Raw genomic sequence first — 57671 nt, forward strand, 5'->3', positions numbered from 1 at the left:
TTCCTCGCCGGTGTCGGCGGTCGAGACCGCCAGCACCGCCGTCCACCTGTCGACGCCTCCGCTCAAGGCCCGGTCGATGGTTTCGACGGCAAAGGGCACGTGTGCGGGCAGGAACTCGTACGGGGCTACCGGGTCGGCCAGCCCGGCGTCAACGTCTGCGGCTGGCTGGGGCTCGTCTTGTTCCGCCACAATGCTCCTGTCTCCCCGTGGTCACCGGTGCCAGAGGACAGTCGCAGGGCCCTGGGGGTCGTGTCACCTCGTTACTCGGTGTTCTGAGCTGCCGGGATGCGGTCCATGCCCGATGACCAGCGGCAGTGCTGATGACGACACAGCGGCCGCAGTGCCGGCTTCTTCATGATTCACCCGATCGGGGCGATGACCCGGCATGGCAGCCGGCCGGCATACGGCGGAAGAGAAGTAGCGCCCGACTCTTTCGGATCATCTGCGCTGAGGTCCTCAGCCACGACCAGCACACGCATGCCCTTCCTTGCTCACCAGGCGTTCGCGATCGGATGACATTCGACGTGACTTTCAAAATGGTCCCGCACGGCGCACTCCTGACGGTTGCATAAGAGCAACCAAACTCAGCGAGCCCTTAAGACTTCGACAGCCGTTGCACATGCAGATCCGGAAATCTGGGGCCTTCAGCGCCGAAAGTGCCGCGCCGGGCTTCCGCCACAACCCGAGGAGAAGCAGTCCGACCATGCGCAAATATTTAGCCGTCGCCTCCGGTGCACTGCTGTCGACGACCCTCGCGGTCGCGGGCTGCAGCTCGAACGACACCACCACCTCGTCACCGGCCACCAGCGCCTCGGCCCAGCAAGGCGGCCGCCCCGGCGGCCCGGGCGGTGGCGGACCGGGCGGGGGCATGGGGCAGGTCACCGCGGTCAATCTCAACACCAACGGGGTCAGCCCGGGCGGCGCCAACACCGCCGCGGTCGTCGCGGCGACGAACGCCTTCCTGGCCACGTTGGACGCCACCACAAAAGACAAAGTCCAGTACGACTTCACCGAGAACAAGGCCCGGCAGACGTGGTCGAACTTCCCGACCACCACGGTGCCCCGCGAGGGCATCGTCATGTCCGCCCTCACTGCCGGACAGCAGAAAGCCGCGGACGCCATGCTCGCGGCCGCCCTGAGCACCACCGGCGCTCAGCAGGACAGCAACATCCGGGCTTCGGACGATGAGCTGAACCGGCTCGGCGGCCAAGGCGCCGACGGTTTCGGCAGCCTCACGGACTACTACGTCGCCGTCTACGGCACCCCGTCGGCTACCAGCCCGTTCATGATCCAGTTCGGTGGGCACCACCTGGCCCGCAACCTCACCTACAACGGCGACAAGGTCAGCCAGACCCCGCAGTTCGTCGGCACCGAACCCACCTCGTTCACCGCCGGGGGCACCACCGTCGAGCCGCTCAAGGCCGAGTCCACGGCCATGTTCGGCATGCTCTCCGGGATCACCGCGGCGCACAAGACCGCTGCGAAGATCACCTCAGGTACGTTCGACGACCTGGTCATGGGACCCGGCAAGGACACCGGCGTCTACCCGGCCTCCGAAGGAGTGGCTGTCTCCGAGCTGAGCGCCGACGAGAAGAAGCTGGTCACCACCGCGATCCAGACCTACGTCGGCGACCTGGCCGACGCGGCCGCGGCCAAGCTGATGGCCAAGTACACCGCTGAGCTGGACCAGACCCGGATCGGCTGGTCGAACAACAGCGGCCCGACCGACGAGAACAGCTACGTGCGCATCGACGGGCCCAGCGTGTGGATCGAGTTCATCAACACCCGCAGCCAGAGCACACCGAACATCCACTTCCACTCGGTCTACCGGGACAAGACCAACGACTACGGCAGCACCAAACCGAGTTGACCGTGACGCTTTCCTCCGACCGCGCAGGCGGCCCGCCGAGCAGGTGGGCCGCCTGGGCCGGGATCATGCTGGCGCTCCTGTGCCTGGCGATGGTGCTGACACCCGCCCCCGCGAACGCCCATCCGCTGAGCACCACGGCGATCTTGCTCGACGCCGGCGCTACCGAGGTGACCGGCAAGGTGCAGTTGCCCATCGACCGGCTCGCTCTGGCCCTCGACCAGCCACTCACCGCGGCGGTCGTCACGCAACCGGCGAAGCTCGAGGAGCTGCGCCGCTATCTGCTCGCCCACTCCTCGGCGGCCGGCCAGGGTGGGAACCCGTGGACGGTAACCGCCAGTACCGGCCGGGTCGAGAGGATCGACGGCGTTGACCATCTCGTCTTCGACATCAGCCTTCGGCCCGCCGACGGCCGGGTGGGTGACTTCCAGCTGACGTACGACGGGATCGTGCACCACCTGCTGTCCCATCAGATCCTCGTCTCGCTGCGCGCGGACGGCGCCTCCGACTACACGACGCTGGGAGTGCTGGACTGGCAAGAGCACACCATCGCCGTACCGATGGCCGGCGCAACCACCGAGAGTGGCTTCCTCGCCGCTGTCCGGCTCGGTATCCGGCACATCGCCGAAGGCGCCGACCACCTGCTGTTCCTGATCATGCTGTTGCTGCCGGCCCCGCTGCTGGCCCGCCACCGACGGTGGACCCGCTCGGACAACCTGCGCCGCGACTGCCTGCGCGTCGTGCACGTGGTCACCGCCTTCGCGGTCGGACACTCGATCACCCTGGCACTCGCCTCACTCGGCTACATCAGCGTGCCCACCCGGGTCGTGGAGAGCCTCATCGCGCTGTCCATCCTGGTATCCGGCATCCACGCGATCCGGCCCCTGGTCCCCGGCGGCGAGACCTGGATCGCGGCCGGGTTCGGGCTGATGCACGGCCTGGCCTTCGCCGCCCTGCTCGGCGGGCTCGACCTCGGCCGTGGCTCGCTGGTGGTCAGCCTGCTCGGCTTCAATCTCGGCATCGAACTCACTCAGCTGATCGTCGTCGCCCTGCTCATGCCGTCCTTACTGCTGCTCAGCCACACCCGCGTCTACACCGCCGTGCGCATGACGGTCGCCGGCATCGGCATCGTTCTGGCCGCCGCCTGGCTCGCCGAGCGCACCACACTCATCACGGCCAACCCCCTCAACGCGGTATCGGATCAGCTCACGCGTCACCCGTTCCTGATCGCAGGCGGCCTCGCGATCGTCGCCGTCACCGTGTGGTCGGCGCCCGCCCTGCGGCCGGCTCCCATCACCGGCGTGCGCAGGACACCGGCCGGGTCGGGAACAGCTCGATAATCGAACCGGCGAGGCCCGTGGCAATACTTCACCCCCTCGAGCCCGCAAGTGCCCCGGTCAACCCTGGGCCAGTCCGGAGTCCGCCACCCCGGCAACGAGGCTTTCGAGGCCGAAGGCGGCCACGGGGCCCAGCGCGCCGGATCAGGCCGCCGCTCGCAGCGGCCATCGCACCCCAGGCCATGATGTCGCCGGTGAAGGCGTAGCTGCTCCGGCCGACCAGACGGGTGCGGTGCAGGACCGCCCCTGAGGCCGAGCGGGCTTCGGCCACGACCACGGAGGATCCGGTCTCCAGAAGCTTCGCGCTGGGTCCGCCGGTGGACCCCTGGGTCCGCCCCTCGAGTATTGCCCGCAGTCCGGCTCTGGCTCCCGGGATCCAGGCAACGGTTTCGACCAGGCCGGTGATGACGGGGATCGCGCTGGAAGCGCTCGGCCGCCCCAGGATGACATCCACGTCGCGAAGTGTCGGGTGCAGGGCGGGCAGCTCGAAGTGCTCGGTTCCGCCGACACTGACACCTCGGCGACGGCGGCCGTCGCCCAGATCGAAGCTGCGAACCCTGGCACCGGTTCGTTCCGCCTGGAGCCGGCCACCACGAAACGCGAACGATCTGTCGAGAATGGCGCCGGCGGCACTCAACGCGGTGCCGCCGCTCGCGCCGACCCCTTCGTTGAAGTAGCCGACCGCGATCGAGACAGCATCCGGCCCCGCTGCCGCGAGCGCGTGCGCACCTGCCACGTTTCCGGGCACCCAATCAAATCCGAAGGCGGTCACCATGGTCGAGCCCGAACGCTCGGCCAGCGGCCCGTAGTGGTCGAAGATGCGGCGGATGAACGACGGTTCTCCGGTGGTGTCCAGGTAGTGCGCTCCGGCGGTGACGGCGGCGTTCGCGGCCGGCTCCCCCATTTGCTGAAGGGTCCGACCGTCGAGACCAGGACATCCCCTGCCTCGACCAACGCGTTGACCGCCGCCGGCTTCGCGACATCGGCGACCCGGGTCTGCAGTCCTCCGAGTTCGGCTGCCAGGTTGTCGAGGCGAGCCTGGGACCGAGCCGCAAGAATCGGACGCACACCGCGCTTGACCAGGGCCCGTGCCACCAACCCGCCCGTGTAACCCGTCGCACCGAAGACGACGATCTCGTACCTCAGCGCGGCGCCCACGCTCGGTCCAACAAGGCGAGAACCCGGTCGGCGGTCTGCGGACGGTCGGCTCGGAGAACCCGGGCCATGGCGCCGGACAGCATGGTCAGGGCCAGCATCACGTCGTCGACCGTCACATCGGGCGCGATCAGGCCGGAGCGGCGAGCCGCATCGAGCTTGCCGTCGATCAGGGCGCGCATCCGCTGCTCGACTGCAAGCAGGCGGTCGTCGGGCACCGGCGCGAGCATGTCGATGAAGGCGGTGGAGTCGACGGTGTAGTCGGCCACGCGGCGCAGGAGGTCGTCGAGGGTCACCGATGCGTCGGTGACCATCTCCTCCAGTGCCTGCATGTTGTCCTCGAAGACGGCCAGTGCCAGGGCCAGCCGGTCGGGGAAGTGCCGGTACAGAACCGCCTGGCCGACGCCGGCGGCCCGCGCGACCGCGTACAGGGGTGCGTCGAACCCGGAGGCGGCGAACACCTCGCGGGCGGCGGCGAGCAACGCGGCCCGGTTCTCCGCCGCTGCTCCCGGTCCTCGGTTGGTCCGGCGTTGCTGGGTCACGAGGGAACGCTAATCATGTTCGCCCGACCGGCTCTTGCCGGGCCCTCGTTCTCGGCGCATGCTGTGACAATACGCTACCGGACAACATTGTCCGGTAGCCGGATGCTGTGGGGAGGGCCCATGTCCGTCACCGATACGGAACACACCTATGACGTGGTGGTCGTCGGCACCGGCGCCGCCGCGTTCGGCGCTGCGATCACCGCGGCCGACGCCGGGCTGTCAGTGGTGATGCTGGAAAGCAGCGAGCTCTGGGGCGGCAGCTCATCGATGTCGGGTGGCGGCGTCTGGCTGCCCAACAACCCGCTCATGCAACGCGCCGGCGCCGGCGACTCCCGCGAGGAGGGCCTGCAGTACCTCGAGCACACCATCGGCGACGCCGGCCCGGCCACTTCCCGCGCCCGCAAGGAGGCCTTCGTCGAAGGCGTACCGGGCATCGTGCAGTTGCTGGAGCGCAAGGGGCTGCGTTTCGTCCGGGCCGCGGACTACCCGGATTACTACCCGGAGGCTCCCGGCGGCAAGGTCGGCCGGGCCATCGAGATCGACCCGTTCAACGTGCGCCGGATCGGTGACTGGTGGAAGACCTCCCGGGGGCGTAAGGAGGGCATTCCGGCGCCGGTCAAGACCGATGACTTCTGGCTCCTGCAGCGGGCCTGGTCCACGCCGGGAGGATTCGCCCGCGGGGTGCAGGTCGCCGGTCGGGTGGCCGGCATGGCGGTCCGCGGCCAGTGGCGGGTGGGTATGGGCGCGGGGCTCACGGCGGGCTTGATGCATGTCGCGCTGGGGCTGCGTATCCCGGTGTGGCTGTCGTCGCCGATGGAGGAGATTCTCGTTGAGGGTGATCGCGTGGTCGGCGTCCGCGTGGCCCGGGGCGGCCAGACCCACGTGGTCCGGGCGACCCGAGGTGTCGTGCTGGCCGGCGGCGGCTTCGACCACAACGAGGACCTGCGGCAGAAGTACCAGGGCGTGGACGGCACGTGGTCCAACGGTGCGGCTTCCAACGTCGGCACCCCGATCATGGCCGCGGAGAAGATCGGCGCGGCCCTCGACCTCATGGACGAGGCGTGGTGGGGTGGTTCAGTGCCGCCCGCCGGACCCGGGCTCAAGGCCGGATTCATGGTGAGTGAGCGGTCCGCGCCCTACTCGCTGATCGTGGATGCGGCCGGTGACCGGTTCGCCAACGAGTCGGAGTCCTACGTCGACCTCGGTCATCACATGTTCGAGCATGGCAAGGATGTGCCCGGCCGGTTCTGGATGATCGCCGACCGCCGGCACGCGCGCCGATACCTGCGCTCCTACGCCCTCGACCCCCGGGTCTCCAAGAAGTTCCGCGAGACCGGGATCCTGCACCACGCCGACACCGTCGCGGAGCTGGCCGGCAAGATCGGTATCGAGCCGCAGCGCCTGACCGGCACGGTGAACCGGTTCAACGGGTTCGCCCGCACCGGCATCGACCATGACTTCACCCGCGGCAGCTCCGCCTACGACCGCTACTACGGCGACCCGCACGTACGCCCGAACCCCAACCTCGGCCCCGTACAGAAGGGCCCGTTCACGGCTGTCGAGGTCGTCCCCGGTGACCTCGGCACCAAGGGCGGTGTCGTCACCGACGAGCACGCGCGGGCCCTGCGCGCCGACGGATCGGTGATCGCCGGCCTCTACTCGGCGGGCAACAACAGCGCCTCGGTCATGGGCCGCACCTACCCCGGACCGGGCTCGACCCTCGGCCCCGCGCTGGTCTTCGGCCACCTGGCCGCGAAACACCTGGCCGCCGGCGAAGGCTGAGGACCACGGTTGCACATCGCGTTCGGCAGGCCCTCGTTCCGACGACGACCTGCCGAACGCTCATTTCACAAAGCGGTTGGGAACAGGTGCTTGACTGCGAGCTTGTCCAGGTCGTCCAGGGACCACTTAGCGGCGGCACCGCCCTGGGTGTTGACCAGGGTGCTGACGTCTTCCATCCTCGACCAGCGCGCGATCGTTCCACCGTTGAGGCTGAAAACTTCTCCAGTCACGTCCGCGGCGGCGTCGGTGCACAGCCAGGTGATCATCGGGGCGATGAACTCGGGGCCGGGCAGGTGGTGCGCGGCCAGTTCCTCCTCGGGGATCCCGCTGGCTGTCAGGCCAGCCTCGATCTGGTCCTTGAACAGCTCGTAGGTGCGGGTCGCGGCGGCCGGCGCGTAGGCGTTGAACGTGACGCCGCTGCCGCGGTGCTGGGCGCCGAGGTCGCGGATCATCCCGATGCCCCCGCTCATGGCGACGGCTCCGAGGGGGTTCTTCTGCGTTCCCCGGCCGATCTCGGAGGTCGCGAACAGGACCCGTCCCCAGCCGCGTTCGAGCATGCCCGGGACGGCTTCGCGGCTGAGCCAGAACTTCTGGCCGAGGTAGAGGTTCAGCAGGCGCTGCCAGCTGTCGTCGCCGGCCCGCAGGCCCAGGCTCGACGCGTCGAGCAGGGCGCCCGCGTTGGCGATCACGATGTCGCACGATCCGAAGTTCTCGATCGCGGTCTGCACGGCCCGTTTGCACCCCGCGGACTCGGCGATCGAGTCGTAGTTCGCCACCGCCGTGCCGCCGGCCGCCTCGATCTCGGCGACGGTGCCGTCGGCTGCGGCCGAGTTCGTGCCGTCGCCCTGGACGTCGGTGCCGAGGTCGTTGACCACGACCGACGCGCCCTCGGCCGCGAGCGCGAGGGCCACGTTCTTGCCGATCCCGTTGCCGGCGCCGGTTACCAGCGCGGCTCGTCCCTGCAGTCGCTTGCTCATTCGCACATCCTTTTCTGATGGTTCAACGATGACGGTTACGCCGCTTGGCCGGTGAGGGCGCCGAGGCGGCCGGACTTCAGTGCGGCGACGACACCGCCGTCGACCAGCAGGTCGGTGCCGGTGATGAAGGAGGAGTCCGGTCCGAGCAGGAAGCCCGCCGCGGCGGCGATGTCGCCCGGGGCGCCGAGGCGCCCGGTGCCGGAGGCATCGACCATGGCGCGCATGATCGCGCCGGTCGGGCCAGCCAGTTCCTGCTGGCCCATGGCGGTGGAGATGACGCCGGGGCTGATGCTGTTGATCCGGGCTCCCCGCTCGCCCCAGGCCGTGCTCGCTGCCATGACCCGCAGGTGATTGGCGCGCTTCGCGACGCTGTAGGCCGTCGCCGGGTCGCCGACGATCGGCGGGGCCAGGAACGGCAGGTCCAACAGCTGGTCAGCCGGGGTGGTGGCCAGGGCATACTCCTGCTCCGGGCTGAGCGGGGCGGCGGTGTGACCGGCCATGCTGGCGATCACCATACCGGCGCCACCGGGCGCGATCACCGGGGCGAACGCGTCGAGAACGAGCGCGACGCCGAGCAGGTCGACGGCGAGGATCGCCGGGACCGACGCCTGCACCGGCGACAGGCCGGCGGTGTGCACGACCTGGGTGACCGACCCGGCCGCCTGCGCGGCGTCGGCGAAGGCCCGTACCGAAGTGGCGGAAGTGACGTCGACGACGTGCGTCTGCACGGTGAGCCCCTCGTCGGTCAGGACCTGCTCGGCCCGGGCGAGAACTCCCTCACCGATGTCGCCGAGCAGCACCGTGCGGCCTGCCCCGAAACGGCGGGCGATCGCCTCCCCCATGCCTCCGGCCCCGATGATTGCCAGCACCTGACGACTCATGTCCCTCACCCGTTTCAATTAACGAGACTTTTTGTCTCGCTTAACAAGGACGATACGCGCGTCGGTAGGCTTGTCAACATGCAACCGAGACGCGGCCGGGTGCGCAGCGAGTCCACGCGGCGCGCCATCCTCGAGGCGACACGCGATGAACTGGCGGCCAGCGGGTACGACAAACTCTCCATCGACCGGATCGCCGCCGCCGCCGGCGCGGGGAAACAGACCGTCTACCGCTGGTACCCGACCAAGAGCGCCCTGGTCGCCGACTGCCTTCTTGAGGGCTACGTCCTGCCGACCACCTCTATCGATGTCCCCGACACCGGCGACATCCGCCGCGACCTCGGCGACTGGCTGCGCGCCTTCGCGGAAGGGCTCGACCATCCCCAGAACGCGGCACTGATCCGCGCCTGCACGGCCGCGGCAGCCGACAACGACGAGGTCGCGGCCAAGTTCTACGAGAACGCCACCGCCGCCACCGAGACGGCCCTCACCGAACGCCTGCACGCCGCCGAACTCGCCGGCCAGCTCAAGAAGGACGCGCCCGCCGTGGCCGTGGCCGAAGCACTCATCGGCGCCATGCTGTTCCGGCTGCTGACCCGGCAGCGCGCAACCGTCGCGTTCACCGAAGGACTTACCGAGGCGGTCATGGCGGGCATCGCCCTCACCCCGTCACCGGCTCAGCGATAGCGCTCAACAGGCCACGATGGCGTCGCAGGCGGTGAACGCCGTGTGCCTGAAACGTGTTGACGGGCCCGGCTTCCGGAGTATGGTTGCTCATATCGAGACTTTTTGTCTCGCATATTGAGGGAAGGTGACGACCATGACACACCCCGACCGGACTGCTGCGCCTCTCCCGACAAGCATCAGCGAAGCCGCCCGCCAGTACCTGGCCTTGCCGCCAACCGAGCCGACCACCTATCCCGCACTGGACGAAACCGACGGCTGGCTCAAGCTCATCGAGGCCACCGACGCAGGCGTCGCACAGTTCCTAGCCGGATACACCTTTCCCGTGGCGTCGGACCTGCGCGAGATCAGCGGCGTCAACACCTACGTGCTGCGCGCCGACGGCGTGCCGGACAGCGACAACACTCCGATCTATCTCAATCTGCACGGCGGCGGGCTGATCCTCGGTGGGGGCGAGTTGTGCCGGGCGATGGGCAGCGTGGCCGCCATGTACAGCGGGATGATCACGTGGAGCGTCGACTACCGGATGCCTCCGCTGCACCCCTACCCCGCGGCGCTGGACGACTGCATCGCCGTCTACCGGGCGTTGCTCGAGGTGCGCGATCCGGCCGACATCTTCGTCGGCGGCGGGTCGGCCGGCGGGAACCTCGCCGCCGCGCTGATCGCGCGGGCCAAGGACGAAGGCCTGCCGATGCCCGCCGCACTGGTGCTGTCCACGCCCGAAGCCGATCTCACCGAATCCGGCGACACGTTCCAAACGCTCGACGGTGTACACACCGGGCTACGCAGCCTCATGCCGGTGAACCTGCTGTACGCCAACGGCCACCCGCTCACCGACCCGTACCTGTCACCGCTGTTCGCCGACCTGACCGGTTTCCCGCCCACCTTCCTGCAGTCGGGCACCCGGGACCTGTTCCTGTCCAACACCATCCGGATGCACCGCAAGCTGCTGGCCGCCGGAGTCGAGGCCGAGCTGCACGTCTTCGAAGCCATGCCGCACGGCGGATTCGGTGGCACGACCCCGGAGGACGCCGAGCTCAACGCCGCTATCCGCGGATTCCTCGACAAGCACCGCCGTACCGCCTGAACCAGCCGGGTGCAGGCGGTGGGCGGGAACGGCCGTGGCCTGCCGCCGGGTCGCCAGCAGGTCAACGAACTTCTCCGTGGCCTGGACAATTCGAGCATACGGTGGGGTTATGTCGATCTCGTCGACCACGTCGCGGGTGTGGAACAGTCGTCGCCTGGCGAAGGCGGCCCGGCTAGACGCGGCCCGCGACTTCACCGACGGCAAGGTGGTCGACAGCACGCGACTGCGCGAGGTACTGCAGGCGCTGATCCGGCCCGGCGACCGCGTCGCCTTGGAAGGCGACAACCAGAAACAGGCCGACTTCCTGTCGCGTACGCTCGCCGACTGCGACCCGGCCATGCTGCACGACCTGCACATGGTGATCTCGTCGGTGTCGCGACCGGAACACCTGGACCTGTTCGAACGCGGCATCGCCACCCGGCTCGACCTGGCCTACGCCGGCCCGCAGAGCGTACGGATCGCGCAGCTCGTCGCGGACGGCACGGTGACCCTCGGCGCCATCCACACCTACGTCGAGCTGTACGCCCGGATGTTCACCGACCTCACCCCGCAGGTGGCGCTGCTGTGCGCGGCGGCCGCCGACCGCGACGGCAACCTCTACACCGGCCCCAACACCGAGGACACCCCCACGATCGCCGAAGCTACGGCGTTTCGTGACGGTGTGGTCGTCGTCCAGGTCGACCGGCTCGTCGACGCCGGTGAGCTGCCCCGGGTCGACATCCCCGGCGACTGGGTCGACCTGATCGTCGTCGCGGACCGCCCGTTCGCGCTGGAGCCGCTGTTCACCCGCGATCCCCGGCGCATCGGCGACGTCGAGATCCTCAAGGCGATGATCGCCCTGTGCGGGGTGTACGAACGCCACGAGGTCGTCTCGCTCAACCACGGCGTCGGCTTCGACACCGCCGCCATCGAGCTGATCCTGCCGACGTACGGGGAAGAACTGGGGTTGAAAGGCCGTATCGCGCGCAACTGGGCGCTCAACCCGCATCCGACCCTGATCCCTGCGATCGAGTCGGGCTGGGTCGAGTCGATCCACTCCTTCGGCGGCGAAGCGGGCATGGAACGCTACTGCGCCGCCCGGCCCGACATCTTCTTCACCGGTGCCGACGGCTCGCTGCGCTCCAACCGGGTGCTGTGCCAGCTCGCCGGGCAGTACGCGATCGACATGTTCATCGGCTCCTCCCTGCAGATCGACGCCGACGCCAACTCCTCGACGGTGACCGACGGGCGCCTGTCCGGCTTCGGCGGGGCCCCGAACATGGGCCACGATCCCGGCGGACGACGCCACGCATCGGCGGCGTGGCTCGATCTCGCCCACGGTGACGGCGCATCGCGGCGCGGACGCAAACTCGTGGTACAGATGGCCCAGACCTTCCGGGCCGGCGGTGTGCCCACCTTCGTCGAGAGCCTCGACGCGATCGACGTCGGCAAGGCCGCCGGCATGCCCCTGCCCCCGGTGATGATCTACGGCAACGACGTCACCCATGTCGTCACCGAGGAAGGCGTGGCCTACCTCTACCGCTCGGACAGCCTCGAGGAACGCCGTGAGTGCCTGGCCACCGTCGCCGGGGCCACCCCGGTCGGACTGCGCTCCGACAGCCACACCGTCGAGCGGCTACGCCGCGACGGCCTGGTCGCCTTTCCCGAAGACCTCGGCGTCGACGTGCGCCGGGCCAACCGGTCGCTGCTGGCCGCGCACAGCATCGGTGATCTGGTCGACTGGTCCGGGGGCCTCTACGACCCGCCCGCCCGGTTCCGGGAATGGTGACCGTAACAGCGCCGATCGCGGCGCAGCCGACCCTCCTAGCTGATCTCGCCGTTGAGGCTCTGCACGCCGAAGCGCGGCTGACCCCCAAGCCGGGCCTGGTCGATCGCCGGGGTTCGGGCGCGCACGCCGACATGACCCTGGCGATGCTGGCCGCATCGGCCGAAGCCCTACGCCCCGCCTTCGCAGCCTGCGCGCAGGCGGCCGCATCGATCCCGCTGGGTGCCGCGTTGCGAGCCCGGATCGGTGCAGTCGGCCGCGCCGGGGAGACGCGGATGGTGCAGGCGACCGGCGGGGTGAACACCCACCGCGGAGCCCTGTGGGCACTCGGCCTGCTGACCGCCGGCGCCGCCGCGCGCGGGGGCATCGAGGCAATCGTGGGTTTCGCCGCCGAACTGGCCCGTCTGCCGGACGCCGATGCCCCAGCACCCGATCCGCGAGCGCACGGCCGCCTGGCCCGCTTGCGTTACGGCGCTGCCGGCGCCGCCGGTGAAGCACGCGCGGGCTTCCCGCACGTGACCGACGTGGCACTACCCGCCCTTCATAATGCCCGTGCCCAGGGTGCCACCGAAGACCAAGCGCGCCTCGATGCCCTGCTCGCCCTCATGACCCGGGTCGACGACACCTGCCTGCTGCACCGCGGCGGACCGGCCGGCCTGACCGCCGTGCAGGCCGGAGCCGCCGCCGTACTCGCCGCGGGCGGCACCGCCACCGGCGCCGGCCAGGCCGCGCTGGCCGCCCTCGACGAGCACACCGCCCGCGCGGGCCTGTCCCCCGGCGGCAGCGCCGACCTGCTCGCCGCCGCCCTGTTCCTCGACGCACTGGAAAGCATGTGGTCACCATGCAGACCTTGACGTTCCGCTTTCCCGCAGGCACGGCACCGAAGCGACGGGTACACCTCGGCGTCGTCGCCTCCGGCGACTTGGAAATCCTGCTCACACCCCACCCGCCGGGCAGCGATGCCGATGCCGCCGAGGTCCGGGTCCGCACGTCCGTGGACGGTTTCGACGCCGTATGGCGGCAGGTGCTCGAGCGGTTCTTCGAACGATCGCCGATGACCGGCGTGTGGGAGCTCAACGACTTCGGCGCCACCCCGGGAGTGGTGAATCTGCGACTGCGGCAGGCCGTCGACCTCGCCCTGGCAGAACAGGACCCGCAATGACCGTCACCGATGACATCGGCCGCCTGCTGGCCCGCCACAGCGTCCGCGAACTCACCGCCCGCGGCCGGGCCCTCGCCCTGCTCGATGACGGCAGCGCACACGAACTGCTGGGGCCGTTCGACCACCTCGAATCACCCTGGCTCGAACCGCAGGGCGTCGTGCCGCAGGCCGACGACGGCGTCGTCGTCATGCGGGGCTCCATCGGCGGCCACCGCGCTGTCGTCGCCGCCGTCGAACAGGGATTTCAGGGCGGCGCGATCGGCGAGGTCTCCGGCGCGAAGATCAGCGAGACGCTGCGCCTGGCCGCCGCCGACGGCTCCGCCGGGACGCCCGTCACCGCCGTGCTGCTGCTGGAGACCGGCGGCGTACGCCTGCAGGAAGCCAACCTGGGCCTCGCCGCCGTCGCCGAGATCTGCGACGCGGTCCTGGTCGCCCGCACCCACGCTCCGGTCATCGCGGTCATCGCCGGCGAGGTCGGCAGCTTCGGTGGCGTCAGCATCGCCGCCGGCCTGTGCACCGAGGTGATCATGACCAGGGAAGGGCGGCTCGGGCTCAACGGGCCGGCCGTCATCGAGCAGGAAGCCGGGAGAACCGAGTTCGACGCGTCCGACCGGGCGCTGGTGTGGGCCGTGCACGGCGGCACCCAACGCCACGCCCAGGCCCTGGCCGACCGGCTGATCGTCGACGACATCGACGAGCTGCGCGACGCGGTCGCAGCGGCGGTCACCGCTGGGGTGAAGGCGGTAGGCAGTCATCGCAGCGAACGTGTTGACGTCCTCGCTGCCCGCCTGGCCCTGCTCGATCCGGCCACGACGCCGACCCCGGCTCAGACCCGCGAGCTCTGGGGCGCGCACTACGAGGTCCCGGAGGCCGTGCCCACCCCCGCCCCGGTGCCATCGGCATCGCCGGGCCCGGCGAGTCGAGGCTTCACCTGGCTGAAGCTGTTGTCCGGCGTCGACACACCCGACGCCGTCATCGCGTCGGTGCGGATGGCCGTCACCGACCAGGCCGTCTACCTCGCCGTCGTGCCCGACCCGGCCAGCCCCTATCACCGGGCCCGTCACGGTGAGGTGGGGCTGGCCGAGTGTCTCGCCCTGGCCCAGACGCTGCGGCGCATCGTCGCCGAGGACGCCGCCCGGCCGCAGCGCCGGGCGATCGTGGCCGTGGTCGACCTGCCCAGCCAGGCCTACGGCCGCATCGAGGAGACCGCGGGCCTGCACCAGGCCATCGCCACCACCGTCGACGCGTACGCCGCTGCCCGCACCGCCGGCCACCCGGTCGTCACGATCGTCGTCGGCACCGCCCTGTCCGGTGGCTTCCTCACCCACGGATTGCAAGCGACCCGGATCCTCGCGCTCGACGCGCCCGGCGTGGAGATCCACGCCATGCACAAACCGGCCGCCGCCCGCATCACCCGCCGCACCGTGGACCAGCTCGAACAGCTCGGCTCCCGGATCGCACCCCTGAGCTACGACGTACGCACCTGGGCAACACTCGGTCTGTGCGACGCGCTGCTGCCGGTCGCTGACGCCGATCATCCCACCGACGCCGAGACCGCCACCGTCACCGCGGCCCTGCAGCAGCAGATCGAAGCCGCCCGCACCCCCGTCGCCGACCTGTCCTACCGGCTCGACACGCCGGGGGCACTGCATCTGCGGGGCGCGTCCCGCCACGTACGGGATGAATTGGCTCGGCAGTGGGCAGCGGAGCGATGACACCGCAGGTCCACGACCTCCTCCACCTCGGCGACCTGGACGCCGTACGCCGGGCCAACCCGGACGCACCGCCCTGGGTCTGGCAGCACCTGGCCCCGTCCGCCTGGGTCGTAGTTCGCCGGCCCGAGGCGAGCAACGGCCTCATCCCAGCGGGTGCCCGCGGCGACGGACGCACCCAGCGGCAGGCCCTCGACGTACCCGAGGCCTCCATCACCGAGGTCGTCACCCCGCACCAGCTCACCACCAGGTTGCTGGATCAGCCGCCCGCCGGCGCCATCGCCGAGGCCATGGCGATGCTGCGCGGGTGGTTCACCGCCCTCGACGCCGCCGGACTCGACTGGGGCCCGGTCGGCGCGGTCGGATTCGAGCTGGCCACCGGCCGGCGGGTCACCAGGGCGTCCAGCGATCTCGACATCGTCATCCGGATCACCGACTGGCCCGGCCCGGCCGTGCTCTGGCAACCGCCGGCGACGCCGGTGCGCCTCGACTGCCTCCTCGAAAGCCCGGCCGGCGCCGTCGCCTGGGCCGAAGCAGCATCCGACGCGACCGACGTGCTGTGGCGCACCAGCTCCAGCCCGCGCCTGGCCGGCAACCCGCGGCTCGCCGCGGCACGGAGCGCGGCGTGAACCTGGCCGTGGTTTTCCCCGGACAGGGTTCGCAGCGACCCGGCGCGCTGGCCGCGTTGCCCGACCATGACGCGGTACGAGCCGTCCTTGCCGAGGCCGAGCAGATCCTCGGTGCCGCGACCGTTGCCGCACTCGACGAACCGGACACGCTGCACGAGACCGCCGGCGCCCAGCTGCAACTGCTCATCGCCGGCGTCGCCACCGCCCGGGCGCTGACCGCCGAAGGCTTCACGGTCGACGTGACCGCCGGGCACTCGGTGGGCGCCTTCGCCGCGGCCGTCACCGCGGCCGTGCTCACCTTCGCCGAAGCACTCGCCGCCGTCGCCCGTCGCGGGCAGCTCATGGCGGCCACCGCCGACAACGGCCGATGGGGCATGGCCGCCGTCCAGGGACTCGACGCCCCCACCGTGCGGCGGCTCGCCGCCGACGTCGGCACCCCGCAGGAACCGGTATGGCCGGCCGTCTACAACGCCGCCGACCAGATCGTGCTCTCCGGAACCCGGACCGCGCTCGCCGACGCGGAACACGCCGCGCTGGCCGCCGGCGCCCGCCGCGTCGTGCACCTCGATGTCGCCGTCGCCGCGCACTGCCCGCGCCAGGACGACGTCGCCCAGGCGATGACCCGGGCCCTGGCACCCCTGCCGCGCCGGCCACCGACGGCCGCCGTCATCACCACCGCCGGCGGCCGCCGGGTCACCCGGGCCGAAGCCGTCTACGACGATCTCGCCCGGTCCGTCGCCCTGCCCGTGCAGTGGTACGACGCCGCCCGGCTGCTCCCCGAGATCGGCGTGACCCACCTCGTGCAGACCCCGCCGGGCCGCGTCCTGGTCGACCTGCTGCCATCCGGCAACGCCGTGCACGCCACCGCACTCGGTGACGGTGACTTCGCCCGCCACCTCGACGATCTTCGCTACGAGCTGAGGAGAACACGATGACCGACCCCGTGGTGCCCACCCGCGACGGCGCCGTACGCGGCACCGAGATCGCCGACGGTGTCCTCGCCTGGCGCGGTATCCCCTACGCCGCCGCACCGGTCGGCGACCTGCGCTGGCGACTGCCGCAGGCACCGGAACCCTGGGCCGATGTCCGGGACGCCCTCGCCTACGGGGCGCCCGCCATCCAGCCCAGCCTCGGCGCCATGGGCCCGGCGCCCGCGATCCCCGGCATGGTGGCACCGGACGCCCTGCCCGAGCCGGCCGAAGACTGCCTCTACCTCAACGTCACCGCCCCAGCCGACGCCGACCGCCTCCCCGTCGTCGTCTGGCTCCACGGCGGCGGCTACCACCTCGGCAATGCCACCCAAGGCCCCGGCGACGGCTCCCCGTTCGCCGCCGCCCACCGGGCTGTGGTCGTCTCGTTCAACTACCGGCTCGGCTCGCTGGGCTTCCTCACCATCCCCCGCGAGGAGCACACCGGCGCCTACGGCCTGCACGACCAGATCGCCGCACTGCGCTGGATCCACGACAACATCGCCGGATTCGGCGGCGACCCCACCCGGGTGACCGTGTTCGGTGTCTCCGCCGGGGCAAAGTCGGTGGCCAACCTGCTCGCCTCCCCGCTGACACGGGGCCTGTTCAGCGGCGCCGTGTCCTACAGCGGTGGCGCCGACCACGTCAGCACCGCCGAGCAGGACATCCGGCTGCAGGCCCGGTATCTGCGCGAACTCGGGCGCAACGAAGCCGACCTTCGCTCAGTGCCCGCCGCCGACCTGCTCGAAGCTCAGAACGGCCTCGCCGCGGGGATGCGCGCCACCTGGGTCTGGCGGCCCTCCGTCGACGGCCTCGCCCTCGACCGTCCCCCACTGGACGCGATCACCGACGGCTCCGCCACCGGCGTACACCTGCTCGTGCAGCACACCCTGCTCGAAGGGCTGCTCTACGACGTGATGGTCCCCGGCTCGGCCGACGAGACCGACCAGGTCCTGACCGGGCTCTTCGGCGCCGACACCGCGACCGCCATCCTCGCCGGGTACGCGACCGCCCGGCCCGACCTCGCCGCCGACCCGCACCGGCTACGCCTGGAGGTCTTCTCCGACGAGCGCTACGCCATCGCCTCCACCCGCGTCGCCGACGCGCAGAGCCACCACGCACCGGTATGGCGATCACGCTTCGACGGGCCACTGCCCGGCTTCCCCGTACCCGGTGCACCGCAGGGCCCGCTCCCGGCGACCCACAGCACCGACGTCACCGGCGCCTGGTTCGGTCTCGGCCCCGCCGGCGCAGAACTGTTCGGCACCATCGGCGCGTTCGTCACCACCGGCAGCCCCCAGGCCGCGACGCTGCCCGCGTGGGACGCCTATGACGACAAACAACGACCCACCATGGTGCTCAGCGCCGACGGCGGCCGCCTTGAAGCAGACCCGTTCCCGGCCCAGCGCGAGCTGTGGGATGGCCGCACCTGGCCCTCGGGCACGTGGTGGCCCGTCGACGGCCTCTGACACCCGTTCCTCACCGACACCAACCACGAGAAGGTCGGACAACCATGAGTTTCACCGAGTACAACGGCAAGCGGGTCATTGTCACGGGCTGCACGTCCGGCATCGGACGGGGTCTCGATCATCCACGCCTGGAACGATTCGATGTGCGCCTTGGTCACCAGAGTCGAGTCGGGTCCTGCCCAGCGTCATCGACGTCCGGGTCCAGTGACTCCGCAGCCAGATACTTCGCCAACTGGGCGCCGCCAGAAGCTAGTTGTAACGCGTCGTCTCCGGGTGATTTCCGGCCCGCAGGGCGCGGTCCCAGTCGCGTAGGAAGCCGGCCCAGTCGCCCTTCTCCAGACCTTCGCACAGTCGGTCGAGCTTCAGTAGGGGCATCTCTCGTCACCTGCCGAGTTTAAGGGTCTACAAGCGGCGTGCTCGATCCCGGTGACGTCGTCAGACACGAAAAAGGGGCTTCCACAAGTCTGTGACCTGCGAAAACCCCTTCGCTGTCGGGCTGACAGTGTGCTGGCTCAGGACATCGGCATGGGGTGTCTCGGGTCATCGGAATAGGTATGTCTCAGGACATCGGCATGGCAGTCTGATCGGCTGGTGATCTGGCGGCAGGCTGCGGCGTGTCTACACGTCGCCTCGTCATCACGGCTGTCCTGACCGGCATGTCACAGTCCGAAGCCGCCCGCACCTACGGCGTCTCCCAGGGCTGGATCAGCCGCCTCATGACCCGCTACACCCTCGAAGGCGAAGCGGCGTTCGAGGCCCGCTCACGCGCCCCGAACACCCGGCCCACCGCCACCCCCGCCAGCACGGTCGAACTCGTCCTACGGCTACGCAAACACCTCGACGACACCGGCTTGGACGCCGGCGCCGACACCATCGCCTGGCACCTGCACCATCACCACCAGACCGTGCTGTCCCGCGCCACCATCAACCGGATCCTGACCCGCCACGGCCGCGTGACCCCCGAGCCGGCCAAGCGGCCGAAAAGCTCCTACATCCGGTTCGAAGCCGACCAGCCCAACGAAACCTGGCAATCCGACTTCACCCACTACCGCCTCACCACACCCGACGGCGCACCCGGTCCTGACACCGAGATCATCACCTGGCTCGACGACCACTCCCGCTACGCCCTGCACATCAGCGCCCACCACAGGATCACCGGCCCGATCGTGGTCCACACATTCCGGCAAACCGTTGCCACCTATGGGATCCCCGCATCAACACTGACCGACAACGGCATGGTCTACACCGTCAGATTCGCCGGCGGACGCGGCGGCAGAAGCGGACTCGAAGCCGACCTGAACCGCCTGAACATCGTGCAGAAAAACTCCCGCCCGAACCACCCCACCACCTGCGGGAAAGTCGAACGATTCCAGCAAACCCTCAAAAAGTGGCTCCGCGCCCAAACACCACAACCCACCACGCTCACTCAGCTGCAGGCGCTGATCGACGTTTTCTGCGGCGAGTACAACCACCGCCGGCCCCACCGATCCCTGCCCCACCGGGCCACCCCCGCCACGGCCTACCACCACCGCCCGAAAGCCGCCCCCGGCAACGCACAGCACCACGACACCCACGACCGGGTCCGGCACGACAAAATCAGCAAAGCCGGCACCGTCACCCTGCGACTCGCCGGACGACTACGCCACATCGGGATCGGCAAAACTTACGCCGGAACCTACGTCCTGCTGCTCGTCCAAGACCTCAACGTGCGGATCATCCACCCCGCCACCGGCGAACTCCTCCGCGCCCTGACCATCAACCCCGACCGCGACTACCAGCCCACCGGCCGACCACCCGGCCCCACCCCCACAAACAAAAACCCGGACCTACGAAAACGTAGGTCCGGGCTATTCCGATGTCCCGAGACATCACACTGTCGGGCTGACAGGATTTGAACCTGCGACCCCTTGACCCCCAGTCAAGTGCGCTACCAAGCTGCGCTACAGCCCGATGCCACGCTCCGGAACCCCAGTGCGCGGCAACAACAAAAGCTTACCGCAGGCCCTCAACCGGCTTTACACCGGCACACCGGATCGGGCCCGCGGCATCCGACACGTCAGCCGTGGGCCTTACCGCGCCCACCGGGACCGAGCTTCTTACGCGGCCGCACGGCGATTTCCACCGGACTGCCCTCGAACCCGAACTCCTCGCGAAGCTTGCGCTCCACGAACCGCTGATACCCGGCGTCGAACGGCCCGGTGGTGAACAGCACGAACCGCGGCGGCGCCACCCCGGCCTGCGTAGCGAACAGCACCCGAGGAGCCCGCCCACCACGTACAGGGTGAGGCGTCGCCTGTGTGAGTGCCGTCAGCCACTGGTTCAGCGCCCCGGTCTGGATGCGCTTCTCCCAGCTGGCGAGGGCCTTACGAATCGCAGGGGCGAGCTTGTCCACCGCACGGCCGGTCTTGGCGGAGATGTTGACGCGGACCGCCCACGGGATCCGCTTGAGCTCCCGGTCGATCTCCTTGTCCAGGTAGAAGCGCCGGTCCTCGTCGACCAGGTCCCACTTGTTGAACGCGATGACCAGTGCACGCCCGGCTTCCACCACGGAGGTCAGGACGCGCTGGTCCTGTTCGCTGATGACTTCGCCGGCGTCGAGGAGCACCACGCCTACCTCGGCACCCTCAACAGCTCCTGCGGTACGCAGTGACGCGTAGTACTCCGTACCCGAAGCCTGGTTGACGCGCTTGCGCAGACCGGCGGTGTCGATGAACTGGAAGATTTCCCCGTCCATCTCCACGAGGCTGTCGACCGGGTCGACTGTGGTTCCCGCCACGGAGTCGACGACGGCGCGCTCTTCGTGGGCGAGTCGGTTGAGCAGCGACGACTTGCCCACGTTCGGGCGTCCGACCAGCGCGACGCGTCGCGGCCCACGGCGTACACCCTCGATGATTGCTGGTGCCGGAGGCATAGCCGCCAGGATCGCGTCGAGCAGATCGCCGGACCCTCGCCCGTGCAGGGCGGAGATCGGGAACGGCTCCCCCAACCCGAGGGACCAGAGCGAGTTCACCTCGAGCTCAAGGTTCTGGTTGTCGGCCTTGTTGCCGACGAGGATGACCGGCTTGGCGCTGCGCCGCAGCATGCGGACGGCCTTCTCATCCATGTCCGTGGCACCGACGATGGCGTCGACGACGAACACGACCACGTCAGCGGTCTGCACGGCGATCTCGGCCTGTGCAGCGATCGCAGCGGCACGGTCCTTGGCGTCGGGCTCCCAGCCGCCGGTGTCGACGACGGTGAAGCGGCGGCCGTTCCAGTGGGCGTCGTACGGGACCCGGTCACGGGTCACGCCGGGGACGTCTTCGACGACGGCCTGGCGGCGGCCGATGATGCGGTTGACCAGCGTCGACTTGCCGACGTTGGGGCGGCCTACGACGGCGACGATCGGCTGCCACCCGTTCGGGGCGCTAGCCGTTTCGGGGTCGGTGGAGAAGCTGGGGAAAGGGACGTCGTCGAACTCTGAGAGATCGACGGGGAAGTCAGTCACGAACTCACCTTGCTGTTCAACATTTCCAAAAGGCGGGTCACGACGTCGTCGATGCCCATTCCCGTGGTGTCCAGCTCGGTGGCGTCGGAGGCCTGTTTGAGCGGGTCGGTCTTGCGGGAGGAGTCGAGCTTGTCGCGGCGGGCCAGGTCGGCCTCGGTGGCCTTGACGTCGGTGGCGTCCTCGGCGCTGCGGCGGGCGGCGCGGGCGGCGGCGGAGGCGGTCAGGTAGACCTTGAGGTCGGCGTCGGGGGCGACGACGGAGGCGATGTCGCGGCCTTCGACGACGATGCGGGGGGCGCCGGCGATGATGTCCTGCTGGATCTGGACGAGCATCGCTCGTACCTGTGGGACTGCGGCGACGGCCGAGACCGCTCCGGTGACCTCGGGTCCCCGGATGGCCGCGTCGACATCGGTGCCGTTGGCCTCGAAGTGGGGGGCCTTGGGGTCGGTGCCGATGGACAGGTCGACTTCCTGGGCGACCTTGAGGATCGCCTCAGGGTCGGCCAGGTCGGCGCCGGACTGCAGGACCGCCCAGGTGATCGCCCTGTACATCGCGCCGGTGTCGAGGTAGATGCCGTCGATCAGGGTCGCCAGGCGGCGGGAGACGGTGGATTTGCCCGACCCGGAGGGACCGTCGACGGCCACCACACACCGCTCGGGTCGTACTACTTGCGCCACCGTTAACCTCCATCGTCGCCAGACAAATCTTTCCTATTGTGCCCCGTGCAGTCGGCGGCCCAGGAACCGCCGTCAGCGTACGTAAAGCTGTTACGCCTCGTCGTCGGCGATGATCTCGCCGTCCTCGTCGCCGTCGCCGACCGCCTTGAACAAGGCGCCCAGCTCACCGCGGGACAGGTGACGGAAACCACCGGGGCGCATGTCGCCGAGGCGGATCGGGCCGACGGCCGTACGGATCAGGCGGGTCACGGGGTGACCTACCTCATCCATCATGCGGCGCACGATGTGCTTGCGGCCCTCGTGCAGGGTCAGTTCGACCTGAGCGGTACGCCCGAGCGCGTCGACCAGCTTGAACGCGTCGACCTTCGCCGGGCCGTCCTCGAGGTCGATGCCCGACAACAGCCGCCGGCCGACGTTGCGGGGCAGCGGGCCCTCGACCTCGGCGAGGTAGGTCTTGGCGATCCCGTAAGACGGGTGCATCAGCTTGTGGGCGAGCGCACCGTCGTTGGTCAGCAGCAGCAGGCCCTCGCTGTCGGCGTCGAGCCGGCCGACGTGGAAGATCCGCTGTTCGAAGTTGCCGAGGAAGTCGGCGAGCTCGTTGCGGCCCTTCTCGTCGTCCATGCTGGAGACGACCCCGCGGGGCTTGTTCATGGCCAGGTACACCATCTTGGTGTTGGTCACCACACGCGACCCGTCGACTTCGATCTCGACCTTGGACGGGTCGACCTTGTCGCCGAGCTTGGCCACGCGGCCGTTGACGGTCACACGCCTGCGGAAGATCAGATCTTCGCAGGCACGCCGGGATCCGACTCCAGCAGTCGCGAGGACTTTCTGCAACCGCACGGAGTTGTCCGGATCAGCCTGAGGCATCGAGCACTTCTTCCACGTCGTCGGGTAGGAACGGAGCCAGCGGCGGCAACTGGTCAACCGAGTTGAGGCCGAGCTTCTCAAGGAACAGCGCCGTGGTCCGATACAGGAATGCCCCGGTTTCGACCTCGGTGCCGCATTCCTCAATGAGGCCGCGCGTCACCAGGGTACGCATCACGCCATCACAGTTCACACCGCGGATGGCAGAGATCCTCGACCTGGTTACAGGCTGCTTATAAGCAACCACTGCCAGTGTCTCCAGAGCCGCCTGCGTCAACCGCGTAGACTGCCCATCAAGCACGAACCGCTCCACATACGGCGCATATTCCGGCCGCGTATAGAGACGCCACCCACCCGCGGCCCGCCGAAGATCAAACCCGTGCCCCGCCGCGGTGTACCGCGCGGAAATATCCTCCAGCGCCGCCGCCACCCGCTCCGTCGGCTGCTCAATGATCTGCGCCAGCTGCATCTCCGCCACCGGCTCATCCACCACCAGCAAAATCGCCTCAAGAGCAGCGCGCAACTCACCCTCATCAAGGGGCTTGAGCTCTAATTCTTCGACGGTACGCGCTGACTCCTCAACAACCGCAACAGCAGCTCCCGTCTTCTCCCCGCGCTTCCGGCGCCGCCCCTGAGCCGGAACGCCGGACGCAGGAACACCGGAAACCGGAGCAGCCGCTCCCCCGCCGAGCTCAGCTGCCACATCCGCCGCACCCGCAGCCCCGGCCGCCACAATCTCGGCACGATCCACCGCCCCGGCATCGACGGCGACAGCACGCCACCCAGGCTCATCGCCGCCCCCCGCAGCAGCCACACCCGCCTCAGACCCATCGCCGTCAGCGCTCGACTCAGACTGGTCGGAGACACTCAACTCAGACTCGGCGCCGACGCTCGACGCAGGCTCAGCGGTGACGGCACTGGACCCGGGCTCGGCGGCAGCGGCGCTCGGCTCGGGCTCGGCGGCAGCGGCGCTCGACTCGGGCTCGGCGGCGACGGCACCGGACCCGGGCTCGGCGGCGACGGCGCTCGACTCGGGCTGATCGTCGGACTCGGCGTTGTCAGGCTCGTCGTCGGCAGCGGGAACGTCCTCCTCGAAGGGGAGATCCACGTCGGCGTCGTCGGCTACGTCATCATCGGCGGCGCGATCGAACACATCACCCGCGTCATCGCCCTCCAACGGCAGAGGCGCGTCGACCAGGGGTGACTGGCCGATCTCATTGTCCTCGGCCTGCTCGATCGCCTCAGGCATGGGCAGCAGCGGCCCGCCGCCGACGTCAGTCGGATCCGGCTCCTCCTCACCCGGCAACTCCCGAGGTGAGTCAACAGTCGCCGGACCGCCCCCCTCCTCCGGGAACGGCGGCAACTCAGGCGGAACCCCCGTGCCCCCCTCAGCCGGATTGGGCCCCTCGAACGCGGGATCAAAATCGTCATCGTCATCCGAGAGATCCGCCTCGGACAACTGCTCGTCATCGTCCCCGCCGTACGCGCCATCAGCCCGATCCGAGTGAATCCGACCGGCATCGCCCACCTCGTGGCCGGAAGTCTCGTCGCCGGCCGATTCGTCGCCGGCCGATTCGTCGTCGACCGGCTCGGCATCGGCCGGCTCATCGGCATCGGCGTCGCGGTGAGCGGCGGCGTACTCAGGATCCGGCGGCCGCTGCTGACGCTCCCACGGCGGAACCCACGACGCTGCCGCCGCGGCCAGGGAATCGGGGCGCTCGTCGCTCATAACCTGTCCTCTTCGTGTTCCGTATCCGTCCCAGCCGCATTACCCACCACACCCCCGCCATCCGCGCGAACACGCGAATCCCCCACCTCAGCCTCCCCCAAATCCGCCAACGTGGGATCAACCTCAAGAAGCCCAGCAGCCACACGAGGTACGCCCCCAGCCCCAACCGGATCAACGTGATCGACCGGTTCAACAGGATCAACGGGGTCAACCGGGGTAATCGAGTCGACAGGCTCAACCGGGTCAATGGGCTCAACCGGAGCGACCGGGGCAACCGGGGCAACGGGCTCGACGGGCTCGACGGGCTCGACGGGCTCGACGGGCTCGACGGGCTCGACGGGCTCGACGTCAGTTTCGGGGAGTGGGACGTCCTCGAACTGCGCGTCCACGTCCTCGTCAACTGCGGCATCAAGGGGATCCTCGGCCTGCTGCGCGTCGTAGCCGTTGCCCGCGAACCCGCCGGCGACGCTCAGGTCGCGCTCGTCCTCAACATTCAGCTCCGCGACATGGTCGTGGCCCGCGGTCAAGTCGACGTCATCCCGAACCTCGACGCCAGCACGAGAATCCCGATCGACCGAAAGGCCCAGGTCGGCCGAAAGGTCCCGGTCCGCCGAAAGGTCCCGGTCGGCCAAGAGGTCCCGGTCCGCCGAAAGGTCCCGGTCGTCATCGTCCGTGTCCTCGTCGTCGGAGGCCGGGCTGCGGTTGATCGAGAGACCGAGATCAACCTCAGGAACAAGATCGTCCTCGTCGTCGAGATCGTCGTCGTCCTCGTCGTCCTCGGCGGGCTCCTCGAGCACGGGCAGGCGGCGTGCCTCATCCGCGACGTCATCCGGATCCACGGGAAGGTCGTCGGGGTCGAGGGCGGCGGTGTCGAGCTCGGGTGCGGTGCCCTCGTAGTCGTCGATGTCGAGCTCGGCTTCGGCCTTGTCGCCGCCGATCCACCGGACCGTCAACTCGTCCAGTGACACGGGTTGCTCGAAGTCGACGAGGCCCTCGCGGTACAGCTCCAGCAACGCCAGGAACCGCGCGACCACCTCGAGCGTGTTCTCGCAGTCCGCGATGAGCAGGCTGAACGTCGCCACACCGGCACGGCGCAGACGGTCCCGGATCAGCGTGGCGTGTTCGCGGACGCTGACCCGTACCTGGTGGATGTGAGCGATGGAGACCTGCGGCGGCCCGGGTTTCGGGGTGAACTGTTTGATCGCGAGCTTGAGAAGCCGTTCCGGGCCGATGCCGAGCACCAGCTCCGGCAACGCCTCCGCATACCGCGCCTCGAGGGTGACCATGCGCGGCCACCGTCGGGCGCCGGTGCCTTCGAGTTCGGAGATGTAGCCGGCGGCCTCTTTGTAGGCCTTGTACTGCAGGAGCCGGGCGAACAGCAGGTCGCGGGCTTCGAGCAGCGCGAGGTCTTCCTCGTCCTCGACGTCGGCGGCGGGCAGCAACCGGGCGGCCTTGAGGTCGAGGAGGGTGGCGGCGACGACGAGGAATTCGCTGGTCTCGTCGAGGTCCCAGTCGTCGCCCATCGCGCGGATGTAGGTGATGAAGTCGTCGGTGACCTGGTGGAGGGCGACTTCGGTGACGTCGAGTTTGTGTTTGCCGATGAGCTGGAGGAGCAGGTCGAACGGGCCGGTGAAGTTCGTCAGCCGGACGGTGAACTTGCCGTTGTCGACCTCGCCCGAGAGCTCGGCGTCGGCGTCCACCGCGACGACGACCTCAGCGCCGGTCGCGGGGTCGATGACGACCAGCTCTGCGGAGGCGGGGGTGGGCGCAAGCTCTTCGGGCACGTGCTGACCGTAGACCACGAGGTCGGCCAGCTGTTCCAGGCTCATGCACTCGACCCCCGCCACCTCGGAAAACATCCGTCGTCAAGGTCAACGCCGGTTGTGGCAGCGGGTAACTGAGCAAGTACGAAACGTGCCTAGCCGACGCCCTGAACCGCGCCCTTGTGGACGTGCACGCCCGCGCCGAACTCGACCATCTGGTCGGCGGTCAGGCCGATCTTCTGCCAGAACTGCACCTGCGCGTAGATCTTGTTGGGCTGCTCGATCCACAGCGTGGTGCCGTCGCTGCCGGCCGGGTCACCGACCAGCACGCCGTCTGCGTCGCCGACCTTGACCTTCTTACCGCCCTCGGGTGCGCCCTGATCCTTGGACTGCAGGAACACGACGATCTTCCCGACAAAGCTCTCCGGGTCCTCCAGCGGTGCCACGGACGGCTTGACCGGCTGCTGCGCGCTCGGCCCTCTCCACGGGTCGTCGACAGGTGTCGACGGGTCCTCGGGGGCGATCACCAGCGCACCCTCGTCGCTGGCCTGGATGAACCAGCCGTCCGGGACCTTGTCGACGGTGAAACCGGCAGGCTGCTTGCCCTTGTACGCGACAAGCGCGAGCTCGGCGGTCGCCGAAGCCGTCGCCGCAGGGGCACCTTCCGCCGTGTACGCCGGAGCCGTGCTGCCCGAGTGGGTGGCCGTGAACGCGACCGCGGCGACAACCGCAACCGCCGCGAACGCGGAACCGGCAGCGCCCTGCATCGTGCGGCGGCGGCGCAGAGCGCTACGACCACGGGCGATGTCGGCGTCGACCTGGCCGTCGGTCGGCTCCCGAGCCGGCCCCGCGACCTGGTCGAGACCGCTACGCAGGTCCATCATGATGTGACTCCTTGCTTGACAAGAATCGGGTGAGCGCCGAGGACATCGCGCAGGCGGTCCAGCGCCCGGGCGGTCTGGCTCTTGACGGTCCCCTGGGAACAGCCGAGCGCGTCCGCGGTCTCGGCGATGTCCAGGTCGTACAGGTAACGGAAGACGATCGCGGCACGCATCCGCGGCGCGAGCTCCTTGAGCGCGGCCCGCATGTCGTCACCGAGATACTCACTGCCCGCTTCGGCGGCACCCCGGTCCGGCAGCTGCGCCACCGGCCGTTCGCGGCGCCACCACAGCCGGCGCCGCTCGTCGATCAGCGCGTTGACCAGCATGCGGCGCACGTACGCGTCCGGGTTGTCCGCGCGGCGCACCGACGACCAGGCCAGGTACAGCTTGGTCAGCGTCGACTGGACCAGGTCCTCGGCCAGGTGCGCGTCCCCCGCGGTGAGCAGGGTCGCGGTCCGCACCAGTTCGGCGCGGCGGGAGAGCACGAACTGACGGAACTGCTCATCTCGCTCGGATCGGCCCGAGCCATCGTCTCGTCTCACGCCCCCACGACGGACGCCGTCCCGAGAAAGTTGCATCCGGCTCAAAGTAGTTCTGTGATCACAGAGGAGAGTTCCGGTGTGCCCTGGATCAGGGTGCTTTGCGAGCCTGGTTGGCGCCCGGTCACGCGATGGGCCAGATCCAGACGTCGAGGTTCTGCTCGGGGGCGCGGCCCATCAGGTCCTCGACCAGGATGCGGACGTTGTCGTAGCGGGGTTCGTTGCGTACGACGAGTACGCCGGCTTCGTACCGTGCGATGTCGGATTGGACCTGGGTTTTGTCCTTGTCGCTGACCTTGGGGACCTTGTTGTCCTTGACGGTCTTGTTGACCAGCCAGGTGAGGCGGCTCCAGTCGGCGCCGGGCTGGCCGTGGCCGTCCTTGCCGGGGCCGAGGAAGTAGCCCTCGGGGATGGGGAAGTCCTGGGTCCAGGCTGCCCAGCCGAGGTTTTCGCGGCCGATGGGGAACCGGTTGGGCACCGGCAGCGGGATCAGCGACCGCCCTGCCGGGACGTACGGCTTCCACGCTCCGGAGGTGATGAACTCCGGCGGCATCGGGTCTTCCTTCGCCGGCAGCGGCTTCGGGATGAGCGGGACCAGTGCCGCGATCACCAGCAGGCCGGCGATCACCGACGCGCCTCGCCCCAGGATCGTCTTTCTTTCGCGTACGCGCGCGGCAGCGTCGAACGCGAGCGCCACCATGATCGCGAAGACCCCGACCACCGTGAACGTCAGCCGGCTGGGCGTGAGCAGCCCGAGCACCGGGAGATCATCAGGGATGTAGTGCCACGGGCCGGGGATGGTCGTGTAGGTGCCGTTCCAGCGGATCTTCGGGCCCATCGACATGATCGCGAGGATCACGCCGGCGACGAACGCGACCCGCACGATGAGGTTGCGCCAGATCAGCACGAGGAACGCGACGGCGACCACGATCGTGAGGGGCCAGCCGAACCAGCTGTTCTGCTCGGGGTAGCCCATGGTCTTCTCGACGATCGGGTCACCCCAGATCGTGTCGCGGGAGAAGTAGAAGTAGGTGGCGATGTCCTCGCCCCACGAGTGGTAGAGCGGCAGCGCCTCGAAGGTCTGAGGACCCTTGAACTGGAACCACAGTGGGTACGCGAGGAGCGCGCCCGCCACTACTGCGGTGACCGTGGCACCGAGCAGGAACGCCTTGGCACGCCGCCACGCCATGCGGGGGCTCAGCACCGCCCAGGCGAGAACGGCGACGACGCAGCCCGTGGCGATCGCGACGAGCATCTCCTCGTTGATGAAGACCTGGTAGACCACGAGCAGGCCGAGGATGACGCCGTCGCGCAGCCAGCGGCCGTTGATCCCGAGCCGGAACACCATGAGGATCAGGAACGGCAGGGCGAAGTTGCTGGCGAAGTTGGGCTGACCGTTGGCGTGGTGCACGATGCCCGGGGCGAACCCGGCGAACGCGCCGCCGAGGAACGCGGCGATCGGCGAGCGGACGACCCAGCGCTGCAGGACGTAGTACGCGGCGAACGCCGTCCCGGCCAGCGCCCCGATCATCCAGATCAGGTAGGTCACCCGCGCGCCGAGCCAGATCGTCAGCGGCGCCAGGGGCAGCGTCACGCCCAGCACGGAGGTGTTCGCCATCATGTTCACGCCGGTCGGGTAGTTCTGCCGGGTGGAGAACAGCGGGTTCTCGAAGTGCTGGATCGAGTAGGCGCCGTGGGTCAGCAGCCACTGGAACCAGGTGTTGTCGTTGGCGAGGTGGCTGGAGACGGTCTCGTTGGGATGCTCGAGCCAGTTACCCATGGCCACCATGCCGACCACGATGTAGATCAGCGCGGCGCCGACGTGCCAGGGCCAGCGGCGGCGCCGCTCGGCAGGACCGTCCGGCTCGGGCCCGGAGGCGTCCGTATCGGCCGCTTCCGGCGCATCGGTGATCAGCGTCGGCTGAGCAGTCACTGTGTCGAGCCCTACCTCTCGGTCCCCCGCGGCGGGCGTGGAGCCCCTCACCTTACGAACGCGCGTCAATGATTTTGGGCGGCCGGGGCGCTGTCAACCCCGCCTGTGGATGACCCCGTTGAACATTCAGCGCGTGGGGAGGGCGGTCCGGACGTGGCGGCGTCCGGACCTGCCATCTTTGAAGACGCGCGACCCTCCCCCATCGGTTGCATGCTTTATGGTCCGGGTTGTGGACGACCTCAGTCAGCCGTGCGGCGAATGCGGTGCCACCGTGACCGGAGAGCCCAGCGAGACGGTGCTGGGCGGCCGGTTCACGTGCGGCTCCCGTGGCGCGGTCGTGCACGTCGACGGGGTCCGGAGGCTGCTGCTTGCGGTGTTCCGCCGGCGCAGTGCCACAGCCATCGCTCGTGTATCGCCGCTCTCATCTACTAGACGACCGGTCTACTGATTCTCTAGGGTTCCGATCATGACAACGCACACCGCCTGGCGCCGCCCGGCCGCCGGAGCTCTCGTCGTGGGCTGGGGCGCGAACATGTTCGCCTCGCTGCTGCAGACCTACCGCGGCGATCTGAGCAGGGTCCAGGTCACCGGGCTGTTCGGCGCGTACGCCATCGGCCTCATCCCTGCCCTCCTGGTCATGGCCCGCATCTCCGACCGCTTCGGCCGCCGCCGGGTGCTGTTGTCGGCGCTGCTGCTGGGCGCGACCGGTTCGGCGGTGATCCTCGCCGCGGGCAGTGCGTTCCCCGGGATCCTGGCCGGGCGGATCATCGTCGGCGTCAGCGCGGGCGCGGCGTTCGGTCCGGCCACCGCGTGGATCAAGGAGCTCTCCGGGCCCGGGGAGGGCGCCCGGCGCGCGACGATCGCGCTGACCTCGGGGTTCGCGGCGGGACCGCTGGTGTCCGGCATCGTCGTGCAGTGGCTTCCCGCGCCGCACACCACGTCGTACCTGATCCACATCGCCCTGGTCCTTCTCACCCTGCCCCTGGTGTGGCACGCTCCCGAACCGGGTCATCAGGGCGCGGGGGCCGGTGGCGGGCTCGACCTGCGGGAGTTGCTGACCAGCCGGGTCTTCCTGACCGCGGTCGTCCCGACGGCGCCGTGGGTCTTCGGGGCCGCGACGGTGGCCCTGGCCGCGCTGCCGGTGCTCGTGCCGCTGGGTGATTACGGCCCGGTAGGCAGTGGCGCTGCTGCGGCGGTCACGCTGGGGACGGGGATCGCGGTGCAGCCCTGGGCGCGACGGCTCGCTCTGCGTTCGCCGGCGGCACCGTTCCGTACGGGTGTCGCGGCGGTGATCATCGGCATGCTCGTCGCGGCTCTGACCGCGGCCACCGCGTCGCTGGTTCTGCTGATCGTCAGCGCGGTCCTGCTGGGTTCCGCGTACGGTCTGCTCCTGGTCAGCGGCCTGCAGCTCGTGCAGTCCCTGGCCCGCCCGGCCGATGCGGCGACCGCGGTGGCGGTGTTCTACGCGCTGACCTATGTGGGGTTCGCATTCCCGGTCCTGGTCCAGGCGCTGGGCGACCTCTGGACCCCGGCCGGCGTGCTCGCCGGTGGTGCCGGATTGGGCGTCCTCGCCATGGCGTCCACCATCGCCGCCTGGCCCCGGGAGCGCTCCGCACGCATACCGGCCTCACCACAGGCCCCGGCGCGGCAAAGCCCCCTCTGAACCCCACGGCCGGCCTACCGCGGTGAGGGCAGGTGGAGCGGCCGAGCTCGAGGACGGATGGCGCCGGTGCCGGCCCGCGACATCGTCAAATGCGGCCCGTGCAGCACCGGCGTCGCCCAACGCGGCCTCCAGCGACTGCCGCTGGAACTCGTCTCGGCTCATGGCGGCAAACCAGTGAGGGGGTACGACAATATTGCGTTGCCCCGGTCGGGTGACTGCGGCACCCTTCGCGACATGATCGAGTTGCGGTGGCGAGCGGATCGTCTACTGATCACGACGGCGGCCGCCGGGAGCGCGTCATGACGAAGGCACCTCAGCGGTGAAGTCGACGTCGGCGGCCGGGACCACCGCGGCGACCCGGCCCGGGGCTCCGCTGTACTCCCAGTAGAGGTTCGTGTGGGCGATGACCTTGTCGGGGGTCGGCGCACCGTACTCGGTGAGGTCCCCGGTGGTGTGCGCGTCGGCGACCAGCGTGGTGTCATAGCCGCGCCCGATCGCCCCGTGCAGCGTCGACCGGATGCACGCGTCGGTCTGTGCGCCGGAGATGACGACGTGGCCGACACCCCGCGCGGCGAGGATGTCCTCCAGGTCGGTGGCTTCGAACGAGTCGCCGTAGCGTTTGTGGACCAGGGCCTCGGAGTCGGCGCGTTCGAGCTCCGGCACGTACTGCCAGGCTTCGCTGCCGGAGGGGAGGTCGTCGCCGCTGTGCTGGATCCAGACGACCTCGGTGCCGGAGTTACGCGCCTTGTCGACCAGGGCGGCGATGGTTCCGACGATCGTGTCGCGTTCGTGGGCGCCGCTCACGACGCCGTTCTGCACGTCGATGACGAGCAGGGCCGTGTTCGGCCGGTTGTCGAGCGTAGTCATGATGCCGACCCTAGACGGACCCTCTGACATCCAGGAAGAAGACACAATGAGGATTCGACGGCGTACGGCTGCTGATCTGGACGCGTGCGTGGCGATGCTGCGGGCGGTGCACGAGCGGGACGCGTACCCGATGAATTGGCCTGTTGATCCGCGGTCCTGGCTTTTGGAAACGGCCTGGGTCGCCGAATGGGACGGGGTTGTGGCCGGGCATGTCGCCGTGCAGAGCGGGGAGATCCAGCGGTTGTTCGTGTCGGTGGACGCGCGACGACGATCGGTGGGGGAACAGCTCGTGCGGCACGTTCTGGACCAATACCGCGGCGCGCTGAAACTGGTCGTCATCGAGGGCGACGCGGCGGTGAAGTTCTACGAGGCGACCGGCTGGCGACACGCCGGCACGCAGCGGTCCGAGTGGGATCCGGGTGTGAACGTGCGGCGTTACGAATTAGCCCCAGAGGCGCAGGAAGAGTACGCCCAGGACGTCCAGAATGATCAGCAGGATCGGTGAGGAGAACGGGAAGAAACAGAAGACCAGCAGGATGAGTACGCCGATGTTCTTCTCCTCGAACCACAGGCGCATCCATTGCATGCCCGCACCGGGCCGGCGCATCGCCGACCACAGTGCCCCGAAACCGTCGAGCGGCGGGACGGGGATCAGCGCGAGCAGTCCGAAGGTGAGCAGGCCCACGCCGAAGCAGGCGAGGAGCTGGTCGGTGAACGGCATCGTGACGCCGCGGAGCACATCGGACGGGTTCAGCACGGAGAAATAGTTCACCGGCGCCGTGAGGGCGTACGCCAGAAAGAAGAACTGGGCCACGACGATGCAGGTCAGTGGGCCGGAGAGAAAGACCGCAGCGGCCCGGCCCCGGCCTCGCCAGCGGGGGATCTCGTCGACCGAGATGACCTTGCCCCAGCCCATGCCACCCACGGCGGCGGCGACCGCGCCGAACGGGTCGATGTCCTCGCGCGGGCGGGGGCTGATCGATTCGTTGCGGTTGACCAGGCCGAGGCTGCGGGCGGAGACCCGGATCGCGACCGCGCGCAGGACCAGGGCCAGCAGGAACGCGAGGACCAGGGCGACGAACGCCACCGGCTCGACGAGCGCGAACAGCAAGGGTCAGCTGCGTTCGGCGTGTGCGGCGATCACTTCGCGGGCGAGCTGGCGGTAGTTGCGGGCGCCGGACGATGCCGGGTCGAGGCTGGTGATCGGGGCGCCGGCCACGGTGGACTCGGGGAACTTGACGGTCTTGGTGATGACCGTCTGGTAGACCTTGTCGCCGAACGCCTCGACCACGCGCTGCAGGACCTGCCGGCAGTGGGTGGTGCGGGAGTCGTACATGGTGGCGAGGATGCCTTCGAGCTCGAGGTCGAAGTTGAGGCGCTCGCGGACCTTGTCGATGGTGTCGAGCAGCAGGGCGACACCGCGCAGGCTGAAGAACTCGCACTCCAGCGGGATGAGCACGCCGTGGGCGATGGTGAGCGCGTTGATCGCCAGCAGGCCCAGGGAGGGCTGGCAGTCGATCAGGATGAAGTCGTACTCCTTGCGGACCGTGCGCAGCACCCGGGCCAGCGCCATCTCACGGGCGACCTCGTTGACGAGCTGGATCTCGGCCGCGGAGAGGTCGATGTTGGCGGGCAGCAGGTGCAGGCCGGCCACATCGGTCTTGATGATGACGTCCTCGGCGGTGACGTCGTCCTGCATGAGCAGGTTGTAGATGCTCAGGTCGAGGTTGTGCGGGTTGACGCCGAGCCCGACGGAACAGGCGCCCTGCGGGTCGAAGTCGACGAGCAGCACCTTGCGGCCGTATTCGGCGAGGGCGGCACCGAGGTTGATGGTCGTGGTGGTCTTGCCCACGCCACCCTTCTGGTTGGCCAGCGCGATGATCCGCGCAGGGCCATGCCGGTCGGTAGGCATCGGCTCGGGGATCGGACGGCGCATCGTGTACGCAGTGGGATCCGCCGGGCCCAGGTCGGCACCCAGATCGAGGGAATTCTGCTGCTCCCTCAGGGCCGAGGTCCAGGCCTCCGCACGCTCACCGTTACCTGCCATGACCTCTAGCCCCCTCTCGACCCGCAGCCGGAGCCGATGCCCGACTGTACGCCACCGGGACCGCCCATCCGGGGTCACCCGTTCGGCGTGTCGCCCACTGGTACCTAACGGTTAACGAGCGCGGGGATGGGAGGTGGCGTACACCTCACGGAGCCGGTCCACTGTCACCAGCGTGTAGACCTGCGTCGTGGTCACCGATGCGTGACCCAGCAACTCCTGCACGACGCGGACGTCGGCGCCGCCGTCGAGCAGGTGTGTCGCGTACGAGTGTCGCAGTGTATGCGGTGAGACGGCGTGCGCACCGTCCACAGGAAGATCCGCAGCGTGCGCGGCGCGGTGCAGGATCGTCCAGGCACTCTGGCGCGACAGTCCACCCCCGCGGGCATTGAGGAAAACCGCCGGGGTGCCTTTGCCCGCGGCCACGAGCGGGGGACGGCCACGCACCAGGTACGCATCGAGCGCGTCACGCGCGTACGTTCCGAGCGGCACCACCCTGGTCCGGCCGCCCTTGCCGTGCAGTGTCACCACGCTGCGGTCCAGGTCGTCGATCGCCAGCCCGACCGCCTCGGAGATCCGCGCGCCGGTGCCGTAGAGGAATTCCAGCAGCGCCCGGTCACGCAGGGCCAGGGGTTCGTCGCCGGTGACCGTGCCGAGCAGCCGCGTCACCTGGTCGACGTCGAGGGCCTTGGGCAGGCGTTTCGGCGGGGTGGGCGGTTTGACGTCGCGGCTCACGTCGTGCGCGGCGATGCCTTCGCGGGCGGCGAAACGGTGCAATCCGCGTACCGCTGAAATCGCCCTTGCGGCCGACGAGGCCGACAGCGCGGGATGATCGGGTGACCCCTCCCGCAGCTGGAGCAGGTGTTCGGTCAGGTCGGCGGGGGTGACCGCGGCCAGGTCGGTGACTCCGGCCGCGGTCAGGGATTCCAGATAACGATCCAGATCCCGCCGGTACGACGTGAGCGTGTTGCGGGACAGGCCCCGCTCGACGGTCAGGTGGTCGAGATAGGTCTGCACCGTCCGCTGCAGGACGGGAACGCTCAGCTCAGCACCTCGGCGAGCGGGACGGCCGTCATGCCGTGCGCCTCGGCGACCGGGCCGTAGACGACGTGGCCGTCGTGGGTGTTGAGGCCCAGGGCCAGCGCCGGGTCTGCCTTGACGGCGTCGCGCCAGCCCAGGTTGGCGAGCTCCAGGGCGTACGGCAAAGTGACGTTGGTCAGTGCATAGGTGCTGGTGTGCGGCACCGCGCCGGGCATGTTGGCCACGCAGTAGAACATCGACTGGTGCACCGGGTAGACCGGGTCTGCGTGCGTGGTCGGCTTCGAGTCCTCGAAGCAGCCGCCCTGGTCGATCGCGATGTCGACGAGCACGCTGCCCGGCTTCATCCGCGACACCAGGTCGTTGGAGATCAGGTTGGGTGCCTTCGCACCCGGGACCAGAACCGCGCCGATGACCAGGTCGGCGTCGATGACGGCCTTCTCGATCTCGTACGCGTTGGACGCGATCGTCTGCAGATGCCCCCGGTAATCGGCGTCGGCCGCCCGCAACCGGGCGATGTTCTTGTCGAGCACGAGCACCTCGGCCTGCATGCCCAGCGCGATCGCCGCGGCGTTCATCCCGGACACCCCGGCACCGATGACGACGACCTTCGCCGCGTAGACCCCGGGCACCCCGCCCATCAGCACGCCACGACCACCGCCGGAGCGCATCAGATGGTACGAGCCGACCTGCGGCGCGAGCCGGCCCGCGACCTCGGACATCGGGGCGAGCAGCGGCAACGACCGGTCGGGCAGCTCCACGGTCTCGTAGGCGATCCCGGTCACCTTGCGGTCGAGCAGCGCGTCGGTGCACTCCTTCGACGCGGCCAGGTGCAGGTAGGTGAACAGGACCTGCCCCTCGCGCATCCGCGGATACTCCTCCGCGACGGGCTCCTTGACCTTGAGGATCAGGTCACCGGTCTGCCACACCTCGTCGGCGCCCGGCAGGATCTTCGCCCCGGCCGCCAGGTAGTCAGCGTCGGTGATCGAGGAGCCTTCCCCGGCCCCGGCCTGCACGAAGACCTCATGGCCCGCACGGCTCAGCTCGTAGACCCCGGCCGGCGTGATCGCCACCCGGAACTCGTTGTTCTTGACTTCGCTCGGAATGCCGACCTTCACAGCCGACACCGTCCTTTCCGGGGTGGAGACATCGATGGCTCATACCCGAGACGGGCTGCTTCGCAGACTACCGTCCCACTCAGTGGAAGATACTGCCGATCGGTTACCCGCCGATCAAGATCCTGTGTCGGGCGCTTCTTCCGATCACACCTCTTGATATGTACGTTCATCTATATGTGGAAGCGCTCCCAAATCCTGGGTGTCACCCTCGCTGCCGCGGCGACCGTCCTCGCCGCCGGCTATGCGACCGCACCCGCCTTCGCCGTCACCGCCTGCGATGTCGCCTGGACCGCGAACTCGTGGGCCACCGGCTTCACCGCCGACATCACACTTACCAACAACGCCGCCCCGCTCACCGCCTGGTCGCTGACCTGGACGTTCCCCGGCAGCCAGCAGATCACCTCCGGCTGGAACGCGGGCGTCACCCAGTCCGGCCGCACAGTCACGGCCACCAACGTCGCCTGGAACGGCTCACTGGGCACGGGCGCCTCAGCCTCCTTCGGCGTCCAGGGCACCGCCACCGGCGCGTTCGCCACGCCCACGGACTTCGCGGTCAACGGCGTCTCCTGCTCCGGCGCCGCGCCGTCGCCCTCCCCCTCCTCCCCTTCCTCGCCCTCTACTCCTCCCACCTCGACGCCGCCCTCTTCCGGCTCGGGTGACAGCTTTGAAAACCAGGCCGCGGGTACGCCCGCAGGCGACTGGTCGATCTCCACCCCCGACTGCTCCGGGGCAGGCACCGCGACCATCGACAAGACGGTCGCGCACACCGGCACCACGTCACTGCGCATCAACGGCGCCGCCGGCTACTGCAACCACGTCTTCGCCGCCAACACCAGCATCCTCAACCCGGCCGCCACCGCCTGGTACGTCCGCTACTGGGTCCGCCACACCACCGCCCTCCCGGTAGCGCACACCACCGCCGTAGCCCTGCGCGACGCCGCCGACGCCAACAAGGACCTCCGCTTCGGAGGCCAGAACGCCGCCCTGCAATGGAACCGCGCCTCCGACGACGCGACCCTGCCCGAACAGAGCCCCACCGGCGTCGCCCTGTCCCGCCCGCTGCCCGTGAACACCTGGACCTGCGTCGAGTTCTCCGTGAACGGCGCGGACGGCACGATGGACACCTGGCTCGACGGCGTCTCAGTGCCGGGGCTGCACCAGGACGGCGTACCCACCCACGACATCGACAGCCAGTGGCTCAACCGCACCTACCGCCCCCGCCTCACCGACCTGCGCCTCGGCTGGGAAAGCTACGGCGAAGGCGCCGACACCCTCTGGTACGACGACGTCGCGGTAGCAGCCACCCGGATCGGCTGCTGACGTTCGCTACCTTGTTGCCCGTGAACCCCTCTCTCAACGTGCACGTAACCGGCCGCCGCATCGTCGCCACCCTGATCGACGGCCTCGTGTTCAGCATCCTCAGCGCCATCATCAGCAAGGTCTTCGGCCTGAACCTGCCCACCTCGGACGTCGACCTCACCCAGCTGGACGTCGGCGGCAGCGGCATCCTGCTCGTCCTCGCCCTGGCCTACTACCTGCTGATGGAGGGCCTCCTGGGCCGCACGGTCGGCAAAATGGTCACCGGCATCCGCGTCATCAGCGAGGACGGCGGCCGCCCCGGCTTCGTCTCGGTCCTGGTCCGCACCCTGCTCCGCCTGATCGACGGCCTGCTCGGCTACCTCGTCGGCCTCATCATCGTGGTCAACTCCTCGCGCCGCCGCCGCCTCGGCGACATGGCCGCGAAGACCCTGGTCGTGCGCAACTGACCCATGGCGCGTGATCACTACCGCTGACCACAGCAAAGGCGCCCGGCCCCAGGGCCAGGCGCCTTTCAGCTGAGCACTCAGTTGACGAAGTCCTGCGTGACCCACACGCGCCCGTCAGCACCCCGGGTGACCGCCAGCCCGATCTTCTTGAACCCGGAACTGAGCAGGTTCCTGCGGTGCCCGTCGTTCGGCGCGACCTCGGCCAGCATCAGATCGGTCAGCCCGTTAGCCGCGGCGACGATCTCCGCCTGGTTGTTCCCGGCGTTGCCCTGCCCGATGTTCTCCCCGGCCGACGTCCACGACACCCCCGCCGCAGTGAACCGGTCCCCCAGCCCGGCCTCGCCCGCGCACTGGTGCGAAAGCCCGCAACCCCCGACCATCAACGCATTGTGGGCGGCCGAGGCCTTCGAAAGATCCCCATTCAGCGTGTACGCGGAAAGCCCGCTCGACGTCCGCGCACTGTTGATGTGCGCGAGGACCTGGTCGAGCACCGCATCCCCACTAGGCGGCACAGTCGTCGGCGCCGTGGTCGGCGCAACGGTCACCGGCGGCTTCGTCGTCGGCGCGGTCGTCGGCGCCACGGTCGTCGGCGCGGTCGTGGGCGCCGCCGTCGGGGGAGCGGCGGTCGTAGGCGCGATCGTCGTCGGCGCGGCACTGGTCGGCGTCGCCGAGGGGCTGCTGGTCGGCGTACTCGTGGCGGTCTTGGTCGGCCGTGGGTGGTAGCGGCCTCGTGAGGCGTTGACCGTGTTGGTCGCCGCGCCGAGCGACGGGTTCACGTGCCGCACTGCCTGCGGGCGGTGGTGGGTCGTCTGAGCGGACGCGACGCCGGCGGCTCCGGCCCCGAGCAGCCCGAGGGTGCAGGTGGCGAGCACGATGTAACGGGTCCGCTTGATCGGCATACGGTGACGCGAAGACACGAGGTACCTCATCGATCGGGCGGGCGGTGACTCCCGCAGGCTGGTGATGCTGGCGCGCTCGACTATGCGCGAGCGCGCCCCACACCAGCCCGAGCTTTGAAGAAGATTTAAAGATAGAGTGCCCTAACGCACCCAAGGGCGGCCGAGCTGCGACGACGCGCCCACACCGACGACCGCCAGCGCCGCCCAGGGAATTACAGTTGCCGCATTCCCGGAATTCGCCCCATTTCGGCGGCGACGACGGTTTCACCGAATTGACTTACGTGAATAAGTCTGGGCATTCGCCCACCATGCGTATCATGGGATGGCCCGGCGCATTGAGAGTCGTCGACGTCAGGGCATGACGCTGTCGCTGGGGGGACCGATGCCGTTGTCGAACCATCGCATCCAAAAGTCCCACCTGGACCTGCTCTATCGCGGTCAAGGCAGCGCCGAACTCACCCATCAGCTCCGCATTACCGAATTCAGCCGCCGGTTGCTGATCTTCAAATCCGTCACCGACCTCCTGACCGGCCGCCCGGAGTTACTCGACGGCTTGCCACCCGCGGCGCACGCTCTCGACCTGCTGCAGAAGGTCGACGACGCCGATCGGGAAATCATCCGGGAAGTGCTGCTCCACCCCCAGGTCGGAGCGTGGGCCGCGTACCTGATGCGCCGTTGCCTGGGGTTCGTCGAGTCCGACGCACCACTGTGGGTGGACGCGGGAATGCTGCACGCGGTGGCATTCGTCGCCGCCGTACGCCACGGCCTGGACTGGACCACGCTCATCCCCGCCCGTGACGGCCAGGCGATGCTCCCGGGCCTAGGGGCCGCGGTCTTCCCCAGCGACACCCGGTGGACCCTCGTGGAGGCGGAGACACACGCCGGCGAGGTGACACTGAGCGGGGAGGGCACGGTCGTACGTCGCTCAGCCGGCGACACCGGATGGCGGGAGCTGCGCCGACTGAGTCTCGGCGCCGTTCCCGCGCTGAACGTGACGCTGGACGACCTGGACCCGTACCGCGACCTGGGTGATCCCGCCGAGCCGCGCCGCCTGCCCCAGCCCGAGGCCGACCGGTGGACGACCCTGGCGACCGACGCGTGGGAGATCCTCTGCACCACCCACCCCGGCAGCGCGCAGGCCATGGCGCCGGGCATCCTCTCGATCGTCCCGCTCGCCGACGACGGCCACAACGAAACCCGCAGCGCCTCCACCGGCGAAGCATTCGGCAGCGTGCTGGTCTCCGAGCCCTACAACGCCCGCTCCCTCGCCGTCGCCCTGGTCCACGAGCACGCCCACATCCAGCTGGGCGCGCTCCTCCACCTGCTCCCCGTGACGACCGGCGGCGACGACGAGGTCTTCTACGCCCCCTGGCGCGATGACCCACGCGCATTCCCGGGCCTGGTCCAGGGAATCTACGCATTCGTCAACATCGCCGCTTTCTGGCGCGACGAGGCCCGCGTACACCACGACGTCATGGCCGAGTTCGAATACCTGCACGGCCGCCGCCAAGCCCAGCTGGCCATCGGCGTCGCGACCGCGTCCGGCCGGCTCACCGAGGTCGGCACGCACCTCATCGCCGGCCTCGCCGAGCGGGTCGCCAGCTGGTCGGCCGACATCACGACCGGAGCCCCGTTCCACGCCGCCGGCATCATCACCGACCGCCACCGGGCGGGCTGGCGAATCCGCCACCTCACCCCCGCCCCGGAATCGGTCAAGCCCCTCGCCACCGCCTGGTCACGCGGCGAGCCCGCACCGCTGCTGGACCCCGACTACCGCGTCGTCGCCGGCGAAAAACGCTGGTCGCAGGGCCAGCTCGCCCTGGCCCGGCGCTGGATCACCCGGGGCGACGCGACACCGACACCCCGGCTACGCACACTCGGCGTGGACGACGCCGACGCCGCCCTGCTGACCGGCGAGAACCACACCGCCACAGCCCGCTACGCCCGCCGCATCGTCGACAACCCCGACGACCTCGACGCCTGGAGCGGCCTCAGCATCGCCCTCGACGGCCCGGCAGGCCGAACCCTGGCCGAACACCCCTCACTGATCCGCGCCATCCACGCCGAAACCGACGCCTTCATCAAGGATCCCGTCGCGCTGGCAGCCTGGCTGAGCCAAACCTGGCACCACCGCTAAACACCATTCCAATTCTGCCGTACGGTCTCCTCGAGCTGCGCAAACTCCGCCGTCTCCGCACCCAGCAGTAGCCCCACCGCACCGAGCAGCGCGGCCTGCCCCTCCTCGAAACCCTCACACGCCCGGACGATCGAGATGACATGCGTCCGCGCGGTCGGACTGTAGGCGATCACCGAGCGGATATGCGTGGGCAACTCATCCACCAGAAGCCGCCGTTCATGCTCGTCACGAACCAGCCGTACCGCCAGTAGGGCCTCCACGATCCGCGACAGCTCCGCGACCCGCCCCGGCCGTCTGTCGGGCCTGGCCACCGCGGGAACAGGCTCGACCACCCCGGCCAGAGCACGCAGGTACGACGCCGCCCCGGCCGCCGCGTACCCGTGCCACCCGTCGTTCTTGCGGTCATCGGCCAGATCGGAGACACCCCGAATCATGAACCACTCCCGGCCGTGCAACCCGGCACCGACGGAGATCCCGGAACCCTCCATCTCGAACGCGATGATGCCGTGAACATCCGCGAGCCCGTCCCGCAACACCGCGTCCCGCAACAACACGTCCGCACTGCCGATCGCACCCCGATGCACCGACGGCGTGCCACCCTCCGGCGGCGGCCGGCGAAACCCGGGATTGACCCGCTCGAGCTCCGCCAGCACCGGCTCCCAGGGCCGCCTGCCGTCATGCTGCCCCACGGCCAACCGGTTGTCGGCGGCCAGGAACATGGTGGAGATGTCCCCACTGGCCCGGCGCAGCTCCCGCGAACCATTCGTGGCTCGCAGATGCCCGTAGTCGACGATGCCCCCGGTGGCACTGACGACATCACCCAGCCGAACCCCTGCAGCCGGCAACCCCGCCGCAATGCCACACATGACCACAACCCGTATCGACGGGAACGACCGGGCCATGTCGACAACCGTTGCCGCGGCATTCCGGGTCCCGTCCCGTGTCAGCATCACAGCCGCAACCCGATGCGGCACCCGCTCCTCCGCACTCGGCAACGTCCCCACGCAGTAGTAGCCCGGATCACCGGCCACCCGCAGATCCCGCACACCGTCCAGCACCGCCCGCACCGTGGCCAGCTCGATCGCTATCGCAGTCACGATTCCGATCGTCACTTCCCCGGGCATCGACGTCCCCCGCTCGCCCCAGCGCATTCGCACCGGATTCGGCACGGCGTGAATACTCTATCGGCCTTTACTCACGCCCGGCCACCACTGAATAGTGCCTTCGGTGACCCGCGCGTATGAGACACTGACAGAGCTGAATGACCGAAAATCGGGGCACCGCACTGCCGTGTCAGCCGCAGCCTCAAGCCTCGCAGGGTCTGACGTGAGAAGGGAATCCACACCGTGGACCGCGATCCCCCGGAGATTGAAACGGATCTGATCGACCTTTCGGCCACTTCCCTCCGGCAACTGCGCGATACCGACCATCGCCTGCTGACCACGTCGCAGGAGGCAATGTTGGAACAACTCGAACATGCCCGCGCAAACCTCGGACAGGGTCCCCCGGGGCGCGTCGACTGAATAACGATGGCGCCGGTGCCCAGCACCGACGCCATCGCTCGACAGCTCGTTCGCCCTACAGTGGCATCGGATCGATGTCGCAGTCCGCCCGGAGATTCTGCAGAGCATTCAGCGTGGCGGGGTGGCGCGCGCCTAGCGCACGTCGAAGGCTCGCCAGCGTGTCCGAGAGGATCCGGTCCGCCTCGCTGATCCGGCCGGCCGCCCGCAGGTCTAGGGCCAGATTGACACTGCAGGCCAGCGTTGACGGATGCTCCGTGCCGAGGACCCGTTCCGATCGCGCGAGCGTGTCGGTGTCGCGCTCGTAGGCCGCTTGAAGATCGCCCAGCTTGAACAGGTCACTGGCGTAGTTGGTAGCGCAGATGAGGGTGACCGGGTGATCCGGGCCGAGCGTTTCCTCCAGCAGGGCCAGCGATTCCCGGTCGTGCTCCAACGCTTTCTCGACGGCTCCGTCGAGCCGGAGCACCACCGCGAGATTGGTCCTGGCCGACAACGTGTAAGTGTGTCGCTCGCCGAACAGCCGCAGGTATCTTGCCAGCGCGTCCTCGCCCACCTTCTGGGCGCTTTGGAGATCCCCGTCGTGACGAAGGTCGACGGCCAGGTTCTGCGCGGCAGCAATCGTGTCGGGGTGATCATCGCTATAGCGACGCTGATATTTGACGAAGGTCTCACTGGAGAGCTCCAACGCCCCGGGATGATCGCCTGCCTTGCGGCGCGTCACGGACAGCGCCCTGCCCATGCGCAAGGTCGCCGGTGCGTCGCTACCGAAGACAGCGATGCTGCGCTTGTAAGCGAGCTCGTGCTCCTGCCGGGTGGCCATGTAGTCGCCGGCCTCACGGCGGTCGATCAGCAGGTTGTAGAGCGAGAGCATCGTCGCGTTGTCATCGGGGCCCAGAACGTTGAGATGTCGACGGTAGTTCTCCCGGTCACTGCGCTCCGCCTCCCGGAACTCCCCCAGGAACCGCAGGCTCACCCCGAGAACGTTCACGCCGTTCAAGGTGATGGGATCGTCCATGCCGAACGCCCGCCGCGCGACATCGACCGAACTGCGGTCCAGCTCCTTCGCGGCCTTGAAATCCCCGCTCGCCCTCAGGACTGCCGAGACGAGCCACATCGCATCGAGTGTGCCCTCGTCCTCGTCGCCGAAGGTCTGCCGGTATCGCTCGAGCGTCTCCTGATTCAGGGTCCGCGCTTCCCGGTACTTACCGTTGACCAAATACATCCAGCCGAGCCACTTCGCGACCCGTAGGGTGTGGCCGTCGACCGGGCCCCGATCGATGACGCGATGCCTGTAGGCCTGTGCGGCCAACGCCTCGCTGCCCTCGTGATCACCGAAGTAGTAGAGGTAGCGCATCACGCCGAACACAAGGTCGTGAACCCGCGGATCCGGCGATGCGACCGCGTCAGAGGCATCGACGTGCGCCCGCAGGACACCGTACATCTCCCATTGCTTCCGTCCGCCCGGATCGTTCGGGTTCGCGTTCGCCAGCAGGGTATGGGCACCGCGACGCATCAGCTCCTGCTGCTCGAGATCCATGCTGTCCGTGAGCACCAGCCGGATGAGGCGGTGAATCTGCAGCGTGTTGTCCCGGTGGTCGTACTTCGCCAGGCCCAGCCGCAGAATGTCACGGATCACCCTGCCGATGCTGTAGGTGTCACGCAGCGTCGCATCGAGTTCCGGCGTGATCTCGGCCGCACTCGAACCGGTGAACAGATTGCGCGAAATGGGCTCGGGTGCGAGAAACGAACAGACCTGCAGAAGTTGCAGCGCCGCGAGGTTGTCGACGGTCAGTTTTTCGAGCGACATGCTCCATGCCGCCCGGACGGTGAGCCGGTAATCCGGTGGCGGATCCACATCGAACAGCTCGAGCCGTTTATCGCTCAGGAGCCGCAGATACTCCGTGGCGTCCATACCGGTGGTCGCCCGCCACGCGGAGGCTGCCTCGATCGCCAGCGGCAGATCACCGAGCGCCATCGCCAGGCTGTTCGCGTCGCCGTCCGCGAGGTCGGGGTTCCTGTTCCGCAGGAAAGCGATGCTCTCCTCACGGGTGAAGACGTCGACCTCCAGCGCCCGGGTGCCGCGCTCCCATTCCGGGTTGCGTGACGTGACGAGAATACGTCCCGCACCACCGGTGGGAAAGAATTTCCGCACCTCTACCGGATCTTCCGCGTTGTCGAAGATCAGCAACCAGTCACGATAATCCGTGCCTCCGGTGCTGAGCGCTTGTTTCACCGCCGGGACGGCAGCGTTGGCCTCGGGGCTGACATCGAGCCCGAGTCGCTGCGCGAGCTTGGTCAGCGAGGTCAGAATCTGGCCGATCTCCTCGGCGGGAATCCACCACACGAGGTCGAACTCGCTGCTGTGCAGGTGAACATATTCAATGGCGATCTGAGATTTACCGACGCCACCCATCCCGTGAATTGCCTGGGGCAAGACGGCGGTTTCGCGGCGCATATTCAACTCGCGATGTAAATTGTCGAGGAACTCACCGCGACCGGTGAAGTCAGGATTTCGCTGCGGCACGTCACCCCACACCTGGGGAAGCTTCTCCAGGTCTTGCGTCGTGTCGGCGACCTGAGCCATATCTTCTCCATTCTCAACGCTCATGTCGCCATGAGTCACCGAAGCGGCCTCAACCTCCGCATCCGGGGCGCCCACGTCGAGACCATCGTGAGATGACCCGAGATTTATTTGCATTTCAGGCGTCAACATTACACCATTTTGCGGGAGTAAAGCAGTGTATGGCGGTTTTCCCGAATCCGACGCGCCCCCCTCCGGATCCATTACTTCGAGGGGGCCGGCAGGACGCGGGCCCGGCACTAAGGCCCCTGCCCCCGCCTCGGCGAAAATCTCGTCCGAGAGCTCGAGCCGATCGGCGACCTCGGCGATCCACGCGTCGAGCTCGGACCGCAGGGGACCGTTCAGACCCGCCGTAGCACGATGAGCGAAGATCAGTGCGGTGGCCACGCCCTCAGCGTTGCGCGCGGCCAGGCCCTCGAACACCTGGACCAGATCCCGCGGGCCCGGCGGGGCCTCCGGCAGGAGCTCCCGGGTCAGCGGCTGCCACCACGCCGGATCGTCGGCCTCGGCCGTCGCGCGGCGGAGCAACTCGTGCACATGCTGCGTTTCACCAGGCAGTAACAGACTGGCCAGCGACGCCGACTCCACCAGCGAACCGACCAGCCGCGTAGCCGGCGCCTCCGGCGCCATCACCGCCAGCGCCTCCTTGAGTGCGCGTAGCGCCCCGCGGGTGCCGATACAGGTGAGCACGATTTCTATGACATGGGTACGGGCCTGGTCTCGTTCCGGCACGTCCGGGAACATCCGCACATCGCGCCGAACGAGGTTAATCAACAGCCGCCGGTCCGCGAGACTGTGGGTGACAGGCACGTCGACCAACGCGGCAACCAGCGCCTTGCGGAGCTCTGCCGCCGGGTCCTTCCTGACGGCGTGAGTCACATCAGGCCCCCAATGCGCTGACGAAGGTCGATGGACCCCATGCTCTACCCAAAGTGCCGACAATGCAAAGACCGATATGCGTCAGTCATCGCCAGAGGAAACCGGCGATGGCCACCACTACGGCCTCGGCAACCGGCATCGCCTGGCAGAAAAAGCAATGAGCACGCAATTAACCGGCAACCTTGACCTGCACCGGCTATGCCGACGCGGACCAGAGATTAGCAGAACCAATTCGCCCGCTGCTCCTTAGTAGATGGTCGTTAGGCGAACACCTACTATGCGTTTTTCATTCGCAGAGCCAGATGCAGCGGATACGCCCTCCCAGCCGGGCGCGTGCGGATTTTCCCGGTGTCCGCTCTATGGGACGGGGCGGCTGTCGGCAGACCCGGCAGGCCGGCAAGCAGTCAGCGCGCACGACACCGGCGGCCTCTCGCTACATCCGGTCGCGATGACCCCCGCGACCGCCGCCGGGCGACCTACCTGCCGGCGATCTGGGGGCGGGAGTACGGCTTGGAGACCACTTCGACGTTGCTGAACCAGGAGGTGACGGTGATGCGGATCTCGGGGGTGCCGGCGACGCGGGGCACCGGGGCGAGGTGGATGTTGCGGGAGGTGAACATCGCTGGGCCGCTTACGTCGACCTCGACGCCTTCGGGGACGATGACTTTGAGTTCGCCGAAGGTGCAGCTGCCGTCGATCTCGATGATGCTCTGGTCGGTGAGGATCTCGCGCAGGTCGAGCTCGGTCGCGCCGAAGATGGTGCGGACGGTCAGTTTCGGGGTGCGCAGGCGCCAGCGGCCACGGCGTTTGACGTCGCTGAAGATGCTGATGACGCGGTCGACCGTAGTGGCGGAGCCCACGATGGGGGCGGGGGCGAGGTCAGCGGTGGCCCGCACGAGTTCGGCGGAGGTCGCCGCGGCCCAGACCCCACCCACCCGGGCGCTGAACTCCTCGAGGGTCAGTTTGCCCTCGCCGCAGGCGCGCTGCAGCACCTCGGCCGCGCGGGCGCGGTCATCGTCGGAAGGGTCTCCATCGGACGGTGGTACCCGCATCGGCGTAGTCACGCTGCGATCCTAGGCGGTGCCGCACAGAAAAAGGGGCCGCCGCGGTGAGCGGCGGCCCCGGGGAAGCTATGCGGGGCGCAGGGTGGCCCAGCCGTCGTCGCGGGCGCGGGCCGTGCTCAGCAGGCCGGCCACCGCGGCGGCGTTGGTGATGTCGCCGCGCAGGACCATCGCGACCGCCTCGTCGAGCTCGATCCAGGCGAGTTCGATGTCGGCTTCCTCGTCCTGGCGCTCGTGGCGGTCGGCCTCGGGCACCGGGGACAGCTCGCGGGCCAGGAAGATGCGGATGGTCTCGGCGGTGAAGCCCGGTGAGGTGTGCAGGTCGACGAGCAGGTCGTAGCGGGCTGCCACGAGGTCTGCCTCCTCGCCGAGTTCGCGGGCCGCCGCGGCGACGAGGTCCTCGCCGTCGACGTCGCGCAGGCCTGCGGGGAGCTCCCAGAGCTGGGTGCCGACCGGGTGGCGGTACTGCTTGATGAGGGCCACGCGGCCGACCTCGTCGAGGGCCACCACACCGACGGCGTTCTTGTTGATCACGATGTCGCGGTGGGCGGTGCCGCCGCTGCTCATGGTGATCTCGTCGGTGTAGACGGTGAAGATCGGGCCCGAGTATCGCTCCGTACGCGACTTGGTCTCGTGCTCGAAAGCCGTCATGAGGCGGCGACCGCGGTCTTCGAGGTGTCGGGCTCGGCGGACGGCTCGACCTGCACGGGCAGTTCGTCGGCGGCGTTGTAGTCGACGGCGGCCTTCACGAACGCCGTGAACAGCGGGTGCGCCCGGGTCGGGCGGCTCTTGAGCTCCGGGTGGGCCTGGGTGGCCACGAAGAACGGGTGCTGCTCGCGGTCGAGCTCGATGAACTCGACCAGGCGGCCGTCCGGGGAGGTGCCGGAGAACTTGAGGCCCGCGTCGCTGAGCTTGGCCCGGAAGTCGTTGTTGACCTCGTAGCGGTGCCGGTGGCGCTCGGAGATCTCCTCGCTGCCGTACGCCTCCGCGACCAGCGATCCCGGGGTCAGGGCGGCCGGGTACGCCCCGAGGCGCATCGTGCCGCCCAGGTCGCCCTTGCCCGCGACGATGTCCTCCTGGTCGGCCATCGTGGAGATGACCGGGTAAGGGGCCTGCTCGTCGAACTCGAGGGAGTTGGCGCCCTTGAGGCCGGCCATGTTGCGGGCCGCGTCGATCGTCATGCACTGCAGGCCCAGGCACAGTCCGAGGATCGGGATGCCGTTCTCGCGGGCGTACCGGGAAGTGTTGATCTTGCCTTCGATGCCGCGGATGCCGAAGCCGCCGGGGATGACGATGCCGTCGACGCCCTTGAGCGCGGCGGCCGCACCGGCGGGGGTGTCGGCGTCGTCGCTGGGGACCCAGCGCAGCTGCACCTTGGCCATGTTCGCGAAGCCGGCGGCGCGGATCGCCTCACTGACCGACAGGTACGCGTCCGGCAGGTCGACGTACTTGCCGACGAGGGCGACGGTGATCGTCCGCCGCGGGTGGTGCACGCGCTCGAGCAGGTCGTCCCAGGTGGACCAGTCGACGTCGCGGAACGACAGGCCGAGCCGGCGCACGACGTACGCGTCGAGGCCCTCGCGGTGCAGCACCTTGGGGATGTCGTAGATGCTCGGGGCGTCCGGGCAGGCCACGACGGCCTCACGGTCTACGTCGCAGTACAGCGACAGCTTGTGCTTGAGCTTGTCCGGGATCTCGCGGTCGCTGCGGCACACGAGCGCGTCGGGCTGGATACCGATGTTGCGCAGCGTCGCCACGGAGTGCTGGGTGGGCTTGGTCTTCAGCTCACCGGACGGCGCGAGATACGGGATCAGCGACACGTGCAGGTAGAAGACGCGGTCGCGGCCGATCTCGTGGCGTACCTGGCGGATGGCCTCCAGGAACGGCAGTGACTCCATGTCACCGACCGTGCCACCCACCTCGGTGATCACGACGTCCGGCACGCGGCCGAAGTCGTCGGGTGAGGCCATCGCGAAGATGCGCTCTTTGATCTCGTTGGTGACGTGCGGGATGACCTGCACGGTGTCGCCGAGGTATTCGCCGCGGCGCTCCTTGGCGATGACGGCCGAGTAGATCTGGCCGGTGGTGACGTTCGCCTTCGCCGACAGCGGGCGGTCGAGGAAGCGCTCGTAGTGACCGACGTCGAGGTCGGTCTCGGCACCGTCCTCGGTGACGAAGACCTCTCCGTGCTGGAAAGGGTTCATCGTGCCGGGGTCGACGTTCAGATAGGGGTCGAGCTTCTGCATGACGACCCGCAGCCCGCGTGCGGTCAACAGGTTGCCGAGGCTGGAGGCGGTGAGGCCCTTGCCCAGCGAGGAGGCAACGCCTCCGGTGACGAAGATGTGCCGCGTCTCGCGCACTGAAGGTGCCAAGGCCTGCTCCCGTGGTCGGTCAAAATAGTGTTGCAGACCGGCGCCCACCCCAGATTCTCCAGAAAGCAGAGCTGAAAGAAGGCGCCATCCACGGGATTTCACGATAACACCTTGGTGGGACGACGCACGTTCGGGCTGGTCGCCGCGCGTGTCTCAAGTGGCGCTAACGTCCGTTTTGTCCGGCACGCGACGGATAAGGCCGGGCCCACCGGGCCCGTCGGTCTCCCCCTCGGGCCGCGTCCGGTCGGCGGCGTGCTCAAGAACACGCAACGTGGTCAGCACGAGCAGCGGCACCGCGACCGCGGCCGCGGCACCCGCGACCCCGAACCCGGCACCCTGCAGCACCCCGGCACCGAGCACCGCGACCGTGGTGCCGCCCAGCGCCGCCCGCAGGGCCGGGTGCAGACCGAAGACCCGGTTGAGGCCACCCCACGCCGAGAACTGGCTGAACGCGAGCATCATCGCCCCGGCGAGCGCCAGGATCGTCAGGGCGCTGTCCAGCGCGTGCCCGCTGGACGCCGCGGCGCGTTCCATCGCCGGGCCGGCCGTGCCGTCGAGCAGCTCCCCGAGGAACTTGCCGAGACTGCCCCGCTCCGGAACCGCGCGCTGCAGGTCGAGTGCGGCGAAGCCGATGGTGACGGCAAGCCCGGCGACGGTTGCCCACGCGAACCGCGGGAACGTGAGCCAGCCGCCGGTGCTGATCGCGGCGGCCACACAGACCCCGCCGGTGACGGCTACGGCGCCGACCGGGTCCGCACCCAGGTAAGGGCTGCCCACCATGATCACCGCGAACCCGCCGACCAGGACCACCACGACGGGACGCCACGGACGCCGTACGAGCTGCGCCACGCACCCCGCCACGACCAGCGCCCCGGCGACGAACACCCCGAGCCCGACGCTACCCAGCCCGGCGTACCGGGAGCCTTCGATCGCGGAGTACCCCGCCACGCCGTTGAGCTGGAGCTGCGCGCCCGTCATCAGGTCCACGGCGACCACGACCACGGCGACGGCCGCGACCGTGCCCAGCGGCCACAGCGTGCGCCCGTACCGCGGGGAGAACCGGATCGCCGCGGTGCCGGCCGCGACGAACGCGAACGTGAGCGCCGCGAACACCAGAGTCGGGTGCCCGGTGCGCCACCATGGGACCGCGTCGGCCAGCAGCGCCGCCGGAATGGTCAGCCCGGACGCGATCAGCAGCACCTCGGTGATCCGCACGAGCAGCCGCGACGGGGAGGCGGGACCGGTCGGCCCGGCATGCCGGCGCGCGCGCATCATCAGCGGCACGACGAGGATGAACAACGCGACCTGCAACGCGGCCAGGCCGAGGTAGAACCGCCCGGTGACACCGGACTGCGCGACGGCACGCTGGTTGGCGTCGTGGGTGCCGAGCATCGAGGCGGCCGGTGACGCCGCGCGGCCGTCGACGACGCTGGCCGTACGCCCGCCGAACAGCCCGTCCGGCCCGGCCCGCCCGAGCGCGGTGAGGATCGTCGGGGCCAGGTCGACCAGCTGGACGTAGCCGTCACGGCCGGTGCCCGCGGAGGTGAGCCAGCCACCCTGCCAGCCCGGGCCCTCCGCGATCGCGACGTGCAGCCGCGCGGTGGTGTCGGTGTCCGAGACCCCGGCGACGACCATCAGGGAATTGCGCGGGCGGGCGGCGAGCACCCGGGCGAGCAACGCGTCGGCCTGCGCGACCTTCGCCTGGCGGGCGGCGCCGGACCCGGTCACGGTGCCGAGGTCGACGATGTTGAGCTGGCACAGGTCGAACACCCCGGCCAGGTCGTCGGGCAGGGTCGGCGAATACCGGTCGACCCGGCCGTACGGGCGGGCGGCAGCCACCGCGGCCCCGGTCCCGACGGCATACGTGCACCGCTGCGACTCGGCCAGCGCCCCGGGCACCGCGCCGTACGGCTGGGTGTCGTTGGTGCGCACCACGCCGGGCAGCTGCGGCAGGTTCGCGCCGATCTTGTCCGGCTGCTCCACAGTCGGGGCCACCGCCGCGCACTGCCCCGTGACGTTGCGGGTGCTCCATACCGAGAAGTTGCCCGCGCCCAGTGTCAGCCAGCCGTCGTCGGGGCAGGTCGTCGCGTGGGCCGACCGCACGGACAGCCAGCCGACGGCCCCCGCGGTCGCCTCGTGCCACAGCGTCGGGGTGCGTTGCGGGTCCAGGTCGTCCCAGCGCAGCCCGGCGGCCCCGGCGACGATGACGTAGTCGGCGGTCTTGCCGGAGACCCCGGTGGCCGGACGCAGTGTCAGCCCGGCGAGACTCGCGGCGACAGTCAGCACGATCAGCAGATAGGGCACCCACACCCGGCGGTCCCGGGCGATGGCGAACAGGGCCTTCACCCGCGGCTCGCCCGGCTGGTCTCGGTAACCGACGCGTACGCCGCGAGCACGTCGACCACCGTGTCGTGCTCGGTGGGCCACGTGGCGGCCTGCCGCGGCCCGCGCAGCGCAAAGTCGGCCCGCCGCTCCGGATCGGCCAGCATCTCCCGCACCGCGGTGTCGAGGGCCTCCACGTCACCGGCCGGGATCAGCACCGCGGCGTCACCGACGAGCCCGGGCAGCCCGCCGACCGCCGTGGCGATCAGCGGCACCCCGGCCCGCAGCGCCTCCTGGGCGAACAGTTGCCGGGCCTCCCAGTCGCTGGTGACCAGCGCGATGTCGGCGCCGCCGAGCAGGTCGGGCACGTCGGTGCGGTGACCGAGAAAGTGCACTTTCGCGTGCACCTCGGAGGCGCGCTGGGCGAGCCCCATGTAGCTGGGGCCGGACCCGGCCACGACGGTGACCGGGGCGGGGTCGATGTCACGCCACCGCGCCGCTGCTTCGACGAGCACGTCGTAACGCTTCTGCGGGTGCAGGCGACCGACCGAGAGAATCAGGGGCGTGGCGGCGGCGAGGCGGAACTCCGCTCGTACGGCGGAACGGGATCTTTTGGGTGGGGCCGTCTCCAGGGCAGCGACCGGGGAGAGACGCGCGTTGCGTGCCCCCAGCGCGACAGCGCGTTGCACCAGGTCGTCCGAGGCACCCAGGGTGAGGGTCGCGGAGCGGGCGACGATCCGCTCGACCAGCGCGGACGCACTGCCCCGCAGCCCCTTGGCGAGCACCGCGTTGTGCCACGTCACGATCAGCGGCGCACCGGGACGCGCGAGTGTGGCGACGAACGCCGCCCGCAGCCCGTGCGCGTGGACCACATCGACGGGCCGGCTCGACAGTGCCCGGCGCATGGCCCGGATCGCGCCGGAATCCTGCGGGCCGGGGCTCGCCGGGATCTCCACCGGCAGGAACTCGGCGCCGGCGGTGGTGAATCCGAACAGCTCGTCGTTGGCGGCGGGCCCGCACACCAGCACGGTGCAGCCCGCGGCGACCAGGCCGCGCACGAGCGACAGGACGTGCCGGCCCACCCCGCCGGTACTGGAACCCAGCACGAGCGCCACGGATCCTCGCCACGCCGGCTGACTCACGAGCGTCCCCTCCTGGTGATCTTCTGGACCACCCTCCTGGTGATCCTCTGGACCGGCGGCCCAAGATCGCGTCGGTCCAGCGGGTACACCACCGCCACGAACACGACCGCGACCACGACTGCGCCAAGCATGCCCTGCAACAGGCTCGCCCCGGCTGCCGGGGTGCCGCCCAGCGCCCGGCCCAGGCCCTGCGACGCGGCCCATCCGGCGGCTCCCGCGGCGAGCGCGGCGGCGATGCCGGCGGTTGTCACCCTGCTCAGCCCGGCGAGGGCGGCCGGGCCGGCGTGGCGGCGCACGGCGAGCACGAGCAGCAGGCCGATGACCGACATGCCGATCGCGTTCGCGGCGCCCAGTCCGGCGACCTGGTCCGGCTCGGCGAGCACCCCGCAGAGCACGATCGCGGACACCGCGGCGACGGCCCAGCCCACGGCGGTCGCGGCTGCGGCGGCGATGGTGGCGCCGCGGGCGTACAGGGCACGGGACAGCAGGGCAAATAACGCGTAACCCAGCAAACCAGGCGCGAACCCGACAATGCCAGGCGCGGCGCCCTGCGCTCCGATCAAATAGGCCGCGGGCCAGGCGACGGCGGCCAGCAGCGCGGCGCCGAGGCAGGCCAGCAGCACCACCGTGCGCGCAGTGGACGACAAAGCTACGACATATCCGTTTTCGTCTTGTTGCGCGTGCGACGCCGCCAGCCGGGGGTAGACAGCCGTCGAGAGTGGCACGGCGAGCACCGCCCACGGCAGCAGGAACACCGTCTGCGCCGCGGTATAGATGGTCAGCGGGCCATCCGCAGCCAGCAGGATCACCACCAGCACCATGATCTGCTGCGCGCCCACCGTCACCGCCCCCGCCCAGCCGAGCCGGACCGCCTGCCGCCCCTCATCACCCGGGAACCGATACGACGGACGCAGCCGCAGCTTCAACCGGCTCAACGGGATCACCAGGCACAGCGCCAGCACGACCACCCCGGCGGTGGTCCCGGCCGACAACCACAGCTCACCCGGGCGGGTCAGACCCGCGATGTCGCTGCGCGCCCCGTCGACCAGGGCATAACTCAGGTACGCGCCCATCACGGTCACCGACGACAACAGCGGCGCGATCACCGGCCACGCGAAGCGATGATGCGCCTGCAGCGCCCCGGTCAGCACGATCCCGATGCCGTACAGCGGCAACTGCGGAGCGAACACCCGAAGCATCCGCGCGGCGACCTCCTGATCGGCGACCGGCACGTCGAGCAGCCCGGCGATCGGCCCGGCCAGCAGCGCCACCAGGACCGCAAGCGGCACCATCAGGGTCAGGACCCAGGTGAGCAGCGCGGACGTGATCTCGCTGACCTGCTCGCGGTCCCGGCCGGCGATCAGCGGCACGACCAGGCTGGCCAGGGCTCCCCCGGCGACCAGCTCGAAGACGATGTTCGGGATGGTGTTCGCGGCGTTGTAGACGTTGCCCAGCCCGCCGGTGCCGACGGTGTGCAGGAAGACGAAGGTGCGGCCGAACCCGGCGATGCGGGCCAGGATCGTCAGCACGGTGATGACCGCGGCGGCACCGGCGAGCCCGGCGGCCCGCGAGCGGGTGGCGGTGGTCACGGAGTCGGGCGCCGGCCCAGCGCGTCGGCCGCGCGCAGCCACGGGGTGTCCTGGATGACCTTGGTGAAGCTGACCTTCTCACTCGCCGCGGTCAGCCCGGCGAGCACGCTCAGCGCGACCGCCCGCCCGAACGTCCCGGTCTTCGCCACGAGTGCGACCCCGAGCAGCGCACCCAGCGCGTTGGCACCGGCGTCACCCAGCATGATGTCCTCGCCCAGGTCGGCGGGAAGCAGTGCGGTGCTCGCCCCGAGCGTCCCGGCGGCGATCCCGCCCGCGCGACCCACGAGCAGCGGCGCGCCGATAATGGTCCCGGCCTTGATCGCCCGGCCAGGCCGCAGATCGAGCAGGTTCAGCAGATTCGCGCTCCCGGCGATCACTCCCGCTCCGAGCAGCACATTCATCGTGCCTTTACGTACGCCCGGAGCCCGCGACAACAGCACCGACGCCGCCAGCCCCGCCGCACCCACCCCGGCGATCTTCACGAGCCCGCTGGTGACCCGCCCGTCCCGCAACGCCGCGAGGTGCCCCTTGAAGCCCTTCGCCGCCTTCTGCTCCGGCCGGTTGCCGACGATGTCGTCGTAGAAACCGACCGCCCCGGACGCGGCCCCCGCGACGACGACCGCGGCGGCGGCAGCGGCCCCCGGAGCACCCAGCGCGGCACCCAGCGTCGCCCCTGCCGCGAGAGCCGGACCACCCGCGAGAGTGACCGTGCGGCCGTGGAAGTTGGTGCGCTGCAGCTGACCGGCGTGCGGGTCGTGGCGGATCCAGGCCAGCGCGGCGCGGGCCGCGAGCGCCCCGAACCCGGACGACGTCACCCTGCCGGCCATGCGTGTACTCCCTGCGCTCGCCTCACCCACGTCATCGCAGGCCCACCGAGTGTAGGGGAACGGCCCCAGCGTCAGCTGGCGACCACGGGGACGCGCGAGGTCGACCCGGCCGCGACGCCGTACTGACCGATCTTGCCGGCGATCAGCCGCTCGACCACGGTCAGCGCGGTCGCGAGCTGGCCCTGGGGGGTGCTGGCGTTGTCCACCGTGGAGATCTTGACGACCAGCGCCGGGTCGCCGCGCACCGCGGAGACCAGGTTGCCGTCGCCGGAGCCGGTGCCGGCCACCAGCACCGGGTGCTCCGCGGGCAGAAACCCGGTCAGGAACTGCCCCGTCAGGGTGACGGCGTTCTTGTTCTTCGCGGCCGCCTTGCTGTCCGACGGCGGCTGCCCCGACACGATCACGGTCGCCTCGGCACCCGGGACGATCTTGTCGCTGACCGTGATGTAGCCGGGCTCGGTGTACGCGGTGAGCACGGCGGTCAGGTCCGCGGGGGTCACCGCGACCGTCTTCGTCAGCAGTGCCTCCGCCAGCAGCGCGCTGGAGGTCTCCACCCCGTCGCTGTTGAGCGGGAGCACCTCGGACGGCACCGTCGGCTGCGACGCCCGCTCAGCGAGCTCCAGCATCTCCAGCGAGTTGTCCGGGTCGAAGAACTTGTCCTCGATCGAGAGCTGCCCGGTGATGGTGGCGCCGGCGGTGGTCAGCATCTTGGTCACGCCGTCGGCGTAGTCCTTGCCGGTGGGCAGCACGACGACCAGGAGGCGGCGGTTGGCCAGCTTGCCGTTGAGCAGCGCCGGTGACACCTCGGTGACGAACTCCTGGCTGCGGTTCAGCTCGTCGCGGTACTGGTTGGCCTGGTCGCGGTAGTTGCTGTTGTCCTTGTTCAGCGAGTCGACCCGGGCCTTGAGGTTGTCGGCCACCGGGCCGTTGAGCGCGGTCGTGCCCACCACCAGGCCGATGGCCAAGGCGAGGAAGACCGCGGTGAGCGACACCACGTGGTACCGGAAGTTGATCACGCCAAAGCCTCTTGGTCCGTCGGGCTGGTCAGAACAGCTGTCCTAGTTGGAAGACCAGATTGTCCCACCACTCGGACACCACGGAGAGATAGGCCTTGCCGACGGTGGACACGGCCACCGCGGAGGCCAGCGCCGCGATGGCGGACAGCACGAGCAGCAGCAGCGACGACCCGGAGATGTTCTGCTTGTAGAGCCGGCTCACGCCCTTGGCGTCGACCAGCTTCCCGCCGACCTTGAGCCGGGTCAGGAACGTCGACGCCATGCCGCCGCGGCCTTTGTCGAGGAACTCGACCAGGTTGGCGTGCGTGCCCACCGCCACGATCAGCGTGGCGCCCTTGTCATCGGCGAGCAGCATTGCCAGGTCCTCGCTGGTGGCGGACGCCGGGAACGTGATCGCCTCGACCCCGAGCGCCTGCACCCGGGCCAGACCCGGCGCGCGCCCGTCGGTGTAGGCGTGCACGATCACCTCGGCACCGCAGCGCAGCACGTCGTCGGTGACCGAATCCATGTCCCCGATGATCATGTCGGGGGTGTAGCCGGACTCCACCAGAGCGTCGGCGCCGCCGTCCACGCCGATCAGCACCGGCTTGAACTCCCGGATGTACGGGCGCAGCACGTCGAGGTCGGCCTTGTAGTCGTAACCGCGCACCACGATCAGCACGTGCCGGCCGGCGACCTTCGTCTCGACGTCGGGCACACCGACACCGTCGAGCAGCAGCTCACGCTCCTGCTTCAAGTAATCCATGGTGTTGGCCGCGAACGCCTCGAGCTGCACCGACAGGCCCTCACGGGCGTCGGCCATCGAGGCCGCGACGCTCTGCGCGTCCTGCCGGATGCCGGTGGCGACCGCCTCGCCGTTCAGCAGGACCGCGTCGTTCTCGATCGCGACGACGTCACCCTCGCTGAGCCGGTCGAACAACTCGTCACCGAGATTGTCGAC

General features: G+C 69.4%; 49 protein-coding genes, 1 tRNA gene and 3 pseudogenes (1 of these 53 running past the window's edge). 20 read left to right on the forward strand and 33 right to left on the reverse strand.

All coding sequences use genetic code 11. From position 1 onward, the window contains the following. Window positions 1-189 (reverse strand): hypothetical protein (locus tag Ahu01nite_RS47105; protein WP_203843292.1); only part of this gene is annotated, 189 nt, incomplete at its 3' end. A 514-nt stretch (window positions 190-703) separates the two neighbouring features. Here Ahu01nite_RS47105 and Ahu01nite_RS47110 point away from each other — a divergent pair. Continuing rightward, window positions 704-1870, forward strand: coding sequence for a DUF3500 domain-containing protein (locus Ahu01nite_RS47110; RefSeq protein ID WP_203843293.1), 1167 nt, complete (start codon window positions 704-706; stop codon window positions 1868-1870). 2 nt (window positions 1871-1872) lie between these two features. After that, window positions 1873-3207, forward strand: coding sequence for a HupE/UreJ family protein (locus Ahu01nite_RS47115; protein ID WP_203843294.1), 1335 nt, complete (start codon window positions 1873-1875; stop codon window positions 3205-3207). A 28-nt stretch (window positions 3208-3235) separates the two neighbouring features. Here Ahu01nite_RS47115 and Ahu01nite_RS51150 read toward each other — a convergent pair whose 3' ends face one another. From Ahu01nite_RS51150 to Ahu01nite_RS47125, 3 genes and pseudogenes are all read right to left on the reverse strand, one after another. Beyond that, window positions 3236-4108 carry a saccharopine dehydrogenase family protein gene (locus tag Ahu01nite_RS51150; RefSeq protein WP_239159715.1) on the reverse strand — a complete coding sequence of 291 codons (873 nt, stop codon included), beginning with the start codon at window positions 4106-4108 and terminating at the stop codon, window positions 3236-3238. Between the two features lie 14 nt (window positions 4109-4122). After that, window positions 4123-4362: pseudogene (locus Ahu01nite_RS51970) on the reverse strand (NAD(P)H-binding protein); the annotation flags it as partial. Beyond that, window positions 4347-4901, reverse strand: a complete 555-nt coding sequence (locus Ahu01nite_RS47125) for a TetR/AcrR family transcriptional regulator (protein ID WP_203843296.1) — start codon at window positions 4899-4901, stop codon at window positions 4347-4349. The gene Ahu01nite_RS47125 and the pseudogene Ahu01nite_RS51970, both read right to left, overlap by 16 nt. 120 nt (window positions 4902-5021) lie before the next feature. Between Ahu01nite_RS47125 and Ahu01nite_RS47130 the strand changes: the two genes are divergently transcribed. Further along, window positions 5022-6683, forward strand: a complete 1662-nt coding sequence (locus Ahu01nite_RS47130; RefSeq protein ID WP_203843297.1) for an FAD-binding protein — start codon at window positions 5022-5024, stop codon at window positions 6681-6683. Between the two features lie 65 nt (window positions 6684-6748). Here Ahu01nite_RS47130 and Ahu01nite_RS47135 read toward each other — a convergent pair whose 3' ends face one another. Both Ahu01nite_RS47135 and Ahu01nite_RS47140 read right to left on the reverse strand, forming a co-directional pair. After that, window positions 6749-7660, reverse strand: a complete 912-nt coding sequence (locus Ahu01nite_RS47135; RefSeq protein WP_203843298.1) for an SDR family NAD(P)-dependent oxidoreductase — start codon at window positions 7658-7660, stop codon at window positions 6749-6751. A 35-nt stretch (window positions 7661-7695) separates the two neighbouring features. Beyond that, window positions 7696-8541, reverse strand: a complete 846-nt coding sequence (locus tag Ahu01nite_RS47140; protein WP_203843299.1) for an SDR family oxidoreductase — start codon at window positions 8539-8541, stop codon at window positions 7696-7698. Between the two features lie 78 nt (window positions 8542-8619). Between Ahu01nite_RS47140 and Ahu01nite_RS47145 the strand changes: the two genes are divergently transcribed. From Ahu01nite_RS47145 to Ahu01nite_RS47185, 9 genes are all read left to right on the forward strand, one after another. Next, complete coding sequence (locus Ahu01nite_RS47145) at window positions 8620-9225, forward strand: TetR/AcrR family transcriptional regulator (RefSeq protein WP_203843300.1); 606 nt, start codon at window positions 8620-8622, stop codon at window positions 9223-9225. A 133-nt stretch (window positions 9226-9358) separates the two neighbouring features. After that, window positions 9359-10309 carry an alpha/beta hydrolase gene (locus Ahu01nite_RS47150; RefSeq protein WP_203843301.1) on the forward strand — a complete coding sequence of 317 codons (951 nt, stop codon included), beginning with the start codon at window positions 9359-9361 and terminating at the stop codon, window positions 10307-10309. Between the two features lie 109 nt (window positions 10310-10418). Next, a complete protein-coding gene (gene mdcA, locus Ahu01nite_RS47155) occupies window positions 10419-12077 on the forward strand; it encodes a malonate decarboxylase subunit alpha (RefSeq protein ID WP_203843302.1) in 1659 nt (552 codons plus the stop codon). Next, complete coding sequence (locus Ahu01nite_RS47160; protein WP_203843303.1) at window positions 12071-12928, forward strand: triphosphoribosyl-dephospho-CoA synthase; 858 nt, start codon at window positions 12071-12073, stop codon at window positions 12926-12928. Before mdcA ends, Ahu01nite_RS47160 begins: the two co-directional genes overlap by 7 nt. Beyond that, window positions 12925-13236: a malonate decarboxylase acyl carrier protein gene (mdcC, locus tag Ahu01nite_RS47165; RefSeq protein ID WP_203843304.1), complete on the forward strand. Its 312-nt coding sequence runs from the start codon at window positions 12925-12927 to the stop codon at window positions 13234-13236. Before Ahu01nite_RS47160 ends, mdcC begins: the two co-directional genes overlap by 4 nt. Further along, on the forward strand, window positions 13233-14951 hold the full coding sequence (locus Ahu01nite_RS47170) for a biotin-independent malonate decarboxylase subunit beta (RefSeq protein ID WP_203843305.1): 1719 nt from the start codon (window positions 13233-13235) through the stop codon (window positions 14949-14951). Before mdcC ends, Ahu01nite_RS47170 begins: the two co-directional genes overlap by 4 nt. Continuing rightward, complete coding sequence (locus Ahu01nite_RS47175; protein ID WP_203843306.1) at window positions 14948-15577, forward strand: malonate decarboxylase holo-ACP synthase; 630 nt, start codon at window positions 14948-14950, stop codon at window positions 15575-15577. Before Ahu01nite_RS47170 ends, Ahu01nite_RS47175 begins: the two co-directional genes overlap by 4 nt. Continuing rightward, window positions 15574-16512, forward strand: a complete 939-nt coding sequence (locus tag Ahu01nite_RS47180) for an ACP S-malonyltransferase (RefSeq protein ID WP_203843307.1) — start codon at window positions 15574-15576, stop codon at window positions 16510-16512. Before Ahu01nite_RS47175 ends, Ahu01nite_RS47180 begins: the two co-directional genes overlap by 4 nt. Next, window positions 16509-18014: a carboxylesterase/lipase family protein gene (locus Ahu01nite_RS47185; RefSeq protein ID WP_203843308.1), complete on the forward strand. Its 1506-nt coding sequence runs from the start codon at window positions 16509-16511 to the stop codon at window positions 18012-18014. The genes Ahu01nite_RS47180 and Ahu01nite_RS47185 overlap by 4 nt, the downstream gene beginning before the upstream one ends. A 249-nt stretch (window positions 18015-18263) precedes the next feature. On the opposite strand, the gene Ahu01nite_RS51600 is transcribed toward Ahu01nite_RS47185, so the two are convergent. Continuing rightward, window positions 18264-18389: a hypothetical protein gene (locus tag Ahu01nite_RS51600; RefSeq protein ID WP_275411844.1), complete on the reverse strand. Its 126-nt coding sequence runs from the start codon at window positions 18387-18389 to the stop codon at window positions 18264-18266. A gap of 239 nt (window positions 18390-18628) precedes the next feature. Here Ahu01nite_RS51600 and Ahu01nite_RS47190 point away from each other — a divergent pair, with 239 nt between their 5' ends. Beyond that, window positions 18629-19909, forward strand: coding sequence for an IS481 family transposase (locus tag Ahu01nite_RS47190; RefSeq protein ID WP_203843309.1), 1281 nt, complete (start codon window positions 18629-18631; stop codon window positions 19907-19909). On the opposite strand, the gene Ahu01nite_RS47195 is transcribed toward Ahu01nite_RS47190, so the two are convergent. The 9 genes and pseudogenes from Ahu01nite_RS47195 to Ahu01nite_RS47245 form a co-directional block, all read right to left on the reverse strand. Beyond that, window positions 19891-19964: transfer RNA gene (locus tag Ahu01nite_RS47195), tRNA-Pro, on the reverse strand. The two genes, Ahu01nite_RS47190 and Ahu01nite_RS47195, sit on opposite strands and share 19 nt — an antisense overlap. Before the next feature lie 106 nt (window positions 19965-20070). Next, complete coding sequence (gene der, locus Ahu01nite_RS47200; protein WP_203843310.1) at window positions 20071-21501, reverse strand: ribosome biogenesis GTPase Der; 1431 nt, start codon at window positions 21499-21501, stop codon at window positions 20071-20073. Next, the gene (cmk, locus tag Ahu01nite_RS47205; RefSeq protein WP_203843311.1) at window positions 21498-22178 is read right to left on the reverse strand and encodes a (d)CMP kinase; all 681 of its coding nucleotides are present in this window, start codon (window positions 22176-22178) and stop codon (window positions 21498-21500) included. Before cmk ends, der begins: the two co-directional genes overlap by 4 nt. 90 nt (window positions 22179-22268) lie before the next feature. Next, on the reverse strand, window positions 22269-23048 hold the full coding sequence (locus Ahu01nite_RS47210; protein ID WP_203843312.1) for a pseudouridine synthase: 780 nt from the start codon (window positions 23046-23048) through the stop codon (window positions 22269-22271). Next, window positions 23035-23859 (reverse strand): SMC-Scp complex subunit ScpB, encoded by an 825-nt coding sequence (gene scpB, locus Ahu01nite_RS47215; RefSeq protein ID WP_438874875.1) that lies wholly within the window; start codon window positions 23857-23859, stop codon window positions 23035-23037. The genes Ahu01nite_RS47210 and scpB overlap by 14 nt, the downstream gene beginning before the upstream one ends. A gap of 1670 nt (window positions 23860-25529) precedes the next feature. Then, window positions 25530-26603, reverse strand: a pseudogene (locus Ahu01nite_RS47230) (segregation and condensation protein A); the annotation flags it as partial. 89 nt (window positions 26604-26692) lie between these two features. Continuing rightward, window positions 26693-27421 carry a hypothetical protein gene (locus Ahu01nite_RS47235; protein WP_203843313.1) on the reverse strand — a complete coding sequence of 243 codons (729 nt, stop codon included), beginning with the start codon at window positions 27419-27421 and terminating at the stop codon, window positions 26693-26695. Next, window positions 27418-27960, reverse strand: coding sequence for a SigE family RNA polymerase sigma factor (locus Ahu01nite_RS47240; protein WP_239159716.1), 543 nt, complete (start codon window positions 27958-27960; stop codon window positions 27418-27420). Before Ahu01nite_RS47240 ends, Ahu01nite_RS47235 begins: the two co-directional genes overlap by 4 nt. A 121-nt stretch (window positions 27961-28081) precedes the next feature. Then, complete coding sequence (locus Ahu01nite_RS47245; RefSeq protein WP_203843315.1) at window positions 28082-29890, reverse strand: DUF2029 domain-containing protein; 1809 nt, start codon at window positions 29888-29890, stop codon at window positions 28082-28084. A 229-nt stretch (window positions 29891-30119) separates the two neighbouring features. Here Ahu01nite_RS47245 and Ahu01nite_RS47250 point away from each other — a divergent pair, with 229 nt between their 5' ends. Continuing rightward, a complete protein-coding gene (locus Ahu01nite_RS47250) occupies window positions 30120-30338 on the forward strand; it encodes a hypothetical protein (protein ID WP_203843316.1) in 219 nt (72 codons plus the stop codon). Between the two features lie 84 nt (window positions 30339-30422). After that, window positions 30423-31322 (forward strand): annotated as a pseudogene (locus tag Ahu01nite_RS47255) (MFS transporter); the annotation flags it as partial. Between the two features lie 528 nt (window positions 31323-31850). On the opposite strand, the gene Ahu01nite_RS47260 reads toward Ahu01nite_RS47255, so the two are convergent. Beyond that, complete coding sequence (locus Ahu01nite_RS47260) at window positions 31851-32420, reverse strand: cysteine hydrolase family protein (protein ID WP_203843318.1); 570 nt, start codon at window positions 32418-32420, stop codon at window positions 31851-31853. A gap of 46 nt (window positions 32421-32466) precedes the next feature. On the opposite strand from Ahu01nite_RS47260, the gene Ahu01nite_RS47265 reads away from it, so the two are divergent. After that, entirely contained in the window at window positions 32467-32925 is a 459-nt protein-coding gene (locus tag Ahu01nite_RS47265; RefSeq protein ID WP_203843319.1) for a GNAT family N-acetyltransferase, read from the forward strand. Here the strand turns inward: Ahu01nite_RS47265 and Ahu01nite_RS47270 are convergent. From Ahu01nite_RS47270 to ald, 4 genes are all read right to left on the reverse strand, one after another. Then, on the reverse strand, window positions 32863-33531 hold the full coding sequence (locus tag Ahu01nite_RS47270; RefSeq protein WP_203843320.1) for a zinc metalloprotease: 669 nt from the start codon (window positions 33529-33531) through the stop codon (window positions 32863-32865). The two genes, Ahu01nite_RS47265 and Ahu01nite_RS47270, sit on opposite strands and share 63 nt — an antisense overlap. A 3-nt stretch (window positions 33532-33534) precedes the next feature. Beyond that, window positions 33535-34467: a ParA family protein gene (locus Ahu01nite_RS47275; RefSeq protein ID WP_203843321.1), complete on the reverse strand. Its 933-nt coding sequence runs from the start codon at window positions 34465-34467 to the stop codon at window positions 33535-33537. A gap of 111 nt (window positions 34468-34578) precedes the next feature. Beyond that, window positions 34579-35508 carry a site-specific tyrosine recombinase XerD gene (locus Ahu01nite_RS47280; RefSeq protein ID WP_203843344.1) on the reverse strand — a complete coding sequence of 310 codons (930 nt, stop codon included), beginning with the start codon at window positions 35506-35508 and terminating at the stop codon, window positions 34579-34581. Beyond that, complete coding sequence (gene ald, locus Ahu01nite_RS47285; protein WP_203843322.1) at window positions 35505-36620, reverse strand: alanine dehydrogenase; 1116 nt, start codon at window positions 36618-36620, stop codon at window positions 35505-35507. The genes Ahu01nite_RS47280 and ald overlap by 4 nt, the downstream gene beginning before the upstream one ends. A gap of 174 nt (window positions 36621-36794) precedes the next feature. Between ald and Ahu01nite_RS47290 the strand changes: the two genes are divergently transcribed. Together Ahu01nite_RS47290 and Ahu01nite_RS47295 are read left to right on the forward strand one after the other, a co-directional pair. Then, a complete protein-coding gene (locus Ahu01nite_RS47290) occupies window positions 36795-37940 on the forward strand; it encodes a cellulose-binding domain-containing protein (RefSeq protein WP_203843323.1) in 1146 nt (381 codons plus the stop codon). 20 nt (window positions 37941-37960) lie between these two features. After that, window positions 37961-38386, forward strand: a complete 426-nt coding sequence (locus tag Ahu01nite_RS47295) for an RDD family protein (protein WP_203843324.1) — start codon at window positions 37961-37963, stop codon at window positions 38384-38386. Between the two features lie 77 nt (window positions 38387-38463). On the opposite strand, the gene Ahu01nite_RS47300 is transcribed toward Ahu01nite_RS47295, so the two are convergent. Further along, on the reverse strand, window positions 38464-39285 hold the full coding sequence (locus Ahu01nite_RS47300; RefSeq protein WP_203843325.1) for a CAP domain-containing protein: 822 nt from the start codon (window positions 39283-39285) through the stop codon (window positions 38464-38466). A gap of 358 nt (window positions 39286-39643) precedes the next feature. Here Ahu01nite_RS47300 and Ahu01nite_RS47305 point away from each other — a divergent pair, with 358 nt between their 5' ends. Next, complete coding sequence (locus tag Ahu01nite_RS47305) at window positions 39644-41422, forward strand: HEXXH motif domain-containing protein (RefSeq protein ID WP_203843326.1); 1779 nt, start codon at window positions 39644-39646, stop codon at window positions 41420-41422. On the opposite strand, the gene Ahu01nite_RS47310 is transcribed toward Ahu01nite_RS47305, so the two are convergent. Further along, on the reverse strand, window positions 41419-42519 hold the full coding sequence (locus tag Ahu01nite_RS47310; RefSeq protein ID WP_203843327.1) for an effector-associated domain 2-containing protein: 1101 nt from the start codon (window positions 42517-42519) through the stop codon (window positions 41419-41421). The genes Ahu01nite_RS47305 and Ahu01nite_RS47310 overlap by 4 nt on opposite strands. Window positions 42520-42768: 249 nt before the next feature. Between Ahu01nite_RS47310 and Ahu01nite_RS47315 the strand changes: the two genes are divergently transcribed. Continuing rightward, a complete protein-coding gene (locus Ahu01nite_RS47315) occupies window positions 42769-42945 on the forward strand; it encodes a hypothetical protein (protein ID WP_203843328.1) in 177 nt (58 codons plus the stop codon). 55 nt (window positions 42946-43000) lie between these two features. Here the strand turns inward: Ahu01nite_RS47315 and fxsT are convergent, their stop codons facing one another. The 10 genes from fxsT to steA form a co-directional block, all read right to left on the reverse strand. Beyond that, window positions 43001-46402 (reverse strand): FxSxx-COOH system tetratricopeptide repeat protein, encoded by a 3402-nt coding sequence (gene fxsT, locus Ahu01nite_RS47320; RefSeq protein ID WP_203843329.1) that lies wholly within the window; start codon window positions 46400-46402, stop codon window positions 43001-43003. Window positions 46403-46878: 476 nt separating this feature from the next. Beyond that, window positions 46879-47466, reverse strand: coding sequence for a DUF1707 SHOCT-like domain-containing protein (locus Ahu01nite_RS47325; protein ID WP_239159717.1), 588 nt, complete (start codon window positions 47464-47466; stop codon window positions 46879-46881). A 66-nt stretch (window positions 47467-47532) separates the two neighbouring features. Further along, the gene (locus Ahu01nite_RS47330) at window positions 47533-48114 is read right to left on the reverse strand and encodes an NUDIX domain-containing protein (protein ID WP_203843330.1); all 582 of its coding nucleotides are present in this window, start codon (window positions 48112-48114) and stop codon (window positions 47533-47535) included. Continuing rightward, window positions 48111-49835 carry a CTP synthase gene (gene pyrG / locus Ahu01nite_RS47335; RefSeq protein ID WP_203843331.1) on the reverse strand — a complete coding sequence of 575 codons (1725 nt, stop codon included), beginning with the start codon at window positions 49833-49835 and terminating at the stop codon, window positions 48111-48113. The genes Ahu01nite_RS47330 and pyrG overlap by 4 nt, the downstream gene beginning before the upstream one ends. A 153-nt stretch (window positions 49836-49988) precedes the next feature. Beyond that, window positions 49989-52181 (reverse strand): hypothetical protein, encoded by a 2193-nt coding sequence (locus tag Ahu01nite_RS47340; RefSeq protein WP_239159718.1) that lies wholly within the window; start codon window positions 52179-52181, stop codon window positions 49989-49991. Next, window positions 52178-53299, reverse strand: a complete 1122-nt coding sequence (locus Ahu01nite_RS47345; RefSeq protein WP_203843332.1) for a glycosyltransferase family 4 protein — start codon at window positions 53297-53299, stop codon at window positions 52178-52180. Before Ahu01nite_RS47345 ends, Ahu01nite_RS47340 begins: the two co-directional genes overlap by 4 nt. Then, on the reverse strand, window positions 53296-54930 hold the full coding sequence (gene murJ / locus Ahu01nite_RS47350) for a murein biosynthesis integral membrane protein MurJ (RefSeq protein ID WP_239159719.1): 1635 nt from the start codon (window positions 54928-54930) through the stop codon (window positions 53296-53298). Before murJ ends, Ahu01nite_RS47345 begins: the two co-directional genes overlap by 4 nt. Continuing rightward, window positions 54885-55715: a hypothetical protein gene (locus tag Ahu01nite_RS47355; RefSeq protein ID WP_203843333.1), complete on the reverse strand. Its 831-nt coding sequence runs from the start codon at window positions 55713-55715 to the stop codon at window positions 54885-54887. The genes murJ and Ahu01nite_RS47355 overlap by 46 nt, the downstream gene beginning before the upstream one ends. Window positions 55716-55786: 71 nt before the next feature. Then, complete coding sequence (locus tag Ahu01nite_RS47360) at window positions 55787-56731, reverse strand: copper transporter (RefSeq protein ID WP_203843334.1); 945 nt, start codon at window positions 56729-56731, stop codon at window positions 55787-55789. A 28-nt stretch (window positions 56732-56759) separates the two neighbouring features. Next, window positions 56760-57671, reverse strand: the 3' portion of a protein-coding gene (gene steA, locus Ahu01nite_RS47365; protein ID WP_203843335.1) for a putative cytokinetic ring protein SteA. Its footprint extends 267 nt past the window's final position; the window shows 912 of its 1179 coding nt (coding positions 268-1179); its start codon lies beyond the right edge, outside the window; it ends in the stop codon at window positions 56760-56762.

Origin of the sequence: Winogradskya humida (assembly GCF_016862215.1) — a bacterium.
GTDB classification, from domain to species: Bacteria; Actinomycetota; Actinomycetes; order Mycobacteriales; family Micromonosporaceae; genus Actinoplanes; species Actinoplanes humidus.

Bases quoted from the DNA above. Each gene is read 5' to 3' on its own strand.
- Ahu01nite_RS47110 (WP_203843293.1), top strand. From the start codon at position 704: ATGCGCAAATATTTAGCCGTCGCCTCCGGTGCACTGCTGTCGACGACC.
- Ahu01nite_RS51150 (WP_239159715.1), bottom strand. From the start codon at position 4,108: ATGGGGGAGCCGGCCGCGAACGCCGCCGTCACCGCCGGAGCGCACTAC.
- Ahu01nite_RS47130 (WP_203843297.1), top strand. From the start codon at position 5,022: ATGTCCGTCACCGATACGGAACACACCTATGACGTGGTGGTCGTCGGC.
- Ahu01nite_RS47135 (WP_203843298.1), bottom strand. From the start codon at position 7,660: ATGAGCAAGCGACTGCAGGGACGAGCCGCGCTGGTAACCGGCGCCGGC.
- Ahu01nite_RS47140 (WP_203843299.1), bottom strand. From the start codon at position 8,541: ATGAGTCGTCAGGTGCTGGCAATCATCGGGGCCGGAGGCATGGGGGAG.
- Ahu01nite_RS47145 (WP_203843300.1), top strand. From the start codon at position 8,620: ATGCAACCGAGACGCGGCCGGGTGCGCAGCGAGTCCACGCGGCGCGCC.
- Ahu01nite_RS47150 (WP_203843301.1), top strand. From the start codon at position 9,359: ATGACACACCCCGACCGGACTGCTGCGCCTCTCCCGACAAGCATCAGC.
- mdcA (WP_203843302.1), top strand. From the start codon at position 10,419: ATGTCGATCTCGTCGACCACGTCGCGGGTGTGGAACAGTCGTCGCCTG.
- Ahu01nite_RS47160 (WP_203843303.1), top strand. From the start codon at position 12,071: ATGGTGACCGTAACAGCGCCGATCGCGGCGCAGCCGACCCTCCTAGCT.
- Ahu01nite_RS47170 (WP_203843305.1), top strand. From the start codon at position 13,233: ATGACCGTCACCGATGACATCGGCCGCCTGCTGGCCCGCCACAGCGTC.
- Ahu01nite_RS47175 (WP_203843306.1), top strand. From the start codon at position 14,948: ATGACACCGCAGGTCCACGACCTCCTCCACCTCGGCGACCTGGACGCC.
- Ahu01nite_RS47185 (WP_203843308.1), top strand. From the start codon at position 16,509: ATGACCGACCCCGTGGTGCCCACCCGCGACGGCGCCGTACGCGGCACC.
- Ahu01nite_RS51600 (WP_275411844.1), bottom strand. From the start codon at position 18,389: ATGCCCCTACTGAAGCTCGACCGACTGTGCGAAGGTCTGGAGAAGGGC.
- Ahu01nite_RS47210 (WP_203843312.1), bottom strand. From the start codon at position 23,048: ATGCCTCAGGCTGATCCGGACAACTCCGTGCGGTTGCAGAAAGTCCTC.
- Ahu01nite_RS47235 (WP_203843313.1), bottom strand. From the start codon at position 27,421: ATGATGGACCTGCGTAGCGGTCTCGACCAGGTCGCGGGGCCGGCTCGG.
- Ahu01nite_RS47260 (WP_203843318.1), bottom strand. From the start codon at position 32,420: ATGACTACGCTCGACAACCGGCCGAACACGGCCCTGCTCGTCATCGAC.
- Ahu01nite_RS47265 (WP_203843319.1), top strand. From the start codon at position 32,467: ATGAGGATTCGACGGCGTACGGCTGCTGATCTGGACGCGTGCGTGGCG.
- Ahu01nite_RS47275 (WP_203843321.1), bottom strand. From the start codon at position 34,467: ATGGCAGGTAACGGTGAGCGTGCGGAGGCCTGGACCTCGGCCCTGAGG.
- Ahu01nite_RS47290 (WP_203843323.1), top strand. From the start codon at position 36,795: ATGTGGAAGCGCTCCCAAATCCTGGGTGTCACCCTCGCTGCCGCGGCG.
- Ahu01nite_RS47300 (WP_203843325.1), bottom strand. From the start codon at position 39,285: ATGCCGATCAAGCGGACCCGTTACATCGTGCTCGCCACCTGCACCCTC.
- Ahu01nite_RS47305 (WP_203843326.1), top strand. From the start codon at position 39,644: ATGACGCTGTCGCTGGGGGGACCGATGCCGTTGTCGAACCATCGCATC.
- Ahu01nite_RS47330 (WP_203843330.1), bottom strand. From the start codon at position 48,114: ATGACGGCTTTCGAGCACGAGACCAAGTCGCGTACGGAGCGATACTCG.
- Ahu01nite_RS47355 (WP_203843333.1), bottom strand. From the start codon at position 55,715: ATGGCCGGCAGGGTGACGTCGTCCGGGTTCGGGGCGCTCGCGGCCCGC.